The following is a 43,042-nucleotide window of genomic DNA, read 5'->3' as shown; positions in this document are numbered from 1 at the left end:
GCAGGAAGCTCACCAGCGGCTGCGGATCCTCGATCAGGCCGAACTTGCCCTGCTGGAAGATCAGCACGGTCGCACCGAAGGTGGCACCCATCGACAACAGGAACCCGAGCGCGGCGGTGAGCGGGACCAGGATCGAGCGGAACACCAGCATCAGCAGCAGGAAGGCGAGGCCGACCACGAGCGCCAGGTAGGGCAGCAGCGCGTCGTTCATCTTCTGCGAGAAGTCGATGTTCATCGCGGTGGCGCCGGTGACGAGGACGTCGTCGCCGCTGCCGTCGCGGATGTCGTGGACCAGCTGCTCGGTCCGCGTGGAGGAGGGGCGGTCGTCGGGGACGACCGTGATGACGGCGGCGTCCCCCTCCTTGTTCGGGGTCGGCGGCATGACGGCGGCGACGCCGTCCAGGCCCTTGATCCGCTCGGCGGTCCGGTCGGCGAGCTGCTGGTCGCCGTCCACGACCACCATCAGCGGGCCGTTGAAGCCGGGGCCGAAGCCGTCCGACAGCAGGTCGTACGCCTGGCGCTGGGTGGTGGAGACCGGCTGGGCGCCGTCGTCCGGCAGGCCCATCTCCAGCTTGCTCGCCGGGATCGCGATGACCCCGAGGCCGATCACACCGGCCAGCAGCACCATCACCGGGCGACGGAGCACGAAGCGGGCCCAGCGGGTGCCGCCGTTGGGCTTCTTCTCGGCGCCGGCGCCGGCCCCGGCCGCGCGGCCCTTGCCGAACAGCTTGCTCTTCTCGCCGGCCGGCAGGACCTTCTTGCCCGCGAAGCCGAGGATGGCGGGGACCAGGGTCAAGGCGACGAGCACCGCGATGACGACGGTGCCGGCGGCCGCGACGCCCATCTTGGTGAGCATCGGGATGTTGACGACGGCCAGGCCCACCAGGGCGATGACCACGGTCAGACCGGCGAAGACGACGGCGGAGCCGGCGGTGCCGGCGGCCCGGCCGGCGGCCTCGTCGCGTTCCTGGCCCTCGGCGAGCTCCGCGCGGTAGCGCGAGACGATGAACAGCGCGTAGTCGATGCCGACCGCGAGGCCGATCATCATCGCGAGCGTGGACGTGGTGGAGCCGAGGTCCAGCACGTTGGCGAGCGCGGTGATGGAGGAGACGCCGATGCCGACGCCGATCAGCGCGGTGAGCAGCGGCAGTCCGGCCGCGATCAGCGAGCCGAAGGTGATGACGAGGACGATCGCGGCGACCAGGATGCCGATGATCTCACCGGAGCCGGTCTCGGGGGCCGCCATCAGCGCGTCGCCGCCGATCTCGACGGTCAGGCCGGCGGACTCGGCCGCCTTGCCGGAGTCGGTGAGCGCCTCGCGGGTGGCGTCCTTCAGCTCCATGCCGCTGACGTCGTACTTGGCGCTGATGTAGGCGGTGGAGCCGTCCTGGCTCACGGCCTGGCTCTGGTACGGGTCGGCGACCGAGGAGATCTGCTCCGCGCCGGGCCCGGACTTCAGCTCCGAGACGATCTTCTCGACCTCGGCCTTGGGGCCGGGGTCGGTGACCTTGGCCCCCTCCGGGGCCTTGATGACGATGCGGGCGGTGGCGCCGTCGGCGGCCATGCCCGGGAAGCGCTGGTCCAGCAGGTCGAAGGCCTTCTGGGCCTCCGTGCCGGGTATCGAGAACGAGCCTGAGGTGGGCGCGGACGCCGACGCGGCGCCGAAGCCCGCGACGAACAGCAGCGCCACCCAGACGAGGGCGACGAGCCGGCGACGCCGGAAGGCGCCCCTGCCGAGTCGGTAGAGGAAGGTGGCCACGTCGTGGTTCTCCCGTTCGGGTCGTGGGATGGATCAGGGCACAGGGAGCCGGCCCGACGACGAGAGCGGCGTGTCAGGAGCAGCGGGGAGCGGTGGGGACGGGTGGGGCGGATCAGACGCCGAGGGCGGGGAAGACCACGGCGTCGATGAAGTCACCGAGGAAGGCCCGGTCCACCGGGCGGTCCTCGATCAGCGGGAGCGCGATGAACGCCCCGATGAGCATGTGCGGTACGAAATCCAGGGCCGGGCAGCCGGGGACGATCTCACCCCGGTCCACCGCGCGCTGCAGCATCACCTGCAGGCCGGTGATCTCCGGGTCGACGAGCAGGTCCCGCAGCGCCTTGTGGAGCTCCGGGCTCTCGTGGACCGCATGGGCCAGACCCCGCATCAGCGCGGTGTCCTTGGCCATCTGCGCGTCGTCCGAGTGCTCGACCATGCGCGCGAAGTCCCCGCGCAGGCTGCCCGTGTCGATCGACCGCAGCGAGACGGGCTGCGTGCATCGCAGGGCCTTGGCGACCAGCTCCGGCTTGCTCCCCCACTGGCGGTAGAGGGTGGCCTTGCTGGACTTCGTGCGGGCGGCGACCGCGTCCATGGTCAGCGCCTCGTAGCCGACGTCACGCAGCAGGTCGAGGACCGCCTCGTGCAGTTCGGCTTCCCGTTCGGGGGTGATCCGGCTGCGCCGGGCCGCCATCGCCTCGGTCATCTCCGCGCCTCCGTCCGAACGAAACTGTTTCGTACTCCTCAGACCATACCCCCCTCCATAGCGAAACGAAACCGTACCGTTTCGCTTTGGGGGTGGCATGGATCACCTGTACGAGTTGCCGGGCCCCCTCCGCGCGGAAAGCATTGGGGGGTGAGTCACGACGTCGCGTACCTCCGCTTCCCGCACCTGCACGACGACCTGCTGTGCTTCGCCACCGAGGACGACCTCTGGGTCGCCCCGCTGGTCCCCGACGGGCAGACGCCCGGCCGGGCGTGGCGGATCACCGTCGACCGGACCCGGGTCAGCCACCCCCGTTTCTCCCCCGACGGCCGGCACATCGCCTTCACGACCTGGCGCAGCCTCGATCCGGAGATCCACCTGGCCCCCGTCGACGGGGGGCCGGCCCGCCGGCTGAGCCACTGGGGCGCCACCGACACCCGGGTCTGCGGCTGGACGCCGCCCGACGAGGACGGGCGCAGCGACATCCTGGCCGTCTCCTCGCACGGCCAGCCGTTCTCCTACTTCGCCTGGGCCTACTGCCTGCCCACCGACGGCAGCCCCGGCGGCCGGCTCCCGTGGGGCCCCGTCTCCGACATCCAGATGCACGCCGGCGAGGAGGGCGAGCGGCGCACCCTGCTGCTCACCGGCAAGCCCCCGCACGAGCCCGCCGCCTGGAAGCGCTACCGGGGCGGCGCCACCGGCCGGCTGTGGCTGCACGGGCAGCGGCTGCTGGAGGACATCGAGGGGCACCTGGACGCGCCGATGTTCGTCGGCGGGCGGATCGCCTTCCTCTCCGACCACGAGGGCATCGGCAACCTGTACTCCTGCCTGCCCGACGGCACCGACGTGCGCCGCCACACCGACCACGAGGAGTTCTACGCCCGGCACGCCTCCAGCGACGGCTCCCGGGTCGTCTACCAGTGCGCCGGGGACCTGTGGCTCGTCGACTCGCTGGAGCCCGGCGCCGTCCCGCGCAAGCTCCTGGTCCGCCTCGGCGGCCCGCGCGCGGGCCGCCGTACGTACCAGGTACCGGCCGCGCACCACGTGGACTCGCTCTCCGTGGACGCGACGGGCCGGGCCAGCGCGGTCGTGGTGCGCGGCAGCCTCTACTGGCTGACCCACCGCGACGGGCCGGCGCGGACCATCGCCGACACCCCGGGCGTGCGGGTACGGCTGCCGGAGATGCTCGGCAGCGGCGGGCAGGTCGCCTACATCACGGACGCCGAGGGGGAGGACGCGATCGAGATCGCCTACCTGCCGCGCGCCTCCGGGGAACGGGAGCCGCGCCGGCTGGCGTCGGGCGAGCTGGGCCGCGTACTGGAACTGCTCGCGGACCCGGACGGGGAACGGCTCGCCATCGCCTCCCACGACGGGCGGCTGCTGCTGATCGACGCCACCGAGGAGTCCAACGGGGAGGTCACCGAGCTGATCCGGTCGGTCAACGGACCGGTGACCGACCTGGCGTTCTCCCCCGACGGGGTGTGGCTGACCTGGTCGCACCCGGGTGTCGGGCGGTCGCTGCGGCAGATCAAGATGGCCCGGATCGCCGGTCCCGGCGCACGGACGGTCGTGGACGTCACCAACGGGCGCTTCGAGGACGAGAGCCCGGTCTTCACCCGCGACGGCCGCTACCTCGCCTTCCTGTCGTGGCGCGGCTTCGACCCGGTCTACGACGTGCACACCGGCGACCTGTCCTTCCCCCTGGGCTGCCGCCCCTACCTGGTCCCGCTGTCCTCGGCGACCCCCTCGCCGTTCGCGTTCTCGGCCGACGGACGGCCGGCGGCCGGCGGCCTCGACCCCGTCGAGGGGGACGCGGAGTCGGGCGACGGCGCGGTGACCGTGGAGGTGGAGGGGCTGGAGAGCCGGGTCACGCCCTTCCCGGTCTCCGCGTCCAAGTACTCGGCCCTGTACCCGGTGAGCGGCGGCGGACTGGTCTGGCTGCGCTGGCCCATCTCCGGCGCGCTCGGCGAGACCTTCGCCAACCCGGCCGACACCAGCGGCAAGCCGACGCTGGAGCACTTCGACATGACCAAGGCCCGCAAGACCGAACTGGCCTCGGGCCTGGACTGGTTCGCGGTCAGCGGGGACGGCACCCGGCTGGTCCTCAACGACGACGGCGACCTGCGGGCCGTGCCCGCCACCGAGTCCGGGGACGGCGACTCGACCGTCCACCTCGACCTGCGGCGCATCCTGCACGAGGTGGACCCGGCGGCCGAGTGGCGCCAGGCGTACGAGGAGGCCGGCCGGATCATCCGCTCCTACTTCTGGGAGCCGAACATGTGCGGCGTCGACTGGGACGGGGTGCTGCGCCAGTACCGCCCGCTGATCGAACGGGTCGCCTCGCCCGACGAGTTCGCCGACCTGCTGCGCGAGGTCCTCGGCGAGCTGGGCACCTCGCACGCCTACGTCTCCCCCGCCCGCCGCAACGAGGGACCCCCGCACTACCAGCGGGCGATCGGCCTGCTGGGCGCCAACCTCGTGCCCCGGGACGGCTCCTGGGCGGTCGCCCGGATCCTGCCCGGCGAGTCCTCCGACTCCAAGGCCCGCTCCCCGCTGGCCGGCACCGGCATCCGCGAGGGCGCCGTCCTCACCCACGTGGACGGCCGGCCGGTGGACCCGGTGACCGGCCCCTACCCGCTGCTCTCGGCGGCCGGGGGCACCACCGTCGAGCTCACCTTCCGGCCGGCCGAGGGCGAGGGCCGGGCCCGTCGGGTCGCGGTCGTCCCGCTCATCGACGAACGGCCGCTGCGCTACCAGGACTGGGTGGCCAAACGCCGGGCGGTGGTCCGGGAGGTCAGCGGCGGCCGGTGCGGCTACCTGCACATCCCCGACATGGGCGGCTCGGGCTGGGCGCAATTCAACCGCGACCTGCGGATGGAGATGTCCCGGCCCGCACTGATCGTGGACGTGCGCGGCAACGCGGGCGGCCACATCAGCGAGCTGGTGGTCGAGAAACTGACCCGCTCCATCCTCGGCTGGGACCTGACCCGCAACGCCCAGCCCGTCTCGTACGCCTCCAACGCGCCCCGGGGGCCGATCGTGGCCCTGGCCGACGAGGCGACCGCCTCGGACGGCGACATGATCACGGCGGCCTTCAAGCTGCTCGGGCTGGGCCCGGTGGTCGGCCAGCGCACCTGGGGCGGGGTGGTCGGCATGACCGGCCGCCACACCCTCGGCGACGGCACGGTGATCACGGTGCCGATGAACGCCGCCTGGTTCCCCGAGTACGGCTGGTCGGTGGAGAACCACGGGGTGGAGCCGGACCTCGCGGTCCTGCGCACGCCGCTCGACTGGGCGGAGGGGCGGCACGCCCAGCTGGACGACGCCGTGCACCTGGCCCTGGAGCTGCTGGAGCAGGACCCGGCGGCGGTGCCGCCCGGCTACACGGACGTACCGGACCTGGCACGGCCGAAGCTGCCGCCCAGGCCGTAAGGGCACGCGGAAGGGGCGCGGCCCGAAAGGTACGGGCCGCGCCCCTCGACCGCCGGGCGCTACTTCTCGAAGTGGTCGTCGAACGTCTCGCGGGCCTTGCGTGCCCGGGCCCGCACGTCCTGCGGCACCGGGGCGGAGCGCTGCGGCGCCTTGTCCTCCGCGTTCGGCGCCGGGGGCTCGGCCTGCTCGGCGAGTCTCTTGGCCTTGTCCTGGAACTGGTCCTTCAGACCCATGCTGTTCCCTCCTGAAAGGGTGTCGGGGCTTGGCCCCGACCAGCCTGGCACGGAGGGACACACGTCGCATTTCGACTGATTCCGGCCTTCAGGCGCGGCGAGCCCGCTCCTGCTCGTCCGCGGCCCCGCCGGCGCCCACGAGTCCCTTCGGGACAGCCGCCAGCCGCGGTGCGAACCGCTTCATCTCGCGCTGTCCGACCGTCGCGATGAGCCCCGGCAGGTACCCGCGCATGCCCTGCATGCCGCGCAGCCACCACTGCGCGTACACGTGCGGGGCGCGGCGCTCGATGCCCGCCACGATCCGGTCCACCGCGGGCCCCAGCGGGTACGTGCGGTTCGACGGCCAGGGCAGCCGCTGGCGCAGCTCCCGCATCACCTCGTCCTGGTCGGCGCCGCGCACCATGTCGGTGTCGGTCCAGGAGAGGTAGCCGACGCCGACCTCGACCCCCTTGTAGCCGACCTCGGCGCGCAGGCAGTGGGCGAAGGCCTCGACCCCGGACTTCGACGCGCAGTACGCCGTCATCATCGGCGCCGGGGTGATCGCGGCGAGCGAGGCGATCTGGAGGAAGTAGCCCCGGCTCTCCATCAGCACCGGGAGGAAGGCCCGCGCGGTGACGGCTCCGCCGATGAGGTTGACCTCGATCACCCGGCGCCAGGCGTCGGGGTCGGAGTCGGCGAACGGGCCTCCGGAGGCCACGCCGGCGTTCGCCACGACGATGTCGACCTTGCCGAACCGCTGCTTGACCTCCTCGGCGACCCGGGCCATGGCCTCGTGGTCGGTCACGTCGGCGTACCAGTGGGCGCTCTCGGTGTGCAGCCGCTCGGACACCTCCTTGAGGGCCTGCGGCTCCAGTCCGACGAGCGCGACCCTGGCCCCGCGCGCGGAGAGCTTGCGGGCGAGCAGCTCCCCCACCCCCCGGGCCGCGCCGGTGACGACCGCGACCTGTCCTTCCAGACTCCTGCGAGCGCTCACGGGGTCCTCTCCTTCTCGGTGGTGTCGGGGGTGGTGTCTCGGGTGGCGGCGCCGGTGCCGGTCCCGGCGGGCATGGGGTCGAGCCCGGGCCCGGGCGCGGTCAGGTACCGGTCGGTGAGCGCGCGCACGGCGGCGGTCACGGCCTCGGGAGCCTCGATGGGGGTCATGTGGCCGACGCCCGTGAGCTCGGTCAGCCCGGTGCAGTGCGGCAGGGCGGCCGCGAGCCCCCGGGCGTGCGCCACCGGGGTGAGCCGGTCGCTCCCGCCGCCGATGACGGCGGTGGGCACGGCGAGCCGGGCGACATCCGCGTCGAGGTCCAGCTCGGCCAGCACCCGGGACCAGGCGTGCCGCACCCCGGTCGGGCAGGCGTGCACGATGCGGGCGCAGGCCTCGACCTTGTCGGGTGCCGCACCGGGACCCATGGTGGCGTACTTGAGGATCTTCCTGGCGACGGGTGTGACCGGGCCCAGCGGGACGCTCGACCCGAGGACCGCGCCGGTCACCCGCGTCCGCAGCCGCCCGGCCCGCAGCGGTACGACCCGCGCCTCGTCGACCAGCCGGCCGCTTCCGGTGCTGCACAGCAGCGCGGCGGCGGCGTGCTCGGCGAACTCCGGCCGCCCGGCGGCCGCCATGATCGTCATCCCGCCCATGGAATGCCCGGCGACGACCGCCCGCTCGCCGGGGGCGAGGGCGGCCGCGAACACGGCCACCAGGTCGTCGGCGAGGGCCGTGGCGGTGCAGTCGCGGGAGGCGGGGCTGCGCCCGTGCCCGCGCTGGTCGTAGGCGATGACCCGGTGGTCCCGCGCGAGCTCCCGCACCTGCGCGGCCCAGAAGGCGGTCGAGCAGGTCCAGCCGTGCGCCAGCACCACGGCCGGCGCCCCCTCCGCCCCGTGCACCTCGACGTGCAGCCGGGCCCCGTCGGCCGAGACGGCGACGAGCTCGCGCCGCGCGGCGGGCGGGGCGTACGGGCCCGCCGTGACGTGCGTCAGCCGGCTCACGCGGCGCCCTCCTCGGCGGGCGCGGCGGCCGGGGCGGCGGCGGCCGGGGCCGCGGCGACCGCGGCCTGCTCCCGGTCCCGCATGCGGACGACCTCGTACTCCGCGAGGTCCACGGTCCGGGTCTCCTTGCGGAACTCCGCCGTCGTTCCGGGCCACACGGTGGTGTTGCGGCCCTGCGCGTCCAGGTACCAGCTGGTGCAGCCGCCGGTGTTCCACACCGTCCGCTCCATCCGCGCCTGCACCTGCCGGTTCCACGCGTTGACGGCCGACGGCCGGGCGGCCAGCGCGGCGCGGCCGCCCAGGACGCCCAGTTGCCGCAGGTAGTCGGCCATGTAGTTGAGCTGGGACTCGATCATCAGGATCATCGAGCTGTTGCCGAGCCCGGTGTTCGGGCCGATGATCGTCATCCAGTTGGGGAAGCCCGCCGCCGTCGCCCCGCGCAGCGACTGCATGCCGTCCTTCCACTGGTCGGCGAGGGTCTGGCCCTCCGCGCCCACCACCCGGTCGGCGATCGGCATGTCCGTGACGTGGAAGCCCGTCCCGAAGATGATCGCGTCGACCTCGGTCTCGGTGCCGTCGGCGGCGACCAGCACCGAGCCCCGGATCTCCTTGAGCCCGGAGGCGACCAGGTCCACATTGGGCCGCGCCAGCGCCGGGTAGTACTCGCTGGACAGCAGGATCCGCTTGCAGCCGATCCGGTAGGACGGCGTCAGCTCGGCCCGCAGCGCCGGGTCCTTGATCGACCGGGCCATGTTGGCCTTCGCGAGCGCTTCGACGAGTCCGAGCTGGTTCGGGCGCTTGGTGAACGCGCTGACCTGGAGTTCGCGCAGGCCCCACAGCAGCCCCCGGCGCGCGGCGCGGGTGAAGGGCAGCTGCCGGTGCAGCCAGCGCTCCGCGGCGGTGATCGCCCGGTCGGTACGCGGCAGGACCCAGGGCGCGGTCCGCTGGAACAGCGTGAGGCGCTCCACCTCGGGCGCGATGGCCGGCACGATCTGGATCGCGGAGGCCCCGGTGCCGATCATGGCGACCCGCTTGCCGCCGAGGTCGTAGTCGTGGTCCCAGCGCGCGGAGTGGAAGACCTTGCCGGGGAACTCGGCGAGCCCCGGCACCTCCGGCATCTTCGGGTCGGACAGCGGCCCGGTCGCGGAGACCACCACGTCGGCGGTCAGCGATCCGGCCGAGGTCTCGATCTCCCACCGCAGCTCGTCGGCGTCCCAGCGCATCATCCGGACCTCGTGGCCGAGCCGGATGTGCCGGCGCAGCCCGAAGGTGTCCGCGACGTGCTCCAGGTACTCCCGGATCGCGGGCTGCCCGGAGAAGGTCCGGGGCCAGTCCGGATTCGGCGCGAAGGAGAAGGAGTACAGGTGCGACGGAACGTCGCAGGCGCACCCCGGATAGCTGTTGTCGCGCCAGGTCCCGCCCACCGAGTCCGCGCGCTCCAGGACGACGAAGTCCGTGATCCCCTCGCGCCGCAGCCGGACGGCCGCCCCGAGTCCGCCGAATCCGGACCCGATCACCGCCACCCGTACGTGCTCGCTCCGCTCGCGCCCCTCGCGCCCGCCCATGCCGCCCATGCCCGCCGCCTTCCGCTCCATCGCAGTCCCAGCCACGCCCGCGCCCACGCACACACCATCGAAACACTGCCAGCAATTACTGGCACAATCGGGAGGGTAGAGCAGCGCCGTACTCATGGGTAGGGGTCGCGCCGGGAAAGTTACTGCCGGTACGCCATAGGCTGCGCCCGTGGCGACACACGAGACGGAAGCGAAGACAGTGCGCGAGTACCGCACGGAGGAACTGGCCGAGGCGGCCGGCATCCCGGTCCGCACCCTGCGCTTCTACCGCGAGCGCAAGCTGCTCCCGCCGCCGCGCCGCGAGGGCCGCATCGCCTGGTACGACGACCACCACCTCGCCCGGCTGCGCACCATCGCCGCCCTGCTGGACCGAGGCCACACCCTCGGCGGTATCGCGGAACTGACCGCCGCCTTCGAGAACGGACGCGACGTCGGCCAACTCGGCGAGCTGCTCGGCATCGGCGGGTCGGAGGAGACCCCGGTGCGGCTCACCCCGGAGGCGCTGGCCGACTACTTCGAGGGCGAGGTCACCCCCGAGAACCTGGCGGCCTCGCTCGACCTCGGCTACCTCGCCACCGACGGGGACGAGATCGTGCACGTCAGCCGGCGCCTGCTGGACGTCTCCTCGGCCCTGGTGCGCGAGGGGGTGCCGCTCTCGGCCGTACTGGAGACGGGCCGCCGCGTCCGTGAGCACGCGGACGCGATGGCCCTGCTGTTCGCCGAGCTGACCGCCGCGCACATCGCGCCGGACGCGCTCCAGCGGCTGCGCCCGCTGGCGAAGAGCGTGGTCGAGGCGGAGCTGACGATGGCGATGGACCGGCTGCTGGCGTCCGGGTCCGCCGCGGGCCCCGCGCCGGCGTCGGCCGGGGAGACGGGCACGACGCCGGCCGAGGACACCGACGCGGGCCCCGCCCCACATGGGGCCTCCGGTCAGACGCCCAGCTCGTAGACCACGGTGACGGGCGCGTGGTCCGACCACCGCTCCGGATGCGTCTCGGCCCGTTCCACGAACGCCTTCACGGCCTTCGCCGCCAGTCCCGGCGTCGCCACCTGGAGGTCGATCCGCCAGCCGGCGTCGTTGTCGAAGGCCCGGCCGCGGTAGGACCACCAGGAGTACGGCCCCTCGGTGTCGGGGTGCAGCACCCGGACCACGTCGACGTAGCCGGCGTCGGCGTACACCTTCCCCAGCCACTCCCGCTCCTCGGGCAGGAAGCCCGCGTTCTTGCGGTTGGTCTTCCAGTTCTTGAGGTCGGCTTCCTGGTGGCAGATGTTCCAGTCCCCGCAGACGACGACCTCGCGCCCGTCGGCGGCGGCCCGCTCCCCCAGCCCCTGGAGGTAGACCATGAACTCCGCCATGAACCGGTACTTCTCGTCCTGCTTCTCGGTCCCGGCCTCCCCGGAGGGCAGGTAGAGGCTGGCGACGGTCACGCCCGGCAGGTCCACCTCCAGGTAGCGCCCGGCCGCGTCGAACTCGTCGCTCCCGAAGCCGACCCGCACCTGCTCGGGCGCGCGGCGCGTGTACAGCGCGACGCCGGCCCGGCCCTTGGCGGCGGCCGGGGCGAACACGGTGTGCCAGCCCTCGGGGCTGCGGACCTCCGCCGGGATCTGCCCCTCCTCGGCCCGTACCTCCTGCAGGCAGACCACGTCGGCGTCGGATCCGGCGAGCCACGCCCCGAAGCCCTTCTTCGCGGCGGCGCGTATCCCATTCACATTCACGGAGGTCACAGTGAGCATCCACGCACCTTAGCCGGAGCGTTCCGTACGATGTTCGGATGTCTCACGGGATCCAGCTCCGCGTCGTACCGTTCGATCACCCGGACGCGGTGAAGCTCAACGACCAGGTCCAGCTTGAGTACCGGGAGCGGTACGAGGGCGAGGGTGACGAAACGTTTCTCGACCCGGCGATGTTCTCCCCGCCGAACGGTCTCTACCTGCTGGCGTACGACGCTGCGGGCTCGCCGGTGGCCAGCGGCGGCTGGCGCCGGCAGGACCGCAACGAGGAGGGCTACGCGGACGGCGACGCCGAGCTGAAGCGGATGTTCGTCGTCCGTGAGGCCCGCGGCATGGGCCTCGCCCGCCGCATACTGGCGGAGCTGGAGGAGGACGCCCGCGCGGCGGGCCGCGTCCGGATGGCGCTGGAAACGGGTGACCAGCAGCCGGAGGCGATAGCCCTGTACCTCTCCTCGGGCTACGCCCCCGCCGACAAGTTCGGTTACTACCGCTTCCACGACTCCAGCCGCTGCATGTCCAAACTCCTGACCCGCTGACGCCCCCCGGGGCGGGCCCGAGGGTGCGGCCGCGCCTCCCCGGATCGGGGTCCGCGGCCTACGCCGGGAGCCAGGCCGCGCGGTCCGTGCCCCAGCGGGACGGGCCCGTCGGCCAGTCGCCGAAGGGGCTCGCGGCATGGCGCAGCGGCCCGTACCCCGACGCCGACTCCCGCAGCCAGGGCCCGGGCTCGTACCCGGCCTCCGGGTCGCCCGCCGAGGGCACCTCCCGGACCAGCCACGACGCCGTCCCCGCCAGGGAGAAGGCCAGCCCGAGGCCGCCACCCCCGGCGAGGGCCCGCAGGACACCGGCAGCCACCAGGTACCCCGTCCCGTGGTCCAGGGCCTGCGCGGGCAGCGCCCCCGGCGTGCCGTCCGGGCCGGCGTAGCGCGCGGAGATGCCGTAGCCCGCCTGCACCAGCGAGTCGAATCCCCGCCGCCCGGCCCACGGCCCGTGCGGGCCCCATGCGCACAACTCCGCGACCACCAGCCCCGGCCGCCGCTCCAGCAGCTCCCGGGTCCCGAGCCCGTACCGTTCCAGCGCGCCCGGCCGGTACCCCCTGACCACCACGTCGGCGTCGGCGAGCAGCTTCTCGAACACCGTCCGGTCCTCGGCCGCCCCGAGGTCCAGCGCGGCCGACCGCTTCCCGAAGCCGGTGTCCGCGTACGCGTCGTCCGACTCGGGCAGGCCCGGCGGGTCGATCCGCAGCACGTCCGCCCCCAGCAGCCCCAGCGTCCGGGTGGCGACGGGTCCCGCGATGACCCGGGTCAGGTCGAGCACCCGCACTCCGGCGGCGGGCCGCCCTGCGGGCGCCGGCCCGAGGTCCCGGCCGGCCCCGGCGCGGCCCGGCACACGCTCCACCAGCGGCTGCGGTTCCCCGTACTCCGCTGCGACCGCGACGGCCAGGCCGCCCGCCCCGTAGACCAGTTCCTGCACCTCACGCGCGGCCCGCCCCGCCATCGCCTCCCGCAGGGCCTCGGCGGTGGGCGCGACGCCCAGCGCCCGCACCAGCGCCGTCCGGTGGTGCGGGTAGTTGGCGTGCGTCCGCACCCAGCCGTCCGCGGTGCGCCAGAAGCCGGACAGCGGCGCGAAGGAGACCGGTTCGCGCCCCTGGATCCGCAGGTGACGCTCGCTCACGAACGCCGTCGCGACCGCCCCTTCGTCCACCACTGGCGCGGCCCCGTCGCTCAGCGCGCGTCCGGCCCGCGCCGCGCCGAGCTCCGCCGCGGCCAGCGCGCACACCCCGACGGTCGCCCGCGCCATCTCCCGCACGGGGAGGGGTCCTCCACCCAGCCCGCTGCCGCCCCGGTACCGCACCGCGGCGGCGTCCCCGGCCGCCCCGCCCAGCGCCGACCACGCGCCCGCCGTCGCCGGATCACCCTCGCCCGCGCCCTTGTTCACCATGACGCCATTGTGGCGCCCGCAAAAGCCGACAAACGCCGAGATCCCGCCCGGTCTTTCGACCGGACGGGATCTCATGACGTTCCCGAGAGCTACTCGCGAACTGTCGTTTGTGGACCTGTGGGGATTTGAACCCCAGACCCCCTCGATGCGAACGAGGTGCGCTACCAGACTGCGCCACAGGCCCTTGCGACGTGTGAAACATTAGCATCCCCGCGCGGGTGCTCCAAAACCGGTATCGGGGAGCGTCCGCGCAGGTCATCGATCACTCGTTCGCGGCCCGCGGGCGGTCGTCGTTCTCGTACTGGTCGAACAGCGGGGTGCGGCCCCGGTCGCGGCTGCGGGGGCGCGGCGTCGTGGGGGGCTTGGCGTCCGGCTTGGCCTCCGGCTCGGCTTCCGTCCGGGGCGCAGCCGGCTGGGCGCGCAGGCGCGGTTCCGTCGGCTCGGCGGTGCTGGAGCGGGTGGCGCTCCAGGCGTCCGGGACCGCCGGGCCGGTGGCGCGCGGGGCGACCGGGGCGGTCACGTACGTCGGCAGCGGGACCGGGACGGGCTCCCAGCTGTCACCCCGGGCGGGACCGCGCTCGCGCTCGCGCTGCTGGTCCACCCACTCGGCGTGGTCGGTCTGCTCGACCAGCGCGCGCCGCCCGGCCTCCTGCGGGGAGACCGGTGGCGCCGGGTCCGGTTCGGTGCCCGCGGCGGCCTCCGGCTCGCGGCGGCGCGGGCGGTTCTCGCGCAGGTGCCGCGCGGCCGCCTCGGCGCGCCTGCGGTCCATCGTGAACTCGTAGCGCCGCCGCTCCTGGACCCGCAGGTGCACGATGTACGTGCTCAGCAGCAGGGCCGGTACGGCGGGCGCCCACAGGAAGGCGAGGCCGCCCACGGCGGCGACGACCGCTCCGAGGGTGAAGACCAGGAACAGGAGCGCGGTGGTGCGCCGGCGGCGGGCCAGGACCTGGAGGCGCTGCTCGCGCCGTGCCCGTTCCGCCCGGTGCTCCCGCTCGGCGGCGGCCGGCCTCGGCTCCGCCCTGGCCGGGGGCACGACGACGGCCCGGGCGTCGGCGTCCACGGAGTTCACCGTTTCCGTCGCGGCGTCCGGGTCCGCGTGGGGCTGGGACTCCGCTTCCTCGTCACCGCGCTCACGCAGTCCCTTGGCGTAACGGCGCTCCATTCCCGCCCGGCCGGAAAGCAGCCGGATGGCAGTGGAGAAGCGTTCCGTCGGACGAGCCTCGTTCAGCTCGTCCTGCCTCCGGAGCCACATGGGCACCAAGTAGGCGGCCCAGGCCCCGACAATGACTGCGTAGATGAGGCCGCTGCTGCTCACACCTCACACCGTAGAGGGGCGCGGCCGAGGGGATCGGCCAATTGGGCCGGTGTGTCGCACGATCTCGCTGATATCACGGACTTTTTTTGTGATTCTTCGGATCAGGTTATGGGCGAATCGGTTCCAAGGGTGCTGTAAATCGAACGCATATTCGCTTTTCTATTTCGACGGGGTCCCCGGATGCCGGGCCCGGTGCCAGCGCCGCAGCAGTCCCTCCGGGACCTCCTCCACGGTGACGGCGTACACGAGGTGGTCCCGCCAGGCGCCGTCGATGTGCAGGTAGCGCGGCCGCAGCCCCTCCTCGCGGAGCCCCAGCTTCTCCACCACCCGGCGGCTGGGGCCGTTCTCGGGGCGGATGCACACCTCGACCCGGTGCAGCCCGACCTTGCCGAAGCAGTGGTCCACGGCGAGCGCGACCGCCGTCGGCATGACGCCGCGGCCGGCCACGTCGCGGTCCACCCAGTAGCCGACGTGCCCGGCGCACATGGAGCCCCAGGTGATCCCGGCGACCGTCAGCTGCCCCACCAGCCTGCCCCGGTACTCGATGACGAAGGGCAGCATCCGGCCCGCGTTCGCCTCCGCCCGCAGGTGGCGGACCATCTGCCGGTACGTGGGCCGCTGCACCACCGGGCCCCAGGGGGCGGGCGGCGGGATGGTGGCCTCCCACGGCCGGAGCCAGTCGCGGTTGCGCCGGTTGACCTCGCGCCAGGCCTTCTGGTCCCGCATCTTTATCGGCCGGAGGGTCACGTCGCCGTCCGTGAGGACCGCCGGCCAGGAGGGACCGTTCAGCTCGCGCTCCCAGCCGGTCTCGTTCCCTCGCCGGGCCGGGGGTGGTCCCCGCCCCGGATCTGGTCCACGGCGTGCGTCAGGATGCGGGACAGCACCGCCAGACCGTCGCGGACGCCGCCCGTCGAACCCGGCAGGTTCACGATCAGCGTGCGTCCGGCCACACCCGCCAGGCCCCGGGAGAGCGCCGCGGTCGGCACCTTCGCCAGGCCCTCCGCGCGGATGGCCTGCGCGATGCCCGGGACCTCGTAGTCCAGCACCCGCGCGGTGGCCTCCGGGGTGCGGTCGGACGGCGAGATGCCGGTGCCGCCGGTGGTCAGGATGACGTCGTACCCGGCGGACACGCCCTCGCGCAGCGCCCGCTCCACGGGATCGCCGTCCGGGACGACCCGCGGGCCGTCCACGGTGAAGCCGAGCCGCACCAGCGCTTCGGCCAGCAGCGGGCCGCCCTTGTCCGCGTACACGCCCTGCGAGGCCCGGTTCGACGCCGTGACCACCAGGCCGCGCGGGGCGGACCCCGCGGCCGCCGCGGGCACCGGGCTCGGGGACCCGGCCGCCCGCCCCCCGGATGCCACGGACCCGGGCGCCCCGGAATCCGCCGGGGTCAGATGGCTGTGGACCTCGCCGCCGCGCGGGGCGTTCACGAGCGCGCCCAGTCGCCGGACTTGCCGCCCGTCTTCTCCTCCACCCGGACGTCCGTGATGACCGCGCCCTTGTCGACCGCCTTGACCATGTCGACGACGGTGAGCCCGGCGACGGCCACGGCGGTCAGCGCCTCCATCTCGACGCCCGTGCGGTCCGCGGTCCGCACGGTCGCGAGGATCTCGACGGCGTCGTCGGCGACGGACAGGTCGACCGTGACCCCGGAGACGGCCAGCGGGTGGCAGAGCGGGATCAGGTCGGGGGTCCTCTTCGCGCCCATGATGCCGGCGATCCGCGCGGTGGCGAGGGCGTCGCCCTTCGGCACGCCCTCGCCCCGCAGCAGCTCGATCACCCGGGAGGAGACGAGGACGCGTCCGCTGGCGCGCGCCGTCCGGGTGGTGACGTCCTTCTCCGAGACGTCCACCATCCGGGCCGCGCCGGCCTCGTCGATGTGGGTCAGCCTGCTCTGCGTACTCATACTCTGCGCGCCGCTTCCGTCCGGGCCCCTCAAGGGCCTGTGTGGTGCACCACGCTACCCGCACCGGCGGGGCTTCAGCCGAGCAGGACCACTTCCAGCTCGGCCCCCGGCTCCACCGAGGTGACGTCCTCCGGTACGACGATCAGCGAGTCGGCGTGCGCCAGCGCGGCGATCAGGTGGGAGCCCGATCCGCCGACCGGGGTGACGGTCGCGGTCCCGGCGTCGTAGGTGCCGCGCAGGAACTGACGCCGGCCGGCCGGGGAGCCCAGGGCCTGGTCGGCCTTGAGCGCCGCGCGCACGGTCGGGCGGCTCACCTCGGCGTCCGGCAGCCCCATGAGCGCGCGGATCGCGGGACGCACGAACAGCTCGAAGGAGACGTACGAGGACACCGGGTTGCCGGGCAGCGCGAGCAGCGGGGTGTGGTCCGGGCCGACGGAGCCGAAGCCCTGCGGCTTGCCGGGCTGCATGGCGAGCTTGCGGAAGTCGACCCCGCCGCCGTCGATGTCGCCCTCGTCGCCGGCGGCGGTGCCGGTGGACACCGAGCTCAGCGCCTCCTTGACCACGTCGTACGCGCCGACGCTGACCCCGCCCGTGGTGACGAGCAGGTCGGCCCGGATCAGCTGGTCCTCGATGGTGGAGCGCAGGGTGTCGGCGTCGTCCGCGACCGCCCCGACGCGGTAGGCGATGGCCCCGGCGTCCCGCGCGGCCGCGGCCAGCGCGAAGCTGTTCGAGTCGTAGATCGTGCCCGCGGCCAGGGCCTCGCCGGGCTGCACCAGCTCGCTGCCGGTGGACAGGACGACCACGCGCGGGCGGGGCCGGACCCGGACGGTGCCGCGCCCGATGGCGGCCAGCAGGGCGATCTGCGGCGGGCCGAGCACCGTACCGGCGGCGAGCGCGAGGTCGCCGGCCTGGACGTCGCTGCCGCGGTCGCGGACGTGCGCCCGCGCGCCCGCGGGGCGGTGCACCCGTACCTCGCCGCCGGCGCCCTCCGGGGCGGCGCTGGCCGGGGTCATCCCGGTTGCCGCGCCGCCGCCCGTACCGCCGTCGGTCCACTCGACCGGTACGACGGCCTCCGCGCCGGGCGGCAGCGGGGCGCCGGTCATGATCCGGGCGGCCTGGCCGGGGCCGACGGTCGGCAGCTCACCGCTGCCGGCCGCCACGTCCCCGACCACGGTCAGCACCGCGGGGAACTCCTCGCTCGCGCCCTGGACGTCGGCCGTGCGGACGGCGTAGCCGTCCATCGAGCTGTTGTCGAAGGGAGGGAGGGCGACGGGCACGGTGACGTCCTCGACCAGGACACAGCCCTGGGCGTCCAGCAGCTGGAGCTCGATGGGCTCCAGCGGCCGGACGGCGGCGAGGATGTCCGCGAGGTGCTCGTCCACCGACCAGAGGCGCTGCTCGCGCCGGAGCCGGCCGGTGTCCTGCGGTGCGGAACTGCTCAAGGTCCTACATCTCCTCCGTGACGTAACGGTGAAGCCAGGTACGGAACTCCGGGCCCAGGTCCTCCCGCTCGCAGGCGAGGCGGACGATGGCACGGAGGTAGTCCCCGCGGTCCCCGGTGTCGTAGCGGCGGCCCCGGAAGACCACGCCGTACACCGGGCCGCCGATGGTCTCGTCGGCGGCCAGCTTCTGCAGGCCGTCGGTGAGCTGGATCTCCCCGCCGCGGCCCGGCTCGGTCTCCCGCAGTATGTCGAAGATCGCGGGAGTCAGGACGTAGCGTCCGATGACCGCGTAGTTGCTGGGCGCGTCCTGGGGGTCCGGCTTCTCGACGAGGCCGGTGATGCGGACGACGTCGTCCTCGTCCGTGGCCTCGACGGCGGCGCAGCCGTAGAGGTGGACGTTGGCCGGGTCGACCTCCATGAGCGCGATGACGGTGCCGCCGGTGCGCTGGTGGATGTCGGCCATCTGGCGCAGCAGCGGGTCGCGCGGGTCGATCAGGTCGTCGCCGAGCAGGACGGCGAAGGCCTCGCGGCCGACGTGCGGCTCGGCGCAGAGCACGGCGTGGCCGAGGCCCCGCGGGTCGCCCTGGCGCACGTAGTGCATGGTGGCGAGGTCGCTCGACTCCTGGACGCGCTTGAGGCGGTCGTCGTCGCCCTTGGCCGTGAGCGCCGACTCCAGCTCGTAGTTGCGGTCGAAGTGGTCTTCCAGCGCGCGCTTGTTACGCCCCGTGATCATGAGTACGTCGTCCAGGCCCGCCGAGACGGCCTCCTCGACCACGTACTGGATGGCCGGCTTGTCCACGACCGGGAGCATTTCCTTCGGGGTGGCTTTGGTCGCCGGAAGGAACCGAGTACCGAGGCCCGCGGCCGGGATGACGGCCTTCTTGATCACGGGGTGCAACATAGTCATGGCCAGAACGATAGTGGGTTCTGCCGACCCCGAGACCGGGCCCCGGTAGATAGATAAACATATGTCCAGGTTCGCAAGGATATTTGAGGCCGCTGTGATCGAGAACGCACCGACCGCCTCCGCGAAGGCCGCGCTCCGCCGCGAACTCCTCGCCGCGCGCCGCTCCCTGTCCCCCGCCGCCTGCCGCGCCGCGGCCGCGGCGCTCGCCGTGCGGGCCCTGGAACTGCCCGAACTGGCCCGCGCCGGCACGGTCGCCGCGTACGTCTCCGTCGGCACCGAGCCCGGCACCCGTGCGCTCCTCGACGCCCTGCGCTCGGCCGGCAAGCGCGTCCTGCTGCCCCTGCTGCTGCCCGACAACGACCTCGACTGGGCTCCGTACGAAGGCCCGGACAGTCTCGCCGAGGCCGCCCACCCGGGCCGGATGCGGCTGCTGGAGCCCACCGGTCCGGCGCTCGGACCGGACGCGGTGGCCGGCGCCGATGCCGTGCTGCTGCCCGGTCTCGCCGTGGACGGGCGCGGGATGCGGCTCGGCCGCGGCGGCGGCTCGTACGACCGGGTGCTGGAGCGGCTGGAGCGCGCCGGCGCGCATCCCGCGCTCGTCGTCCTCCTCTACGACGACGAGGTGGTCGCGCGGGTCCCGGAGGAACCGCACGACCACCCCGTCCAGGCGGTGGCCACCCCGTCGGGGGTGCGCCGCTTCGGCCCGCGGGCCGACGGGCCGTCAGGCCCTACGGACCGCCGGGCGTGAGGGTCAGGGTGTCGACCGCGGCGCGGTCCACGGCCTCCTTGCCGAACGGCCACTCCAGCAGCTCGCCCTTGGCCCACATCGTCGTCTGGTCCGTGTAGTTGCCGTGGTACGCGTGCCCCGAGGCGCCCGTCAGGTTGATCCAGCGGGACTTGTCGAGGTCGTTGAGGTTCACGACCATCCGCATCGACGGGACCCAGGTGACCCCGTACCCCCCGGAGGCGTTCCAGCCGGTCGCGTTGACGGTGGCCTCGCCGCCGCCCAGGTTCCACGGGCCCCGGTTGAGGAGCCACTGCATGAAGCCGGGGCCCTCGGTGCCGATGGTCTGGTTCTTCAGCGTCAGCTGGTGCAGCCGGCCCCAGCTCCAGGTGGACTGGTCCTTGCCGAGGCGGGCGGTGAGCTCCCAGCGGGCGTCGTTCATCGCGCGCGCGAACAGCTCGTCGCGGGTGGTGGTGCCCGGCTGGTTGCGGGCCGCGGGCGAGGTCCACCACTGCGACTTCTCGTCCTTGACCAGGCGGCGGACCACCTCGAACCAGCGGTCCCCGCCGTCCGGCTGCGCCGAGTCGGCGTCGCGGGCACCGCATTCGCGGACCGTCTCGGCGAGGTCGTCGGCCGGGCCGGTGCTCTCGCGGACGTTCATGCAGCTGCCCTCGATGCGCATCTCCTTGGGCAGCTTGTCGCCGAAGGACAGCTTGAGGATGTTGCGCCAGACCGCGTTGAAGTACGCGGCCGCCGCGGAGTCGGGCTCCTGGGTGTAGTTCCAGCCCTCCAGGAGCTTCTGCGCGGAACGCACGTCCGGGTCCGAGACCTCGATCTTGGCCAGCATCGGGGTGAGCAGCGCGGCGATCTCGCTGCTGTTGTCCATCTGCATGGCGCGCATGTCGTCGGTGGAGATCTTGCCGCTGTCCTTGGTCTTCGCCTCGATGAGGTCGTTGATCCGCTGGCTGCGGGCGCCGTAGCCCCAGTCGGTGGTCAGCAGGTTCGGGTACTTGCCCGCGCCGGTCCCGTTCTCCGCGACGGCCTGGTTCGCGGTGACGATGTAGCCGCGCGCCGGGTTCAGGTCCCACGGCAGCGCTTCCTGCGGGATGTAGCCCGCACTGCCGTCCTTGCCGCCCTTCCAGGCGTACTTGGAGTCCCAGCCGGGGGCGGGCATCCGTCCGTCGCCCTGGCCGCGGACCGGGATGCGGCCCGGGGCCTGGTAGCCGATGTTGCCGTACGTGCCCTTGCTGTCGGCGTAGATCAGGTTCTGCGACGGGACCTCGAAGTCGGCGGCCGCCTGGCGGAACGTCGGGAAGTCCTTGGCCCGGTTGAGCTTGAAGACCGCGTCCATCGACTTGCCCGGGTCCAGCGCGGTCCAGCGCAGGGCGATGGCGTAGCCGTTGCCCCGGTCGGGGGCCGAGGGGGCGACGGGCGCGCGGGCGCCGACGGAGGCGAGCTCCTCGCTGCGGTCGGAGACGAGCGGGCCGTTGTTGGTGACGCGGACGGTGATCTTCTTGCTGGCGCCGCCCGCGATCTTGATGACCTCTTCGCGGGTCTCGAAGGGGAGGACCTTGTTGTCGTAGACGTAGCCGTCGGGCCGGATCTGCTCCAGGTAGAGGTCGGTGACGTCGGCGCCGAGGTTCGTCATGCCCCAGGCGATGTCGGCGTTGTGGCCGATGACCACGCCGGGCATGCCCGAGAAGGTGTAGCCGGCCACGTCGTACTGGCACTGGGCGGAGACCGTGCGGCAGTGCAGGCCCATCTGGTACCAGACCGAGGGCAGCTGCGGGGAGAGGTGCGGGTCGTTCGCGAGCAGCGGCTTGCCGGTGGTCGTGTACTTGCCCGAGATCACCCAGGAGTTCGAGCCGATGCCGCTGCCGTTGGGGCCGAGGATGGCCGGGATCTCGTCCAGGGTCTCGGACAGGGCGCTCAGCTGGGTGCGCAGGCCCACGGTCGCGCCCTGGGCGGTGGCGTTGTCGGCGAGGCCGGAGGCGGCGCCGGCGGCCGCGGAGGCCTGGGACCCCGAGGCGGTACCGCTGCCGGTGCCGCTGCCGGTGCCGGTGCCGGACGGCGTGGACCCCTGCGGCGTGTACTTGCCGCCGTCGGTCCGGCCGCCCTCGACGATCGGCTTGTTCCGGTCGAAGGGGTAGGGCGGGTAGAGCTCCTCGATCTGCGCCTGCGTGAGCTTGTTCGACATCAGCGCGCGGTCGATCTCGTCCTGCATGTTGGAGCGCAGGTCCCAGGCCATCGCCTTGAGCCAGGCCACCGAGTCCACGGGCGACCACTGCTCGGGCCGGTAGTCGTCACTGAGCTTCAGCGCGGCGTGCTCGACGGAGAGGTCCTTCCCGGACTTCCCCTTCAGGTACGCGTTGACCCCGTCGGCGTAGGCCTGGAGGTTCTTCTTCGTCTCGTCCGAGAGCTTCTTGTCGTACTCGGTCTGCGCGACCTGGCGCCAGCCGAGCGTGCGCAGGAAGGCGTCCGTCTCCACCTGTCCGGCGCCGAACATCTCCGAGAGCCGGCCCGAGGTCATGTGACGGCGTACGTCCATTTCCCAGAACCGGTCCTGCGCGTGCACGAAGCCCTGCGCGCGGAAGAGGTCGTCGTCGTTGTCGGCGTAGAGCTGGGGGATGCCGTGGGCATCGCGCTTGACGTCGACGGTCCCGGTCAGGCCCGGCACCTTGAGGCTGCCGGTCGTCTGGGGGAAGGAGGCGCGCACGCTGTCGACGCCCCAGTAAGCCCCGTAGCCGAGGCCCGCGAAGAGAGCCAGGACCAGGACGAGCACGATCAGACGGGCGCGTCGTCCCTTCTTCTTGACGGGAGGAGCGGATTCGTTGGCGGGCATCGCTGTCCTTCGAGGGGCAGGGTGGTCCTGGGTGCTGGGAGCAACCATAGGCGCAGGACCCCTCCCGATGATCCGTCAGGGGCCCCACCCCCTGAGGACAGGGGCGAACAGGCGTTTCACAATGTGAGGAGCGCGTCAAGAAAGCGTCAAAGATTAGGTAAGGTAACGAAGTACTTGGTAATTGCGCGCCGCCGGGACGTACGACCGCGAGGCGCTTCGAGGAAAGGGCCGCCCGCTGACTGTCCACACGCTCAATGAGCTCCTGCTGGTCTGCTCGCTCGTGCTGCTCGTCGCGGTAGCGGCGGTACGCGTCTCCTCGCGCAGCGGATTGCCCAGCCTGCTCATTTACCTCGGTATAGGTATCGCGATAGGCCAGGACGGCATCGGCAACGTCGTGTTCGACAATGCCGAGCTGACCCAGGTGATCGGCTACGCGGCGCTCGTCGTGATCCTCGCCGAGGGCGGTCTGGGCACGAAGTGGAAAGAGATCAAACCCGCCCTGCCGGCCGCGATCATGCTGTCGCTGGTGGGTGTCGCGATCAGCGTGGGTGTGACGGCGGCGGGCGCGCACTACCTGGTCGGGCTGGAATGGCGCCAGGCCCTGCTGATCGGCGCGGTCGTCTCCTCGACCGACGCGGCGGCCGTCTTCTCGGTCCTGCGCAAGGTCCCGCTGCCGGCCCGGATCACGGGCGTACTGGAGGCCGAGTCCGGCTTCAACGACGCCCCCGTCGTCATCCTCGTCGTGGCTTTCGCCACCGTCGGCCCGGTGGACGAGTGGTACGTCCTGATCGGCAAGATCGCACTGGAGCTGGCGATCGGCGCCGCCATCGGCCTGACCGTGGGCTTCCTCGGGGCGTACGGGCTGCGGCACGTGGCACTGCCCGCCTCGGGCCTCTACCCCATCGCCGTGATGGCCATCGCGATCACCGGGTACGCGGCCGGCGCCATGGCGCACGGCTCCGGCTTCCTCGCCGTGTACCTGGCGGCAATGGTGCTGGGCAACGCCAAGCTGCCGCACTGGTCGGCCACGCGCGGGTTCGCGGACGGGCTCGGCTGGATCGCGCAGATCGGCATGTTCGTCCTGCTGGGCCTGCTGGTCACCCCGCACGAGCTGGTCCACGACTTCTGGCCCGCCGTGGTCATCGGGCTGGTGCTCACGATGGTCGCGCGGCCGCTGGAGGTCTTCGTCAGCCTGCTGCCCTTCCGGATGCCCTGGCAGGAGCAGGCCCTGATGTCGTGGGCCGGCCTGCGCGGCGCCGTCCCCATCATCCTGGCGACCATCCCGATGGTGTCCGGCATCGAGGGCAGCGACCGGGTGTTCAACATCGTCTTCGTGCTGGTCGTCGTCTACACCCTGGTGCAGGGGCCGACCCTGCCGTGGCTCGCGCGCAAGCTGGAGCTCGGCGACCGGGACGAGGCCGCCGCCGACCTCGGCATCGAGTCCGCGCCGCTGGAGAAGCTGCGCGGGCACCTGCTGTCCTTCGCGATCCCGCCCGCCTCGCGCATGCACGGCGTCGAGGTGAGCGAGCTGCGGCTGCCGCCGGGGGCGTCGGTCACGCTCGTGGTCCGGGACGCGAAGAGCTTCGTACCGGCGCCGTCGACGGTGCTGCGGCGCGGGGACGAGCTGCTGGTGGTGGCCACGGACCCGGTACGGGACGCGGCCGAGGCGCGACTGCGGGCGGTGGCCCGGGGCGGCAAGCTCGCCGGGTGGCTGGGCACCGGCGGCGACAGCCCCCGCTGAGCCGCGGAGGGCTCGGTCTCGGCGGTTTTCCCGGGGGTGATCTGACGGACTTTCCGCTTAGAGTCGCGTTCTAATTCTCTGATTCCGTGCCGTCTGAGCCTGCTTGCCCCGATTTCCGAGGTCGCGGACGGCAAACTTCCGGTTAATCGCAGGCGAAGGCATGAGTTGTCACCGTAATCACAGGACGTGGTAGTGGCTTTCCCTGTATGATGAAGGCACACCAGATCGAACCAACTCTGCCTGACGCAGAGCTGGCGCGACCGCAAAGCGGCCGTGGCACCCCCCGCAGTGGGCGCCCAGGTATCACTCGGTTCTGCGCAAGAGGACAGCTCTCGGGGCTCCCACATGTACGGGTGCGGCCGCTCACAAGGCGGCGCATCGTCCGCAGACGGGGACGCTCTACCAGGCAGCGGAAAGGCCAGGCCGTGACATCCGCGGTCACGACCGACACGTCCGCCCGCCCGGGTTACGGGCAGCTCCTGCGCACCCCCGGCGCCCTCAGCTTCCTGCTCCCCGGCTTCGCCGCGCGGCAGCCCTTCGCGATGCTGACGATCAGCATCGTCCTGCTCGTCCAGCACACCACCGGATCCTTCGGCAGCGCCGGCATCGTCGCCGCCGTCACCGGCGTCTCCATGGCGGTCTTCGCCCCCCAGATGGGCAAGCTCGCCGACCGGGTCGGCCAGAGCCGCGTCCTGGTCCCGGTCGTCCTCACGCACGCCGCCGCCGTGAGCGCCCTGACGGCCCTCGCCCTGCTCGGCTCCCCCCTGTGGGCGCTCGCGCTGGCCGCCATCCCGGCCGGCGCCTCCGTCCCGCAGGTCGGCCCGATGGTCCGGTCCCGCTGGGCCGCCAAGCTGGAGGGCTCCCCGCTGCTGCCGACCGCGGCCGCCTTCGAGTCCGTCACCGACGAGTTCACCTTCGTGGTCGGCCCGGTGCTGGCCACCTTCCTGTGCACCGCGATCCACCCCTCGGCGGGCCTGATCACCGAGGCCACCCTGACGATCGTCGGCGGCCTGCTCTTCGCCGCCCAGCGCGGCACCCAGCCCAAGCCGGTCGCCCGCGCGGCGAACGGCGAGAAGCACGCCTCCGCGCTGTCCTTCCCGGGCCTGCGCGTCCTGATCGTCGCCTTCATCGGCATCGGCGCGGTCTTCGGCGGCATGCAGGTCTCGCTGGCCGCCTTCTCCGAGGAGATCGGCAACCCGGGTGCGAACGGCATCCTGTACGGCGTCTTCGCGGCCGGCAACATGGTCGCGGGCATCGCCTGCGGCGCCATCGCCTGGAAGATCGGCCCGCGCCGCCGCCTGATCCTCGGCTACATCGGCCTCACCGCCGCCGCGTCCGTCCTGTGGGCCGCGCACTCCGCGATCCTGCTCGGCGCCCTCGGCCTCGTCGTCGGCCTCTGCATCGCCCCGGCGCTCATCACCGGCTACACGATGATCGAGCAGCTGATCCCGGCCGCCTCCCGGACCGAGGCCTTCACCTGGCTGACGGGCGCGGTCGCCTTCGGCCAGGCGGGGGCCGTGACCCTGGCCGGCCGCCTGACGGACGCGCACGGGTCCTCGTACGGCTTCCTGGTGCCCATGGCGGCCACGGCGCTCGCGCTGGTCACCCTGCTGGCACTGCGCTCGAAGCTGGCCCCCAGGGCCCCGAGCCGCATCGTGAACTCCTCCCCGCAGACGGCCGCCCCGGCCGCCCGCAACCGGGTGAGCGAGCGTGGGATCGGTCACCGCACGCCGGTGACGGTGGACTGATCCGCCGGAATACGTCACCATGGAGCGTCGTTAGCACTCATTGAGTGAGAGTGCCAGGAGGAAATTCGTGCCGACCTACCAGTACCAGTGCACCGAGTGCGGCGAGGGCCTTGAGGCCGTGCAGAAGTTCACCGATGACGCCCTGACCGTGTGCCCGAGCTGCGACGGACGCCTGAAGAAGGTGTTCTCCGCGGTCGGCATCGTCTTCAAGGGCTCCGGTTTCTACCGGAACGACAGCCGCGGCTCCGCGTCGAGCAGCAGCCCGGCGTCGAAGCCCGCCACGTCGTCGTCCCCGGCGTCGACGCCGTCCGCCGCTCCCGCCGCCGCGTCCTCCTCGACGTCGTCGAGTGCGAGCAGCAGCTCCAGCTCGGCCGCCTGACGCACTTCCCGAGGCCCCGCCGCCGATCCGGCAGCGGGGCCTTCGGCATGCCCGCCGCGGCGGGGGCCTGCCGCGGCCGGGCGGCCCGGGCCCACCGGGATCCGCCGGGATCCGCCGGGATCTTCGCGGGGCACCCCCTTAGGGTGGGCTCCATGGCGAACGCAGAGATCGGTGTCATTGGCGGCTCGGGCTTCTACTCCTTCCTGGAGGACGTCTCCGAGGTCCGGGTGGAGACCCCGTACGGACCCCCGAGCGACTCCCTGCGCATCGGCGAGCTCGCCGGCCGGCAGGTGGCCTTCCTGCCCCGGCACGGGAGCAGCCACACCGTGCCGCCGCACCGGATCAACTACCGGGCCAACCTCTGGGCGCTGCGCTCGGTCGGCGTCCGCCAGGTGCTGGGGCCGTGCGCGGTCGGCGGGCTGCGGTCCGAGTACGGGCCGGGCACGCTGCTCGTCCCCGACCAGCTGGTCGACCGTACGAAGTCCCGGGCCCAGACCTTCTTCGACGGGGAGCCGCTGCCCGACGGCAGCGTCCCGAACGTCGTCCACACGACCTTCGCCGACCCGTACTGCCCCGTGGGGCGGTCCGTGGCCCTGGCGGCGGCGCGGGGGCGGGACTGGGAGCCCGTGGCCGGCGGCACCATGGTCGTCGTCGAGGGGCCGCGGTTCTCCACGCGCGCCGAGTCGCGCTGGCACGCGGCGGCCGGCTGGTCCGTCGTCGGCATGACCGGGCACCCGGAGGCGGTCCTCGCCCGTGAACTGGGGCTCTGCTACACCTCGATGGCGCTGGTGACCGACCTGGACGCGGGCGCGGAGACGGGTGAGGGCGTGTCCCACACGGAGGTGCTGCGGGTGTTCGGCGAGAACGTGGGACGCCTGCGCCAGGTCCTGTTCGACGCCGTGGCGGCCCTTCCCGCGACGGAGTCCCGTGCCTGCCTGTGCACGCACGCGCACGACGGCTGGGACCTGGGCATCGAACTGCCTTAGGGCGGGCGCGGGTCCCCCGTGGGGGTGACGGGGTTGTCCACAACCTGGGGACGGTCCACAGGCGCGAGCGGGATCACGCGGCGGGGCGGATGGTGAGGGGTGTCCGGGCGCTGGGTCCGGGCTCGGCACTCCTCAACCGGTGGTGGTCCTCATGTCCGTACGCCCTTCGACACGTTCGTCGCTCCCTCTCGTCCGCTCGGCCCCGCCCGACCGCTGCGACACGGCCTCCCGCTCGGCCCCCGACCGCTGCGATACGGCGGCTCCGTGTCCCCCCGCGCGGACGGTGCCGCCCTTCGCGCCGCTGCGCGTCGGGCGGGGCGGGGACCGGCTCCGCCGGGCGGTGCGGCGCCGGCGGCGGGCCGGGGCGGCCGGGCTGGCCGTCGTCGCGGCGGCGCTGGCCGTCGGCGGGACCGAGGCGCAGGCCTCCCGGGGCGGGGCGCCCCCGGCGGTGAAGCGGCCGCCCGCGGCGGTGCGGATGGTGTCGGCCCCGGTGCGCATCGCGGACGCCGCGACCGTGCGGCTGCTGCGTCCCGGGGACCGGGTCGACGTGGTCGCGGCGGAGCGGACGGGCCCGCCCCGGGTGGTGGCCACCGGGGCCCGCGTGGCCCAAGTCCCCGCTCCTGGGCACGAGACCGGCGAGGGGGGAGCACTGGTGGTCCTCTCCGTCCCCCGGGACACGGCCCGAACCCTCGTGGGCGCGGGCACCACGGCCCGTCTGGCGGTGACACTGTGCTGAATCGCACGCATGAGCAGGCAAGTCACCTTGAGGTGGGCCCCGATTGGACACGCCGGGTCCGGACTGCCGTAGCTTTCGGAACCGTTGACTCCGTGTTCGGCACATGCAAAGAAGGGCTCAGTGGTGAGCGACAAGAAGAAGGAGAGCGTCCTGGCGGGCTTCAAGGCCTTCCTGATGCGCGGCAACGTGGTCGACCTCGCGGTCGCCGTGGTCATCGGCGCGGCGTTCACGAACATCGTGAACTCCATCGTCAAGGGGATCATCGGACCGCTGGTGGGCGCCATCGGGACGAAGAACCTCGACGTCTACAAGTCCTGCATCAAGGCCCCCTGCGGCCTCGACGGGGGCGGCCAGCCCACGGGGGTGGAGATCCTCTGGGGGTCGGTCCTCAACGCGACGCTCACCTTCCTGATCACGGCGGCGGTCGTGTACTTCCTGATGGTCCTCCCGATGGCGAAGTACCTCGCCAAGCAGGAGGTGCGGCGCAAGGCCAAGGAAGGCGTCCAGGAGACGATGGAGATCAGCGAGCTGGAGGTCCTCAAGGAGATCCGGGACGCCCTGGTCGCCCAGCGGGGCCCGGGTGGCAGGGACGGCGTTCCGGTCGGCTCGCGGGACCCCTTCTAGAGCGGATCCGTGCGGCGGCGCCGGCGCCGGCGCCGGCCCCTGCCGCCGGTCAGATGTGGTGCGGGGGCTTCTCGTCGAGGAACCGGGCCAGGTCGGCCGCGCTTCCGCCGGCGGGCGCCCGCTCGCCCCAGCCCCGGTCGGTGTCGTCCGAGGACTGCTGGTCCAGCGGGTCGTCGAAGACCAGCCGGGGCTTGGGCCGGCGCGTCCCGCCGGACTGCGGGGACGGCGTCGGCTGTGCGGGCTGCGGGTCGGAGGCGGGGGCGGGGCTCATGCCTCCAGGGTACGGCCGCCCCCGCCCCCGCCCCCGGTGCCGCTCAGCTGGGGGCTTCGGCGCCCTTGCGGGCGTAGAACCACCAGCACACCGCCAGGCAGGTGGCGTAGAAGACGATGAAGATCCACATCGCGTGCGTGACGGCGATGGCGGCGAACATCGCGGGGATGAAGAAGAAGCCGTAGGCGGCGATGGCGGAGGAGAAGCCGGTGACGGCGCCCGCCTCCATCTCCGACTGCCTCAGGGCCGCGGTCTGCGCCTCGGGCCCCTTGCCCGCGGCCTCGCGCATGTGCTGGTCGCGGAAGATCACCGGGATCTGCCGGAAGGTCGATCCGTTGCCGAGGCCGGAGAAGGCGAAGGCCGCGAGGAATCCGAGGTAGAAGGCCCAGAAGTGGCCGCCGTCACCCGCGTGCGGCAGCGCGAAGATCACCACGACCAGCGAGGCCGCCATGCCGACGAACGACAGCATGGTGACCCGGGCCCCGCCCATCCTGTCGGAGAGCCAGCCGCCGGCCCAGCGCATCAGAGCGCCGATGAAGGGGCCGATCCAGGCATAGGTGGTGGCCTGGTAGCCCTGCGCCTCGAAGTTGTTCTTAATCAGCAGCGGCAGGCCGGCCGCGAAGCCGATGAAGGAGCCGAAGGTGCCGACGTAGAGCCAGGTCATCAGCCAGTTGTGCTTGCGCTTGAAGATGATCTTCTGCTGGCTGAAGGGGGCCGCGGCCACCTTGAGGTCGTTCATCAGGAACCAGGCGAGCAGAGCCATGATCACCAGCAGGGGCACCCACAGGAAGGCGCCGTTCTGCAACCAGATGTCGGTGTCGTTCCTCGCGTCGCGCTGGGGACCGCCCGCCGGGGCGCCGAGCACGGCGGCGGTGACGACCAGCGGGGCGACCAACTGGACCACGCTGACGCCGAGGTTCCCGAGGCCTCCGTTGAGGCCGTTGGCGCTGCCCTTCTCCCGCTTGGGGAAGAAGAAGCCGATGTTGGCCATGGAGGAGGCGAAGTTCGCGCCGCCGATACCGCAGACGGCCGAGATCAGCGCCAGCTCCCAGTAGGGGGTGCCGGTGTCCTGGAGGGCGAAGCCGAGCCACAGCATGGGCACGACCAGCACCATCGTGCTGAACGCGGTGAACTTCCGCTCGCCGAAGTTCGGCCCGATGAAGGTGTAGAGGATCCGGAAGGTGCCGCCCGTGATGCCGGGGACGGCCGTCAGCCAGAACAACTGGGACTTGGAGAAGGCGAAGCCGACGTCGTTCAGCTTCACCACGGTCACCGACCAGACCTGCCAGACCACGAAGCCGAGCATGAGCGCGGGGATCGAGATCCAGAGGTTGCGCTGGGCCACCTTGCGGCCGGTGGACTCCCAGAAGCCGTCGTCCTCGGGGCGCCAGTCGCCGATGGTGGCACCGGGCTTGTAGGTCTCCGCCCGGTGCGAGCGCACCGAGGGCGGGGTGGGCGTGGGTATCGTCGCCATGGTCATCTGTCCTTCGGGTCGAGGAGCCACAGGGCGATCACGACGAGGAAGGACAGGATCAGGAATCCCGCTCCCCACCAGGCCGTACCGGTGTTGCCCTTCATCCACTCGTTGACGGTCACGGTCAGCGCCCACAGCTGTCCGACCACGACCGTGAGGGCCAGGACCAGACGGGCGTTGAGCTTCGAGGACCGCTCCGGCTCCTGTTCGGTGCCGGCCCCCGGGCCGGGGCCCGTGTGCCGGATCCGCGGGTCTCCGTAGCCGCTGGTGGCGCGGATCTGCGGATAGCGCTCCCGCACCGGCCGGTTCAGCCGGGGCTGGGCGCTGCCCGGGTGGTATTCCGGGCGCGGGGGGAGCGGCGCGTCGCTCATGCCCGGCCGCCCTCGGTGGTGAGGTCCGCGCCGGGGCAGCCCAGGCGGCGTGCCGTCTCGGGCCGGGAATCGCCGAACTGCCGGCACAGGGCGTCCTTGACCGGCTCTCCGGACCGGGCGGTGGCGATGGCCCAGACACTGCCGTCGGCCTGCTCGGTCAGGAGGATCCTGGGGAGCGGCCGCGGCGGCGGGCCCGCGGTCACCTCGCCGGTACGGGCGTCGAAGACGCCCTCGTGGCAGGGGCAGTACAGCTCTCCCTCGGCCCCCCGGTCCTCGCGCCAGAGCACGGCGCAGGCCAGGTGGGTGCAGACGGCGGAGTAGCCGACGAGGGTTCCGTCGACGAGCCGTACGGCCAGTGCGCGGTCCTCGTCGCCGGGGTACCGGAAGGCCACGGACCGGCCCGGCGGCAGCTGGTCGGCGACCTTCTTGGCCTCGGGCAGTCCCTCGGTGTCCCCGTGCCGGTGCAGGATGCCGGCGGCGACGCCCACGCCCCCGACTGCGAGCCCGCCGGAGACCGTGGCGACGATCCGCAGGTAGTCGCGGCGGGTGGTGAGGGAGTCGGCGCTGATCCGGTCGCGCAACTCCTCGGCGGCAACGTCCCCGTCGGCGTCGGGGTCCCGGCCCCGGCCCTGGCCGGGGGCGGGCTGTTCGGTCACGCTCATCGGACATCCACTCCGTTGATCTCGACTACGGGCAGGCCGCCGGGGACGGGCCACTGGACCTTGTCGGCGGGGACGACCATCGCCACACCGGTGCTGACCACGACGTCGCCGAAGGCGAACGAGTCGGCGACCTGCACGCCGGGGCGCTCGGCGCGGAGCTCTTCGAGGGTTCCGTAGAAGAGCGCGCCGGTGGGGCAGACGGTGGCGCACATGGGGGCGAGGCCGTAGGCGGTGCGGTCGTAGCAGAGGTTGCACTTCATCTGGAGCTTCGCCTGGAGGTCGATCTTCGGGACGCCGAAGGGGCAGGCGTTGACGCAGTTGGCGCAGCCGATGCAGCGGGTGGTGTCGGCCTGCTGGACCACTCCGTCGGCGGTCACCAGGATCGCGTCGGCGGGGCAGACCTCGGCGCAGGGCGCGACCGGGTCCTCGCAGTGCATGCAGACGGTCGGGAGGGAGGCGACGGAGGTACCGGGCTCGGTGTAGTCCAGGTGGATCATCGACTTGCCGCGGTGGGAGTCGCATTCACGGCAGGCGGAGACGCAGGCCTGGCAGCCGATGCACCGGCCCGGGTCGATGAAGATCGTGCGGCCCATCATGGCGGGTCAGCTCCTCTCCGCCGTGCCACGGCCCTGCGGGGACGTGGGGGGCAGGGGGTCGGTGCGGGAGGCCTGGGCGTCCGGGTAGGCCTCCCGGCCCGGGGCCGTGGGCGGCGCGGGGACCTCGTCGACCCGTTCGGCGGCCTCGATCCGGGCGGCGCACACCTTGTACTCCGGGATCTTCGAGCGCGGGTCGAGGGCGTCGATGGTCAGCGCGTTCGCGGCGGTCGGGACGGGCCAGTGGTACGGGATGAAGACGGTGTCGGGGCGGATGGCCTCGGTGACCAGGGCCGGGAAGACCTCACTGCCGCGGCGGGTGACCACCCGGACCGGGTCGCCGTCCCGGAAGCCGTGCGAGGGGTGGACCTCCACCCAGGGGCGCGGGGTCTGCTCGACGAGGGCGCCCAGGCGGCGGGTCTGGTTGCCGGAGAGGAAGTGCGCGACGGTGCGGCCGGTGGTGAGGGAGAGGGGGTACTCCTCGGTGTAGGCGTCCATGGGCGGATGCCATGCGACGACCTGCAGGTGGATCCGGCCGTCGGGGTGGTAGGTCCGGCCGTCCTCGAAGAGCCGGGGCGTGCCCGGGTGCTCGGTGGAGGGGCACGGCCAGGAGATCCCGCCGGTCTCCTCCAGCCGCTCGTAGGTGATGCCGTAGTAGTCGTTGACCGTTCCGGCGGAGGCGACGCGCAGCTCCTCGAACACCTCGCGGGACCCGGGGAAGTCGAAGTGGTGCCCGGCGCCCAGCCGTTTGGCGAGTTCGCAGATGACCCAGGTGTCGGTCCGTACGCCGGCCGGGGGTTCCTGGGCCTTGTTGTGCTTGACCACCCGCGCCTCCGCGTTGGCCATCACGCCCTCGTCCTCGGCCCAGGTGGTGACGGGGAAGACGACATGGGCGTTGGCCGCGGTCTCGGAGAGGAAGAAGTCGAACTGGGCGTGGAACTCGGCGGCGTCGTAGCCCTCCTTGACCACCCCGTAGTTGGGGAGGGAGACGAACGGGTTGTTGCAGATGCCGATGAGCCCGCGGATCTCCTTGCGCTGCATCTGCCAGACCATCTCCATCATGGAGGTCCCGGCGCCGGGGAGTTCGCTCTCCTCGATGCCCCAGATCCGGCAGATCTGCGCGCGGTGCTCCGGGTTGGTGATGGAGCGGCCGCCGGGGAGGAGGTCGGACTTCTGCCCGTGCTCGCGGCCGCCCTGGCCGTTGCCCTGACCGGTGATGGTGCCGTAGCCGGCGCCGGGTTTGCCGATGTTGCCGGTGGCGACGCAGAGGTTGATGACCGAGAGGCAGTTCTCCACACCCTGCGAGTGGTGCTCGATGCCCCGGGCGTGCCAGGCCATGGCCTTGCCCGCGCCGGCGAAGACGCGGGCGACCTGGACGATCTGCTCGGCGGGTACCCCGCAGATCTCGGCGGCTCGGGCGGGCGGGTAGGCGGCGACGGTCTTCTTGACCTCGTCCCATCCGGTGGTGTGCGCGGCGAGGTAGGCCTCGTCGGTGAGGCCCTCGGCGACGACCACGTGCAGGACGGCGTTGAAGAAGGCGGAGTCGGTGCCGGGCTTGAGGGCGACGTGGATGTCGGCGGTGCGGGCGACGGCCGTCTCGCGCGGGTCGATGACGATCAGCGAGGCTCCCCGGTCCCGCGCGCCCCACAGGTACTGGGTCATCACCGGGAAGCACTCCCCCACGTTGGACCCGGCGATGAGGAGGCAGTCGGTGAGGAGGATGTCCGAGAAGGGGTTGCCGGCCCGGTCGATGCCGAAGGCGAGCTTGTTGGCGCCCGCGGCGCTGACCATGCACAGCCGGCCGTTGTAGTCGACGTGCCGGGTCTTCAGCGCGACCCGGCCGAACTTGCCGACGAGGTAGGTCTTCTCGGAGAACAGGCTGGCGCCGCCGAGCAGGCCGAAGGCGTCGTTGCCGTACTCGGCCTGGATGCGGCGGATCTCCGAGACGGTGAAGTCGAGGGCTTCCTCCCAGGACGCCTCCCGGAACTCCTCGTCCCGGCTGCGGCGCATCAGCGGCGCGGTCAGCCGGTCGGGGTGGTTGACCTGCTGGTAGGCGTTGATGCCCTTGGGGCACAGCCGCATCCGGTTGATGTCGTGGTTGCGGGGCTCCACGCCGAAGACCTTGCCGCCCCGGTCCACGCGCAGGTACATCCCGCACTGCACGCCGCAGAAGCAGCAGTGGGTGGGGACGAGGGTCTCGCCGTTCTGGTCGGCGTGCCACTGGTCCGCGGGGATGCCCCCGGCGTCGCGGAACTCGCGGGTCCCGGGCGGGGCGATGGAGGGGTCGAGGGGGAGCGGCGCGGGCCTGGACGCCGTGGTGACGGGGTCGTTCGCGGTCACTTGAAGCCCTTCTTGACGTGGGTCAGGTAGGCGTTGCCGCGCAGCATCCGCTTGCAGCGGGGGCAGTACTCGGCCCAGGCGTCGAAGTCGAGCTTCAGGTCCTGCATCGTTGCGCGCAGGTTCTCGACGTACGGCGCGGTGTCGACGGGTTCGCCGCAGCGCTTGCAGGAGAAGACCTGCTCGTCCTGGCGGCCGGTGTACTTGAAGAGCTGCATACCGACGGCGGCGGGCCGCTGCACGATGTGGAAGAACTTCCCGAACGGGATGTAGATGAGGGTGAACACCACCGACACCATGTGCAGGATGGCCAGGAACTCGTAGCCGCCGCCGTGCAGGAAGATCGACGAGAACGTCAGCAGCAGGCCGGTCACGGAGATCACGACGAGGCAGATCAGCGGCAGCAGGTCGTAGGCGAAGCGCTGGCCGGTGCCGGCGCCGCGGTCCCTCATCCGGCGCCAGAGGAAGTACGAGGCGCCGGGGATGACCAGCAGGGCGGCGATGTCCAGGCCGTGGAACATCAGCCAGCCCAGGAAGTCGAGCGAGTCGAAGCCGAGGACCTTGAAGCCCCAGACCCGCATCTCGTAACCGGGACCCGAGCCGCTGCCGGAGGTGAAGGTGAACCAGCCCCAGGTGAGCGGGAAGGTGATGAGCGCGGCCAGAACGCAGCCCCAGAAGATGAGTTGGTGCGCGGCCCAGCGGGCGCGCGAGCGGGCGCCGAGGAACTTCTGGAAGCCGAGGTAGGTCGCGATCATCCGCGGCAGGGCGGTGGGCGCCGCACGGAAGTTGGCGGCCGAGAAGAGGCTGCCGAAGCCCTTCTTGAAGAGGCGGCGCGCACCGGGCGCCGAGACCCACACCGTGTACCGGTAGGTGACCCCGAAGGCGAGGAACACGGTGGCGACGGCGTACGGCAGGAGGGCCGAGTCGAAGTCGCGCAGGAGCCTGCTGCCGAGCACGATCGCGACGACGAGCAGGAGCGAGACGAGGGCGGCGGCCAGGGAGGCCCGGGTGTGGACGGACCTGCCGCCGCGCGGCGCGGGGGCGGGTGCGGGCTGGGTCGCGGCGGCCTCGGTCGCGGCTGCCGCCCCGGGGGGCGGTGGCGGGGCGGCAAGGGCTTCTGATGGCTCGGGCACAGCACCACGCTAGGTGTTCTGTACTGGTTCAGCCCGTTTTGCCAGGCCTGGGGTTGACCCGAACGGGTTATACGGCTTTCAAGCCGCGCGCCGCGAAGACCGCCTTGGCCGCGGCGACCTGCCCGGCGGTGCGAGGCGGCGTACCGCGCAGGGTGTAAGGCATGTCCAGCGACTCCCACTTGCTCACCCCCAGCGCGCGGAAGGGGAGCACGTCGACGCGCGAGACGTTGCCGAGACTCCCGGCGACGGCGGCGACGCCCTCGACGTTCCCCCTGCCGTCGGTCAGCCCCGGCACCAGCACGAAGCGCAGCTGCACCTCCTTGCCGAGGCCGGCGACGCGGCGGGCGAAGTCCAGGGTGGGCTCCAGCGGCGTTCGGTGCCCCGCGCCACCGGCCGGCCCGCCGGTACGGGCCCGCCCGGGGTAGCGGGCCGGTCCGGGCCGCGCGCCTGGCCGGCCGCCCGCCGGATCCTCTGCTCTGCTGGCCGTATGGCCTACACCCCCATGACCGCCCGCAGCCGCGACGAGGACCACCGTGCGGCCACCCCGCTGGAACTCTTCTTCGACCTGTGCTTCGTCGTGGCGATCGCCCAGGCCGGCGCCGCGCTGGTGCACGCCCTCGCGGAGGGCCACTTCGCCTCGGGCGTCACCGGGTACTTCCTGGTGTTCTTCGGCGTGTGGTGGGCGTGGATGAACTTCACATGGTTCGCCTCCGCCTACGACTGCGACGACGTGCCGTACCGGATCGCCACGCTCGTCCAGATCGCCGGTGTCCTCGTCTACGCGGCGGGCGTGAGCCGGGCCTTCGAGGACAACGACTGGACGGTGGCCGTCATCGGCTACCTGATCATGCGGGTGGCGCTCACCTCGCAGTGGCTGCGGGCCGCCGCCGGCGAGAGCGGCCCCGCGCGCACGGCCGCGCTGACGTACGCGGCAGGGCTGGCGGTCTGCCAGGCGGGCTGGGTGGCGCTGCTGTTCGCGCCGGACGGTGCCAAGCGCTGGCTGTTCCTGGTGCTGGTCGCGGCGGAGCTGCTGGTGCCGGTGGTGGCCGAGCGCGGCCACCAGACGCCCTGGCACGCCCACCACATCGCGGAGCGGTACGGGCTGTTCACCATCATCGTGCTCGGCGAGACGATCGCCGCGAGCACGGTGGCCGTGAAGTCCGCGCTCGACGAGCACGAGGCCCTGGACGAACTGCTCCCCATCGCGGCGGGCGGCCTCCTGATCGTCTTCGCCGCGTGGTGGATCTACTTCGCGGTGCCGATGCACCACCGGCTGACCTCGAACCGGGAGGCGATCCCGTGGGGTTACGGCCACCTGCTGATCTTCGCCTCGGGTGCGGCGATCGGAGCGGGCATCGAGGTGGCCGTCGAACACGCGGTGGGCAAGGCGCACATCCCGCAGCTCGCCGCCAACGCCGCCGTCACCGTCCCGACCGCACTGTTCCTGCTGATGGTGTGGCTGCTGCACTCCCGCTACTTCAAGCGCGGCGCGGCCCAGCAGCTGATTCTGCCGGTGTCCGCCCTGGCGGTCCTCGCCTGCACCTGGACGGGCAGCCATGCCGTCCTCTACGCGGGCCTGGTCGCGGCGGCCACGGTGGCGGTCGGCGTCGCCCTGTCCGACCGCGCCGTCCCCGCCGCTCTCTGAACCGCCGACGGCGACGGCCCCGCGCCGCACCGTCACCCCGGCGGCGCCCCAGCCGTTCTCCAGCGCAGGACGTCGCGCAGCAACTGGAGGCAGCCATGACACTCCCGGCACCCCGCACCGGATCCGACCCCGGGCGGGAGCTGGCCGACCCGGGATTCTGGACGGGGCCCCCCGCCCACCGCCTCGCGGTCTTCGCCCGCCTGCGCGCCCTGCCCGGGCCCGTGTTCGTCCCCGAGGGGTCCGGGCCCGGGCACTGGGCCCTCGTACGCCATGGCCAGGTGCAGGAGGCGAGCCGCCTCCCGAAGGTGTTCGCCAGCGCCCCCGGCGTGACCACGCCCGAGCCGGCCCGCTGGGTACGGGCCCTGTTCGGGGACTCGATGGTCAACCTGGACGGCCCCGACCACGCCCAGCTCCGCAAGATCGTCCAGCGGGCCTTCACGCCCCGCCTGCTGGCGGCGGCCGAGGAGGACGTCCACGCCGTCGCGGCCCGCATCGTCGACGACGTACTCGCCGACGGACCGGACGAGTTCGTCGCGGCGGTGGCCTCCCGGCTGCCCCTGGAGGTCATCTGCAACATGATGGGCATCCCGCAGCGCTACCGGCCCGAGATCGCCGACCGGGTCAACCACGCCTCCGAGCACATCGGCGTGGAGCGGGGCCTGGCCGCCCGGCTGCGGGTGCCCGGCCGCGGCCTGCGGGCCCTGGCCCGCATGCAGCGGATGGTGGCGGGCATCGGCCGGGAGCGGCGCAGGCACCCCGAGGACGACCTGATCTCGGCGCTGGTGTGCGCGAACGTCGACGGGCAGGCCCTCGGCGCCCGCCAACTGGGCGCCTTCTTCTCCCTGCTGATGGTGGCCGGCGTGGAGACCACCCGCAACGCCATCACCCACGGGCTGACCCTGCTGACCGATCACCCCGACCAACGGGACCTGCTGCTGGCGGACTTCGACACGTACGCCGACGGCGCGGTGGACGAGATGATCCGGCACTCGACGCCGATCATCCAGTTCCGCCGGACGGTGGCCGCCGAGCACACCATGGACGGGCACCTCTTCCGCCCCGGCGACAAGGTGGTGCTGTACTACGCCTCCGCCAACCGCGACGAGGCGGTCTTCCCGGACCCCGACGCCTTCGACGTCACCCGCTCGCCCAATCCCCACCTCGGTTTCGGCGGCGGCGGCCCGCACTACTGCCTGGGCGCGCACCTGGCCCGGGTCGAGATGAAGGCGCTGTTCCGCGAGCTGCTGACCCGGCCGGTCGGGCTCCGCGCGGTGGGGCTGCCGGATCTGGCGGGGTCGAACTTCGACAACCGGGTCCGTTCGCTCGCGTTCACCTTCGAGCGGCCCTGACCCGGACGCGCGCGCGGACGACCGCGGACCGGCCGGGCCCCGCGCGCACACGGGACGGCCGGGGACCGGCCACCGGGCAGGCTGGGAGCCCGGCGGCCGGAGTGCGTGGAGGCGGGGCGTCCGGCGGGCCCCCGGACGGGTCCGGGGGACGTGCGGCACCCTCGCGCGGCTACTTCTGCAGGCGCCGCACGGACAGGACGCAGTGCGCGCTGCCGGTCAGGACGGCCTCGTCGCCGGCGAACTCCTGCAGGGTCTTCGCGTCGACCGGCCGGCCCGGGACCGCCTCGGGCCAGGCCCGCGTGGCGAAGAGGAAGTACGCCTGCCCGCTCTCGTCCGCCGCGGCCACCCACTCGTCGGGCGCCGTGCACTGGGCGTTCATGCCCGGCAGGGTGAGCGCGATCTGGTTGCCCTCCAACAGGATCTGCACCGGGAAGGCCGCCGGGTTGCGGGTGCCGTCCATGACGACGTCCCCGATCGGCAGGCCGATCTCCTCCAGCAGTCCGCGCGCCGCCGCCTCGCCGGCCTCCCGGCCCTTCGGGCCGTCGCCGAGGGTGTAGGCGAGGAGGTACGGGATGTCGTGGGCCTCGGAAGGGTCGCCGATCCAGGCGAGCACCGAAAGGGTGCCGAGATGGGACCGGTCGATTTCGGCTTGAGTAGAAGTCATGCGCCGCACCCTAGTGGTCTCTTCCCCGCGCCCTTCGCGGCCTTTCACCCGCGCGGGCTAGACGGTCCAGAATCCCTCTCCGGAATTCGTCCGCACGTTCGCGTCCAGGTACTGGATACGTTCGACGCGGGTTTTCCGGGATTTCGAACACGGCCCCGTCCCTCGGCCCGCTCAGCACGCGCCCGAGCAGGAAATTGCACCCGCCGACACGACCGCGCGGAGCGAGTTGCCGGCCGTCTGCCAGCACAATGCGTTCCGGCGGAATCCCGCCGCCCGCACTCACCCGGAGGAACGATGGGTATTCACGGAAGCCGTATCGCTTTTGCAGCGCTCTCCGCTCTGGCCGCCACGGCGGTCTGCACGCCCCCCGCCCAGGCCACCGTATTCGAGCAGGGAATCTCCATTCGGTCGCACGGCCACATCGGCGAGGACGGCACGGTCACCCTTTCCGGCACCTACCACTGCGCCAACCCGTCACCCGTCGGAGCGAAGCTCCAGATCGCCGCGGCCGTCGAGCAGGGCAGCACCCGGCTCGCCTTCGGCGGCGGCGAGGCGCACTGCGACGGGAAGGTCCACGCGTGGAAGGCCACCGGCTCGCTCAGGTTCACCCCGGACATCCGGCCGGGCGAGGCGCTGGCCGAGGCCCAGCTCAACGAGATCCACTTCTCGGGCCTGATGCCGCGTTCGGTCGATACGGTCGCGGAGGACCGCAAGGTGATCCGCCTGGTCGCCCAGGGCTGAGCGGACGGACCGGCAGGGACGCGCCCGGCCGGTAGCCGCCGCTACCGGCACTCGGGCGCCGCGTCCGTCATCGACATGAACGCCACCGTCTGGCACCCGGGGTCCGCGTGCGGGCGGCCCGTCGTCCAGTCCACGACCGTCGGCACCCCGGCGGCCAGGAGGAGCACGGCCAGGATGCCCGTCACCGCGCCTCTGCTCAGCCTGCGCACAGCACGATCCGTTTCATGCCCGCATCATCACCCCGCCCCGGGCTGCCCACAACTCGGGGTGAGCGCACGGTCACCCGAGCGCCGCGACCGGCTCGCCCGGGCTGCCCGTCACCCGAAGCTCCGCGACCGGCTCCCGGCGTCGAACTCGCACCACACCGCCTTGCCGTCGCCCCGGGACTCCACCCCCCAGTGCGTGGCCAGCGCGTCCACCAGCAGCAGTCCGCGGCCCGTCGTGGCCGCCTCCCCCGGGGTGCGGCGGCGCGGCCACACGCTGGAGCGGTCCTTGACCCACAGCCGGATCCGCCGGACCGGCTCGGGCAGTACCTCCATGGTCAGCACCGCCCCGCCGTCGGTGTGCAGCAGGGCATTGACCAGCAGCTCCCCCGCGGCGAGCTCCACGTCGTCGGCCAGTTCGGCCATGTCCCAGTCGCGCAGCGCCTGCCGCAGCGCGTACCGGGCCTCCGACAGGCCCTCCGGGTCCGCCTGGTGGACGTACTGGTGGATGCGCGGGGCCCGGTGGGTGCCCGGGTCGGGGGCCCGGCGCAGCACCAGCAGGGCCACGTCGTCCCCGGAGCCCCAGCGCTCCCACAGCCGGTCCGAGAGGTGGTCGGCGAGCGCCCCCGCCCCCTGCGGGCCGCTGCGCACGGCGTGGGCGAGGGCCTCCATGCCCTGGGTGATGGCCGTGCCCGGCTCCTCCACGAGCCCGTCCGTGCACAGCACGAGCGTCTCCCCCGGCACCAGGTCCAGGCGAGTCTCCGGGAACTCCTCCCGCTCGAAGAGCGTGGCCAGCCCGAGCGGCAGGCCGCCCCGCACGTTGGGCCAGCCGGTCCGCCCGTCCGTATGCCGGATCAGCGGGCCGAGATGGCCGGCGCGGACCGCCCGGACCCCTCCGGTCTCCAGGTCCACCTGCGCGTACATGCAGGTGGCGAAGCGCTCGGTGTCCAGTTCGGCGAGGAAGCGCGAGGCCCGGGCGAGGACGGTGGAGGGCGGGTGGCCCTCCCCCGCGTACGCCCGCAGCGCGATGCGCAGCTGGCCCATGATGGCCGCCGCGTGCGTGTCGTGGCCCTGGACGTCGCCCACCACGATCCCCACGCGGTCGCGCGGCAGCGAGATCACGTCGTACCAGTCCCCGCCGACCTCCCGGCCGCTCCAGGCCGAGTGGTAGCGGACCGCGATCTCACCGCCCGTGATGTCCGGGATCCGGCGCGGCAGCATCGCGGCCTGCAGGCCCGTCGCGAACTCCCGTTCCTGGTCGAACAGCAGCGCCCGCTGGAGCGACTGGGCCACGATGCCCGCGAGGCCCAGGCAGAGGTTGCGCTCCTCCGGGCTGAACTCGCTGCGCCGCCGGTAGAAGAGGACCAGGCCGCCGATGGCCCGGGCCTGCGCGATCAGCGGCAGATAGGCGGCCGCGTCGTACTGGATACGGCCGAGGTAGTCGCTGAGCAGCGGGAACTCGTCGCCGAGCGCGGCGAGGGAGGTGACGAAGCGGGCCTGTCTGCTGACGACCGCCTGCGACAGCGGCAGCGATCCGTCCAGCCGGGTGAAGCGCCGCTCGCTGAGGATCTCCAGCGACTCCCCGCTCAGCGCGATGATCTTGATGGTGCCGCCCTCGACCAGTCCGAGCGCCAGCCCGTCCGCGCCGAGCCGCTCCAGCGCGCCCGCCCCGGTGAGCGCGGCCGTGACGTCGTCGACCGTCACCGCCCGCGACAGGGCCTCCGTGGTCCGCTGGACGATCGTCGTCTGCTGGGCGCGGGCCGTCTCCAGTTTGCGCAGCAGCGTGGCCTGCGCGAGCTCCGCCGTCGCGTCCCGGACGATGCCCACGATCCGCCGGGCCCGTCCCGTCCCGTCGCGCAGCACCCGGCCCTGGGTGTGCGTCCACTGGTCGCGGCCGTCGCGCCGGTGCACGGTGAAGTACGAGCCGTACGTCTCCTCGCCGCTGTCCAGGACCGCCACCACGGCCTCGCCGAGGCGCGCGCTGTCCTCGGCGGGGATCCGCAGCCCGAGGCCCTCCGGGGTGCCGTCGAACTCCTCCGGCTCCAGGTCGAAGACGCTCATCCCGGCCGTGTCCACGGTGAGGGTCCCGGCGAGCAGGTCCCACTCGAAGCTGCCCATGCCGTTCAGCGCGAGCCGCTCCGCGGCCCCGGTCACGGGGGACCGCCGGTCCTGCCCGGGTCCGTCGTGCTCCGCCGCTGCCAAGACACACCACCTATCGGCCGGGCCAGCACGGCTGGGAGATCAGCCGCTCCCACTCCTCGTCAGGATGCCCCGGAAGGGTGCGGCCGGCCTCCCGCCAGCGCCTGACGAGGGAGAGGTAGATCGGGGGGTGGGCGGAGGCCGGGTGGGGGGCGCCCGCGTACGGGGCGTGGTCGTACCCCGCCGCCCTCGGCGCGGCGGGCTGCTCCGCGCGGCTGGCCGGAATGCGTACCCAGCCGCGCCCCTGTGCTCGCTCCGCGCTCATCCCGGACCCCTCTCACCGCGGATCTCACCGCGGATACGTCTTCGGATGCCCGGCCGCGGCCCGGGGACCCCGGACCGCACCGGTGGAGCCCGGCCCCGGGCTCCGGGCGCCGGGGCGCCTCAGGACTCCTGTCACCAGTCTCCCCGCCGTGGAGCCCGCGCAGTGCACGAATCGCATGGAAGGGCCGAATGAGGGAGCCGCCGGCGGCCCGTCGGAGAACCGTCCGGGCCACGAGGACCCGAAACCGACGCCGCACTCCGGCGTGCCGGTGCCAGGGTGTGCCGGCCGTCGGGCGCCGGGCCCGCCCCGACCGCCACGAGGTCGTCCATCCGGGTCACGGCGCTCCTTCCACTCCCGCGGTCAGCGGGTGACCAACCAGTCCGGCTCCGCCGGCGCCTCCGTCGGAGCCGGACAGGGGAGCGCGGCGGGCTCCGGTCCCGGCCC

At 72.9% G+C, this 43,042-nt stretch carries 40 protein-coding genes and 1 tRNA gene; 13 read left to right on the top strand and 28 right to left on the bottom strand.

Annotated features, from left to right (window positions below; all coding sequences use genetic code 11):
* Window positions 1-1,759: MMPL family transporter (locus tag ACFWUQ_RS20180; protein ID WP_384539634.1), on the bottom strand; the 1,759-nt coding region annotated here is incomplete at its 3' end.
* Window positions 1,760-1,871: 112 nt separating this feature from the next.
* On the bottom strand, window positions 1,872-2,462 hold the full coding sequence (locus ACFWUQ_RS20175) for a TetR/AcrR family transcriptional regulator (RefSeq protein ID WP_384539631.1): 591 nt from the start codon (window positions 2,460-2,462) through the stop codon (window positions 1,872-1,874).
* A 150-nt stretch (window positions 2,463-2,612) separates the two neighbouring features.
* On the opposite strand from ACFWUQ_RS20175, the gene ACFWUQ_RS20170 reads away from it, so the two are divergent.
* Window positions 2,613-5,894, top strand: a complete 3,282-nt coding sequence (locus ACFWUQ_RS20170; protein WP_384539628.1) for a S41 family peptidase — start codon at window positions 2,613-2,615, stop codon at window positions 5,892-5,894.
* A 59-nt stretch (window positions 5,895-5,953) separates the two neighbouring features.
* Here ACFWUQ_RS20170 and ACFWUQ_RS20165 read toward each other — a convergent pair whose 3' ends face one another.
* The 4 genes from ACFWUQ_RS20165 to ACFWUQ_RS20150 form a co-directional block, all read right to left on the bottom strand.
* Entirely contained in the window at window positions 5,954-6,127 is a 174-nt protein-coding gene (locus ACFWUQ_RS20165; protein WP_384539626.1) for a hypothetical protein, read from the bottom strand.
* Window positions 6,128-6,215: 88 nt separating this feature from the next.
* A complete protein-coding gene (locus ACFWUQ_RS20160; protein WP_384539624.1) occupies window positions 6,216-7,100 on the bottom strand; it encodes an SDR family oxidoreductase in 885 nt (294 codons plus the stop codon).
* On the bottom strand, window positions 7,097-8,098 hold the full coding sequence (locus ACFWUQ_RS20155) for an alpha/beta fold hydrolase (protein ID WP_384539621.1): 1,002 nt from the start codon (window positions 8,096-8,098) through the stop codon (window positions 7,097-7,099). Before ACFWUQ_RS20155 ends, ACFWUQ_RS20160 begins: the two co-directional genes overlap by 4 nt.
* Window positions 8,095-9,663 carry a flavin-containing monooxygenase gene (locus tag ACFWUQ_RS20150; RefSeq protein ID WP_384539643.1) on the bottom strand — a complete coding sequence of 523 codons (1,569 nt, stop codon included), beginning with the start codon at window positions 9,661-9,663 and terminating at the stop codon, window positions 8,095-8,097. Before ACFWUQ_RS20150 ends, ACFWUQ_RS20155 begins: the two co-directional genes overlap by 4 nt.
* Window positions 9,664-9,841: 178 nt before the next feature.
* Here ACFWUQ_RS20150 and ACFWUQ_RS20145 point away from each other — a divergent pair, with 178 nt between their 5' ends.
* Entirely contained in the window at window positions 9,842-10,621 is a 780-nt protein-coding gene (locus tag ACFWUQ_RS20145; protein ID WP_384539618.1) for a MerR family transcriptional regulator, read from the top strand.
* Here the strand turns inward: ACFWUQ_RS20145 and ACFWUQ_RS20140 are convergent.
* Window positions 10,603-11,406, bottom strand: a complete 804-nt coding sequence (locus tag ACFWUQ_RS20140; protein WP_384539615.1) for an exodeoxyribonuclease III — start codon at window positions 11,404-11,406, stop codon at window positions 10,603-10,605. The genes ACFWUQ_RS20145 and ACFWUQ_RS20140 overlap by 19 nt on opposite strands.
* A gap of 38 nt (window positions 11,407-11,444) precedes the next feature.
* Between ACFWUQ_RS20140 and ACFWUQ_RS20135 the strand changes: the two genes are divergently transcribed.
* Window positions 11,445-11,939, top strand: a complete 495-nt coding sequence (locus ACFWUQ_RS20135; RefSeq protein WP_384539613.1) for a GNAT family N-acetyltransferase — start codon at window positions 11,445-11,447, stop codon at window positions 11,937-11,939.
* Between the two features lie 58 nt (window positions 11,940-11,997).
* Here ACFWUQ_RS20135 and ACFWUQ_RS20130 read toward each other — a convergent pair whose 3' ends face one another.
* From ACFWUQ_RS20130 to galU, 8 genes are all read right to left on the bottom strand, one after another.
* A complete protein-coding gene (locus tag ACFWUQ_RS20130) occupies window positions 11,998-13,341 on the bottom strand; it encodes a CoA transferase (protein ID WP_384539611.1) in 1,344 nt (447 codons plus the stop codon).
* Between the two features lie 110 nt (window positions 13,342-13,451).
* Window positions 13,452-13,525 (bottom strand) — tRNA-Ala (locus tag ACFWUQ_RS20125).
* Window positions 13,526-13,603: 78 nt separating this feature from the next.
* Window positions 13,604-14,656, bottom strand: coding sequence for a hypothetical protein (locus tag ACFWUQ_RS20120; protein ID WP_384539608.1), 1,053 nt, complete (start codon window positions 14,654-14,656; stop codon window positions 13,604-13,606).
* A 159-nt stretch (window positions 14,657-14,815) separates the two neighbouring features.
* On the bottom strand, window positions 14,816-15,445 hold the full coding sequence (locus ACFWUQ_RS20115; RefSeq protein ID WP_384539640.1) for a GNAT family N-acetyltransferase: 630 nt from the start codon (window positions 15,443-15,445) through the stop codon (window positions 14,816-14,818).
* Entirely contained in the window at window positions 15,442-15,978 is a 537-nt protein-coding gene (locus ACFWUQ_RS20110; protein ID WP_384539637.1) for a molybdenum cofactor biosynthesis protein B, read from the bottom strand. Before ACFWUQ_RS20110 ends, ACFWUQ_RS20115 begins: the two co-directional genes overlap by 4 nt.
* 104 nt (window positions 15,979-16,082) lie before the next feature.
* Window positions 16,083-16,562, bottom strand: coding sequence for a cyclic pyranopterin monophosphate synthase MoaC (moaC, locus tag ACFWUQ_RS20105; protein WP_384539606.1), 480 nt, complete (start codon window positions 16,560-16,562; stop codon window positions 16,083-16,085).
* A gap of 74 nt (window positions 16,563-16,636) precedes the next feature.
* Window positions 16,637-18,004, bottom strand: a complete 1,368-nt coding sequence (glp, locus tag ACFWUQ_RS20100; RefSeq protein WP_384539603.1) for a gephyrin-like molybdotransferase Glp — start codon at window positions 18,002-18,004, stop codon at window positions 16,637-16,639.
* A gap of 4 nt (window positions 18,005-18,008) precedes the next feature.
* Window positions 18,009-18,911, bottom strand: coding sequence for a UTP--glucose-1-phosphate uridylyltransferase GalU (gene galU, locus ACFWUQ_RS20095; protein ID WP_384539601.1), 903 nt, complete (start codon window positions 18,909-18,911; stop codon window positions 18,009-18,011).
* 94 nt (window positions 18,912-19,005) lie between these two features.
* Between galU and ACFWUQ_RS20090 the strand changes: the two genes are divergently transcribed.
* Window positions 19,006-19,659: a 5-formyltetrahydrofolate cyclo-ligase gene (locus ACFWUQ_RS20090; protein WP_384539598.1), complete on the top strand. Its 654-nt coding sequence runs from the start codon at window positions 19,006-19,008 to the stop codon at window positions 19,657-19,659.
* On the opposite strand, the gene ACFWUQ_RS20085 is transcribed toward ACFWUQ_RS20090, so the two are convergent.
* Window positions 19,640-22,477 (bottom strand): penicillin acylase family protein, encoded by a 2,838-nt coding sequence (locus tag ACFWUQ_RS20085; protein ID WP_384539595.1) that lies wholly within the window; start codon window positions 22,475-22,477, stop codon window positions 19,640-19,642. The two genes, ACFWUQ_RS20090 and ACFWUQ_RS20085, sit on opposite strands and share 20 nt — an antisense overlap.
* Before the next feature lie 181 nt (window positions 22,478-22,658).
* Here ACFWUQ_RS20085 and ACFWUQ_RS20080 point away from each other — a divergent pair, with 181 nt between their 5' ends.
* The 6 genes from ACFWUQ_RS20080 (at window position 22,659) to mscL (ending at window position 28,691) form a co-directional block, all read left to right on the top strand.
* Window positions 22,659-24,218, top strand: a complete 1,560-nt coding sequence (locus tag ACFWUQ_RS20080) for a potassium/proton antiporter (RefSeq protein WP_384539592.1) — start codon at window positions 22,659-22,661, stop codon at window positions 24,216-24,218.
* A 425-nt stretch (window positions 24,219-24,643) separates the two neighbouring features.
* The gene (locus ACFWUQ_RS20075) at window positions 24,644-25,966 is read left to right on the top strand and encodes an MFS transporter (protein WP_384539590.1); all 1,323 of its coding nucleotides are present in this window, start codon (window positions 24,644-24,646) and stop codon (window positions 25,964-25,966) included.
* A gap of 67 nt (window positions 25,967-26,033) precedes the next feature.
* Window positions 26,034-26,345, top strand: coding sequence for an FmdB family zinc ribbon protein (locus tag ACFWUQ_RS20070; RefSeq protein WP_384539588.1), 312 nt, complete (start codon window positions 26,034-26,036; stop codon window positions 26,343-26,345).
* A 152-nt stretch (window positions 26,346-26,497) separates the two neighbouring features.
* Complete coding sequence (locus tag ACFWUQ_RS20065; RefSeq protein WP_384539585.1) at window positions 26,498-27,331, top strand: S-methyl-5'-thioadenosine phosphorylase; 834 nt, start codon at window positions 26,498-26,500, stop codon at window positions 27,329-27,331.
* A gap of 151 nt (window positions 27,332-27,482) precedes the next feature.
* Window positions 27,483-28,067: a hypothetical protein gene (locus ACFWUQ_RS20060; RefSeq protein WP_384539583.1), complete on the top strand. Its 585-nt coding sequence runs from the start codon at window positions 27,483-27,485 to the stop codon at window positions 28,065-28,067.
* A gap of 123 nt (window positions 28,068-28,190) precedes the next feature.
* On the top strand, window positions 28,191-28,691 hold the full coding sequence (gene mscL, locus ACFWUQ_RS20055) for a large conductance mechanosensitive channel protein MscL (protein ID WP_384539581.1): 501 nt from the start codon (window positions 28,191-28,193) through the stop codon (window positions 28,689-28,691).
* A gap of 49 nt (window positions 28,692-28,740) precedes the next feature.
* Here mscL and ACFWUQ_RS20050 read toward each other — a convergent pair whose 3' ends face one another.
* The 8 genes from ACFWUQ_RS20050 to ACFWUQ_RS20015 form a co-directional block, all read right to left on the bottom strand.
* Entirely contained in the window at window positions 28,741-28,962 is a 222-nt protein-coding gene (locus tag ACFWUQ_RS20050; protein ID WP_384539578.1) for a hypothetical protein, read from the bottom strand.
* Window positions 28,963-29,005: 43 nt separating this feature from the next.
* The gene (locus tag ACFWUQ_RS20045; RefSeq protein WP_384539576.1) at window positions 29,006-30,436 is read right to left on the bottom strand and encodes a NarK family nitrate/nitrite MFS transporter; all 1,431 of its coding nucleotides are present in this window, start codon (window positions 30,434-30,436) and stop codon (window positions 29,006-29,008) included.
* A gap of 2 nt (window positions 30,437-30,438) precedes the next feature.
* Window positions 30,439-30,807 carry a hypothetical protein gene (locus ACFWUQ_RS20040; protein ID WP_384539573.1) on the bottom strand — a complete coding sequence of 123 codons (369 nt, stop codon included), beginning with the start codon at window positions 30,805-30,807 and terminating at the stop codon, window positions 30,439-30,441.
* The gene (locus ACFWUQ_RS20035; protein WP_384539570.1) at window positions 30,804-31,469 is read right to left on the bottom strand and encodes a ubiquinol-cytochrome c reductase iron-sulfur subunit; all 666 of its coding nucleotides are present in this window, start codon (window positions 31,467-31,469) and stop codon (window positions 30,804-30,806) included. The genes ACFWUQ_RS20040 and ACFWUQ_RS20035 overlap by 4 nt, the downstream gene beginning before the upstream one ends.
* Window positions 31,466-32,065, bottom strand: a complete 600-nt coding sequence (locus tag ACFWUQ_RS20030) for a 4Fe-4S dicluster domain-containing protein (protein ID WP_384539567.1) — start codon at window positions 32,063-32,065, stop codon at window positions 31,466-31,468. The genes ACFWUQ_RS20035 and ACFWUQ_RS20030 overlap by 4 nt, the downstream gene beginning before the upstream one ends.
* Before the next feature lie 6 nt (window positions 32,066-32,071).
* A complete protein-coding gene (locus ACFWUQ_RS20025; protein ID WP_384539564.1) occupies window positions 32,072-34,402 on the bottom strand; it encodes a molybdopterin oxidoreductase family protein in 2,331 nt (776 codons plus the stop codon).
* Window positions 34,399-35,532: an MFS transporter gene (locus ACFWUQ_RS20020; protein WP_384539561.1), complete on the bottom strand. Its 1,134-nt coding sequence runs from the start codon at window positions 35,530-35,532 to the stop codon at window positions 34,399-34,401. Before ACFWUQ_RS20020 ends, ACFWUQ_RS20025 begins: the two co-directional genes overlap by 4 nt.
* A gap of 67 nt (window positions 35,533-35,599) precedes the next feature.
* Entirely contained in the window at window positions 35,600-35,848 is a 249-nt protein-coding gene (locus ACFWUQ_RS20015) for a hypothetical protein (protein ID WP_384539558.1), read from the bottom strand.
* 171 nt (window positions 35,849-36,019) lie between these two features.
* Between ACFWUQ_RS20015 and ACFWUQ_RS20010 the strand changes: the two genes are divergently transcribed.
* Window positions 36,020-37,177 carry a low temperature requirement protein A gene (locus tag ACFWUQ_RS20010; RefSeq protein WP_384539555.1) on the top strand — a complete coding sequence of 386 codons (1,158 nt, stop codon included), beginning with the start codon at window positions 36,020-36,022 and terminating at the stop codon, window positions 37,175-37,177.
* Between the two features lie 95 nt (window positions 37,178-37,272).
* Window positions 37,273-38,526, top strand: coding sequence for a cytochrome P450 (locus ACFWUQ_RS20005; protein WP_384539553.1), 1,254 nt, complete (start codon window positions 37,273-37,275; stop codon window positions 38,524-38,526).
* Window positions 38,527-38,695: 169 nt separating this feature from the next.
* Here the strand turns inward: ACFWUQ_RS20005 and ACFWUQ_RS20000 are convergent, their stop codons facing one another.
* Window positions 38,696-39,190 carry a DUF5949 family protein gene (locus ACFWUQ_RS20000; protein WP_384539550.1) on the bottom strand — a complete coding sequence of 165 codons (495 nt, stop codon included), beginning with the start codon at window positions 39,188-39,190 and terminating at the stop codon, window positions 38,696-38,698.
* A gap of 294 nt (window positions 39,191-39,484) precedes the next feature.
* On the opposite strand from ACFWUQ_RS20000, the gene ACFWUQ_RS19995 reads away from it, so the two are divergent.
* Window positions 39,485-39,931, top strand: a complete 447-nt coding sequence (locus tag ACFWUQ_RS19995; protein ID WP_384539548.1) for a DUF6299 family protein — start codon at window positions 39,485-39,487, stop codon at window positions 39,929-39,931.
* Between the two features lie 41 nt (window positions 39,932-39,972).
* Here the strand turns inward: ACFWUQ_RS19995 and ACFWUQ_RS19990 are convergent, their stop codons facing one another.
* The 3 genes from ACFWUQ_RS19990 to ACFWUQ_RS19980 form a co-directional block, all read right to left on the bottom strand.
* Window positions 39,973-40,140: a hypothetical protein gene (locus ACFWUQ_RS19990; RefSeq protein ID WP_384539545.1), complete on the bottom strand. Its 168-nt coding sequence runs from the start codon at window positions 40,138-40,140 to the stop codon at window positions 39,973-39,975.
* Window positions 40,141-40,248: 108 nt separating this feature from the next.
* Complete coding sequence (locus ACFWUQ_RS19985; RefSeq protein ID WP_384539542.1) at window positions 40,249-42,336, bottom strand: SpoIIE family protein phosphatase; 2,088 nt, start codon at window positions 42,334-42,336, stop codon at window positions 40,249-40,251.
* A 10-nt stretch (window positions 42,337-42,346) separates the two neighbouring features.
* Window positions 42,347-42,598 (bottom strand): hypothetical protein, encoded by a 252-nt coding sequence (locus tag ACFWUQ_RS19980; RefSeq protein WP_384539540.1) that lies wholly within the window; start codon window positions 42,596-42,598, stop codon window positions 42,347-42,349.
* Between the last annotated feature and the right edge of the window lie 444 nt (window positions 42,599-43,042).

It is taken from the genome of Streptomyces sp. NPDC058662 (assembly GCF_042716255.1).
In the GTDB taxonomy this organism is placed as follows: domain Bacteria; phylum Actinomycetota; class Actinomycetes; order Streptomycetales; family Streptomycetaceae; genus Streptomyces.
Note: the sequence above shows the minus strand (reverse complement) of the source record. Positions and strands in the feature narration are given on the sequence as shown.

Bases quoted from the DNA above. Each gene is read 5' to 3' on its own strand.
- ACFWUQ_RS20130 (WP_384539611.1), bottom strand. From the start codon at position 13,341: ATGGTGAACAAGGGCGCGGGCGAGGGTGATCCGGCGACGGCGGGCGCG.
- galU (WP_384539601.1), bottom strand. From the start codon at position 18,911: ATGACTATGTTGCACCCCGTGATCAAGAAGGCCGTCATCCCGGCCGCG.
- ACFWUQ_RS19980 (WP_384539540.1), bottom strand. From the start codon at position 42,598: ATGAGCGCGGAGCGAGCACAGGGGCGCGGCTGGGTACGCATTCCGGCC.
- ACFWUQ_RS20005 (WP_384539553.1), top strand. From the start codon at position 37,273: ATGACACTCCCGGCACCCCGCACCGGATCCGACCCCGGGCGGGAGCTG.
- ACFWUQ_RS20060 (WP_384539583.1), top strand. From the start codon at position 27,483: ATGTCCGTACGCCCTTCGACACGTTCGTCGCTCCCTCTCGTCCGCTCG.
- ACFWUQ_RS20175 (WP_384539631.1), bottom strand. From the start codon at position 2,462: ATGACCGAGGCGATGGCGGCCCGGCGCAGCCGGATCACCCCCGAACGG.
- ACFWUQ_RS20135 (WP_384539613.1), top strand. From the start codon at position 11,445: ATGTCTCACGGGATCCAGCTCCGCGTCGTACCGTTCGATCACCCGGAC.
- ACFWUQ_RS19995 (WP_384539548.1), top strand. From the start codon at position 39,485: ATGGGTATTCACGGAAGCCGTATCGCTTTTGCAGCGCTCTCCGCTCTG.
- moaC (WP_384539606.1), bottom strand. From the start codon at position 16,562: ATGAGTACGCAGAGCAGGCTGACCCACATCGACGAGGCCGGCGCGGCC.
- ACFWUQ_RS20065 (WP_384539585.1), top strand. From the start codon at position 26,498: ATGGCGAACGCAGAGATCGGTGTCATTGGCGGCTCGGGCTTCTACTCC.
- ACFWUQ_RS20030 (WP_384539567.1), bottom strand. From the start codon at position 32,065: ATGATGGGCCGCACGATCTTCATCGACCCGGGCCGGTGCATCGGCTGC.
- ACFWUQ_RS20045 (WP_384539576.1), bottom strand. From the start codon at position 30,436: ATGGCGACGATACCCACGCCCACCCCGCCCTCGGTGCGCTCGCACCGG.
- ACFWUQ_RS20010 (WP_384539555.1), top strand. From the start codon at position 36,020: ATGGCCTACACCCCCATGACCGCCCGCAGCCGCGACGAGGACCACCGT.
- ACFWUQ_RS20040 (WP_384539573.1), bottom strand. From the start codon at position 30,807: ATGAGCGACGCGCCGCTCCCCCCGCGCCCGGAATACCACCCGGGCAGC.
- ACFWUQ_RS20035 (WP_384539570.1), bottom strand. From the start codon at position 31,469: ATGAGCGTGACCGAACAGCCCGCCCCCGGCCAGGGCCGGGGCCGGGAC.
- ACFWUQ_RS20000 (WP_384539550.1), bottom strand. From the start codon at position 39,190: ATGACTTCTACTCAAGCCGAAATCGACCGGTCCCATCTCGGCACCCTT.
- ACFWUQ_RS20050 (WP_384539578.1), bottom strand. From the start codon at position 28,962: ATGAGCCCCGCCCCCGCCTCCGACCCGCAGCCCGCACAGCCGACGCCG.
- ACFWUQ_RS20140 (WP_384539615.1), bottom strand. From the start codon at position 11,406: ATGCTCACTGTGACCTCCGTGAATGTGAATGGGATACGCGCCGCCGCG.
- ACFWUQ_RS20150 (WP_384539643.1), bottom strand. From the start codon at position 9,663: ATGGGCGGGCGCGAGGGGCGCGAGCGGAGCGAGCACGTACGGGTGGCG.
- ACFWUQ_RS20165 (WP_384539626.1), bottom strand. From the start codon at position 6,127: ATGGGTCTGAAGGACCAGTTCCAGGACAAGGCCAAGAGACTCGCCGAG.
- ACFWUQ_RS20085 (WP_384539595.1), bottom strand. From the start codon at position 22,477: ATGCCCGCCAACGAATCCGCTCCTCCCGTCAAGAAGAAGGGACGACGC.